We start from the raw sequence: 57,671 nt of genomic DNA on the forward strand, positions 1-57,671 counted from the left end.
GCCGAGATTCGGGAAGAGCTTGCGGCCGCGGAAGCGGTGCGGCCCGAGACGTTCGAATATGCGATCCGCATCCGCGGGCTGCGCAACCAGTTCGGCGACGCGGTGATCCACGACGGGCTCGATCTCGACGTCCGCTCGGGCGAGATTTTGGGCGTCGTCGGCGGATCGGGGACCGGCAAGTCGGTGCTGATGCGCTCGATCGTCGGCCTCCAGACCCCGACCGCGGGCGAGATCGAGGTATACGGCAAAACGCTCGACACCATCACCGACGCCGAGGAATCGCGCGACCTCCGCCGCCGCTGGGGGGTGATGTTCCAGGGCGGGGCGCTGTTTTCGACGCTGAGCGTCGCGGAGAATATCCAGGTTCCCTTGCGCGAATATTATCCGCGGCTCGACCAGCAATTGCTCGACGAGATCGCCGCCTACAAAGTGTCGATGGTTGGCCTGCCCCCCGATGCCGGCCCCAAATATCCCGCCGAACTGTCGGGCGGCATGGTCAAGCGCGCCGGCCTCGCCCGCGCGCTCGCACTCGACCCCGCGCTGCTCTTTCTCGACGAGCCAACGGCGGGACTCGACCCGATCGGCGCCGCCAAGTTCGACGAGCTGATCCGCGAGCTTGCCGACACGATGGGGCTCACCGTTTTCCTGATCACCCACGACCTCGACTCGCTCTATGCAACCTGCGACCGCGTCGCGGTGCTGGCGGAGAAGAAGGTGATCGCGGTCGGCACCATCCCGGAACTGCTTGCCACCGAGCATCCGTGGATACAGGATTATTTCAACGGCCCGCGCGGCCGGGCGGCCGCTGGCTGCAATATCGCGGCAGAGCGGCAGGATAGGAAAAGCTGATGGAAACACGCTCGAACAATGTGCTTGTCGGCGCGTTCGTCCTCATCTTCATGGCGGCCCTCGCGTTTTTCTTCGTCTGGCTCGCGAATGACAGCGGCGGCACGAAGCGCGCCTATGACATCTTCTTCAAACAGTCGGTCGACGGCCTCAACAAGGGCGCGCAGGTGCAATTTTCGGGCGTCCCCGCCGGGCAGGTTCGCGAAATCGCGCTGTGGCCCGACGATCCGCAGTTCGTCCGCGTGCGGATCGAGGTGAACGAGGGCGTGCCGATCCTCCAGGGCACGACCGCCGCGCTCGAAGGCGTCGGCTTTACCGGCGTCTCGCAGATTTCACTCGACGGCGCGGTCAAGGGCGCGCCGCCGATCACCGACAAGGGGCCGGCGGGCAAGCCGGTCATCCCGACGCGCGTCGGCGGGCTGGGCGAGCTTCTGAACACCGCGCCGCAGCTCCTGCAACGACTCTCGACGCTGTCCGAGCGGCTCGCCGAGCTGGTCGACGACGAGAATCAGGCGAGCATCAAGGGCATCCTCAACAATGTCGAGGCATCGACCGCGATCCTCGCGCGCAACGGCCCGGCGCTCGAAAAGGCGCTCGCCGACACGCGCATCGCGATCCAGCAGACCGGCAACGCTGCCGAGCAGATCGGCAATCTCGCCGCCTCGGCGCAGGGGACGATCGACCGCAACGTCGATCCGGCGATGGCCAACCTGCGCGATACGCTGCAATCGGCGAATGAATCGATGAAGACGCTCGAGGCGGCGATCGCCGACGCGCGGCCGGGGCTCAAGACCTTCAGCGACACCACCGTTCCCGAAGCCAATGCGCTGATCCGCGATCTGCGCCGCACCTCCGCCTCGCTGTCGAGCCTGACCGACAAGCTCGACCAGCAGGGCGCCGGCGCTGTGCTCGGCGGCAGCAAGCTGCCCGATTACAAGAAATGAGGATGCCGACAATGTCCATCTCACCGCGAATGCTCCGCACTCCCCTGCTCGTCGCGGCCGCGGCGGTGACGCTTTCAGGCTGCATCGGGCTCGGCGGCAAGACCCCGCCCTTCCTGCTGACGCTCGACGCCGACGCGGCCCCCACCGCCGGGACCGCACGCACCGCGAGCGACGCGGCGACGCTGACCATCCTGATCCCCACCGCGCCACAGAAGCTGCGCACCCCGCGCATCCCAGTGCAACAGGACGACGCCAGCGTCGCCTATGTCAAGGATGCGCAATGGGTCGAGGCGCCGCAGCGCCTGTTCCAGCGGCTCGTCTCCGAAACCGTCGCCGCGCGCACCTCGCGCGTCGTGCTCGACGAGGGGCAATATCTGACCGCGCCGGGGGAGCAGCTTGCGGGGCAGCTCATGGACTTCGGGGTCGATGCGCGCGCAAACGAGGCGGTCGTCGTCTATCAGGCGATGCTGGTCTCGGCCGGCGGCAAGAGCGTCACCCAGCGCCGCTTCGAGGTGCGCGAGCCGATCGCGGGCAAGGTCGAGGCCAGGCCCGTCGGCGAAGCGCTGACTGCCGCCGCGAACAAGGTCGCGGTCGAGGTCGCGGATTGGCTGGGGGGCTGATCTTCTTTTGGTAAAAGGGCCGCGCGCTCCCGCGAACGCGGGAGCCCATCTCCGATCGGCGCCATCCTGAACCGGCGGGAGATGGGCCCCTGCCTTCGCAGGGGCACGACAGCCTTTCCCTTCCGGCGATCATGCTTTAAGGGCGCCGCCTTGCGTGCCTCTTTCGGGTTTCCGGCATGCGCTCCCCCCACGAGCCCGCCGATCTGAAAGGACTCGCCCGTGGGATGGATCATCCTCGTTATCGCCGTTTTCACCGAAATTTGCTGGGCGCTGAGCCTGAAATGGGCGGCAACGCTCGGGACGTGGCAGGCGTCGGCGGTTCCCGTCACGCTGAGCTTCGTCAACATGACGCTGCTCGCGCTGGCGATGCGCGAGATTTCGGCGGGCACCGCCTATGCGATCTGGACCGGGCTCGGCGCGGTCGGGGTGATCATCGGCGGGATCATGCTGTTCGGCGAGAAGGTGAGCGGCGTGCAAGTCGGCTTCATGGCGCTGATCGTCGTCGGAGTGGTGGGGACGAAGCTGTTTTCGGCGGGGTGATGAAGGGCTGGAAACGACCGGTTGCGGACATCGGCTTTTCCAATAATACTAGCAGCATGGCGCTGCGTCTCCTTTCTCTGCTAGCTGGATTTCTGTCGCTTGTTGGGTGCGCAAATCCAAATCGACCCATCGAGACGAAAGCTGGTAACCTCTCACAAGCGCAGGTTGATGCAATCGTTGAACGATGTGGCGGCACTTCGCGTATGGCTGTAATTGAAAGGGATACGCTCACCATTAAACCGGCGTCCAATTTGACTGTCACCGGATGCGTGCTCAAAGCTTTGCACGCCACAGGGGAGACTTCGCTGACCACTGTAGACAATCAGCGTTACGAGATCCCAGATCGGCACTGACGCGCGTCCGCTTCCTACCCCAAAGTAGCCCTTACCCCATCAAGCTCTTGCTCGCTTGCTCGGTCGTGTCGCGCGACAGGCCCGGCTGCGCCAGGATGCGTTCCAGTTCGGCCCTCATCATCGCCGCGCGCGCCTCGTCGAAGCGGCGCCAGCGGCCGAGCGGCGGGATCATCTTGGCCGCGGTCTGCGGGTTCCGGGGATCGAGCGCGATGACGAGATCGGCGATCAGCCGATAGCCCGCGCCGTCGGCCTGGTGGAACGCCGCCTGATTGCCGGTGAAAGCGCCGTAGAGCGAGCGGACGCGATTGGGGTTGGCTAACGTGAAATCGGGATGCTCCGCCAGCGCCTTCACCGCGGCGACGGTATCGGCACGCATCGACCAGGCCTGCACCTGGAACCATTTGTCGAGCACGAGCGGATTGTCGCGATAACGCTGGTAGAAGATGTCGAGCGCGTGGGTGCGTTCGTCGCTGTCGCCATGCGCGAGTGTCGCGAGCGCCGCCTGCCGCTCGGTCATGCCGTCGGCGTCCGAGAAGACGCCGAACGCCAGCGCCGCGACGTCGGCGCGGCCGGTCGCAGCGAGATAGGCGAGCGCGACGCCGCGCAGCCGGCGGCGGCCCTTGGCGGCGGGGGTGAGATCGATCGCGGGCGGCGCCGCCTCAGCCAATATCTCGCGCCACTCGCTTTCGAGCGCATCGCCAATCACCGCCTGCAGCGCGAGCCGCTCGCGCCGGATCGCGTCGGGGTCGACGGTCACCATCTGGTCGCCGATGAAGGCTTCGCTCGGCAGCAGCACCGCCTCGGCGACGAAGGCCGGGTCGGCGGCGCGCCCGGCAAGCGTCTGCGCGACCGCATCGATCACCGCCCGGGCGTCGGCCTTCTCGCCCGACACCGCAGCGACGAGCGTGTCGAGCATGAGCTGCTGCAGCGCCTCGTAGCGCGCGAAGGGATCGTCGTCGTGCGCCGCGAGCCAAGCGAGTTCGCCCGGCGCGCGTTCGAAATCGACGATCACCGGGGCGGAGAAGCCGCGATTGACCGACAGCGCCGGGCGCGCCGCGAAGGCGCCGAGCGCGATACGCTGCGCGGCATCGGTCAGCGTGACGAGCGTGTCGGGCAGCGCGGCGCCGCTGCCATCCATCGCGAAGGCGGCGATGCGCAGCGGCATCATCGCCGGCGCCTTGTCGGGCTGGCCCGGGGTCGGCGGCACCGTCTGCGCAATATCGAGGAACCAGTCGCCGCCCTCTTCGACCAGCGTCAGCTTCAATCGCGGCGTTCCCGCCTGTTCGTACCAGCGGCGGAACCGGGTCAGGTCGATGTTCCCGCCCTCCTCCATCGCGCGCACGAAATCCTCGCACGTCGCGGCCTCGCCGTCGTGGCGCGCGAAATAGAGGTCGGTGCCCTTGCGGAAACGCTCCGGTCCCATCAGCGTCGCCATCATGCGGATGATCTCGGCGCCCTTGTTATAGACGGTCGCGGTATAGAAGTTCGAGATTTCCTGATAGCTGTCCGGGCGGATCGGGTGCGCGAGCGGCCCCGCATCCTCGGGGAATTGCGCGGCGCGGAGCAGCCGGACATCCTCGATCCGCTTGACCGCGGGCGAGCCCATGTCGGCCGAAAAGCTCTGGTCGCGAAAAACGGTGAAGCCCTCCTTCAGCGACAATTGGAACCAGTCGCGGCAGGTGACGCGGTTGCCCGACCAGTTGTGGAAATATTCGTGCGCGACGACGCCTTCGATCCCGTCATAATCGACATCGGTCGCGGTGTCGGGGTCGGCGAGGATATAGCGGGTGTTGAAGATGTTCAGTCCCTTGTTTTCCATCGCCCCCATATTGAAGTCGCTGACCGCGACGATGTTGAACAGGTCGAGGTCATATTCGCGGCCATAGACGCGCTCGTCCCACGCCATGCTGTTCTTGAGCGCCTGCATCGCGTGGTGGGTGCGATCGGCATCGCCTTCGCGCACCCAGATACCGAGTTCGACCCTGCGGCCCGACTGGGTGACGAATTCATCGCGGTTGACGACGAGATCGCCCGCGACGAGCGCGAAGAGATAGGAAGGCTTCGGCCACGGGTCTTCCCACAGCGCCCAATGGTTACCCGCCTCGCCCTCGCCCGAGGCGACGCAATTGCCGTTCGAGAGCAGAATCGGGAAGCTCGCCTTGTCGCCTTCCATCCGCACCTTGTAGCGGCTGAGCACGTCGGGGCGGTCGGGATGAAAGGTGATGCGGCGGAAGCCCTCGGCCTCGCACTGGGTGCAGAGCATGGCGTTCGAGGCATAGAGCCCCATGAGTTGGCTGTTCGCCGCCGGGTCGATGACGGTGTCGACCTCGACCGTCGCCGCGGTGCGGTCACCCAGGTCGACGATCAGGTCGGGACCCTCCATGCGCCAGTCGTTCCAGCTTTCGCCGTCGACGCGAACGTCCTGCGGCGTCAGCCCGTCGCCGCGCAGCGTCAGCGGCACCGGTGCATCGGCGTGACGGACGACCGACAGCGCACTGCTCACCCGCGTTTCGTCGATGCCGAGCGCGAAATCGAGCGCAATGTCGGGGATCTGCCATTCGGGCGGGCGATACTTGCCGCGGTGGATGGTAACGGGAACGGCGGGAGAGGAAGAAGCGTCGGTCATGCACGAAGGTCTAGGCGCGGGGCGCCAAGCGCGCAATAAGCGCTGCGATGGCGAAGATGCTGATTTTCGGGATGGGTTATGCGGCGGGGCACCTCGCCGGGCGGCTGATGGCACGCGGCTGGGAGGTCGCGGGCACGACGCGCGACAGTCGCGCGGACAGCCTGGCGTTTGCCGACGAGGCCGCGGTGCGCGGCGCGCTGCGAACGGCGACGCATATCCTGTCGTCGGTGCCGCCGGCCGATGGAGTCGATCCGGTACTCGCGCGCTATGGGGAGGCGATCGCCGTCGCGCCCGCGACATGGGTCGGCTATCTGTCCTCGACCGGGGTCTATGGCGATACCGGCGGCGCGTGGGTCGACGAAAGCGCGCCCGTCAAGGGCCGCCGCGCCGATCGCAATGCCGCCGATGCGGCGTGGGCGGCGCTGCGCGGCGACATGCGCCTGTTCCGCCTTCCCGGCATCTACGGCCCCGGCCGCTCGATCCTCGACCGCATCGGCGAAGGTCGCGCGCACCGCATCGACCTGCCCGGACAGGTTTTTAGCCGCATCCATGTCGACGACATCGCGGGCGGCATCATCGCCTCGTTCGCGGGACCCGCGGGAATCTACAATCTCGCCGACGACGAACCGTGCCATCAGAACCGGCTCGTCGAATGGGGATGCGCGATGCTGCGCGCGCCGGTGCCACCGCTCCAGTCGCTGGACGATGCGGGTCTGTCGCCTGCCGCGCGCGCCTTCTATGCCGAGAATCGCCGCGTCGCGAACGGCAAGGCGAAGCGATTGCTGGGGTGGGCGCCGAAATATCCGACGTGGCGCGAGGGATTAGCTGCCTGCTTGTAGCCTCGCCTCCCGGCGGGGGCGACGGTTCAAATCCAGATATCCACCGCGTGGATCGCCACCCCCACCAGCCCGCCGACCAATGTGCCGTTGATACGGATATATTGCAGGTCGTCGCCGACCGCATTTTCCAGCCGATCGGTGATCGTCTTCGCATCCCAGCCGCGGATCGTGTCCGACACCAGCTTCAGCGCCGTCTCGCCATAGCTGTCGACCATGCCGACGACCGCGCGGCGCGCATAGCGGTTGAGGGTGCGCTTGATCGCCTCGTCCTCGCCCAGCATCGCGCCGAACTGGGTGACGAGTTCGCCGATACGGCCCGCGAGCATCGTTTCGGGGTCACGCGCCGCCTTGAGCAGCGCGCCGCGGCCCTGCTCCCAGAGGCCGTCGAGCCAGCGCTTGACCGCCTTGTTCTCGAGCAATTCGTCGCGAACGTGCGCGACCTTCGCCTTGACCTCGGGGTCGTGCTGGAGGTCGAGCGCCATCTTGGCGAGCCCTTCCTCGACGCGCAGGCGCAGCGGGTGCGTCTCGTCGGCCGCCATTTCGGCAAGCAGCTTCGACAGCCCCGCGACAATGCGGTTCGAGATGCTTTCGTCGAGCCCGGTGAAGCGCACGATCGCATTGCTGTTGTCGTGGACCATCTGGTGGATCAGATGCTCGTTGAGTTCGAGCGTTTTCGACCCCCATTTGACCATCGCGTCGAGCAGGGGCTGGTGCCGCCCCTCGGCAAGCGCCGCCTGCATCGCCTGACCGAGCAGCGGCGCGACGTCGAGTTCGCGCAGGCGGTCGGCGATCGCCGACTTGACCATGCCGCCCAGCCGCTGCTGGTCGAGCGCGCCCAGCGCGTCGGCGATGATTCGCGACGCGCCGAGCTTGAGCCGCCCGCCGCCCTCGGCGGGCTGCGAGAGGAATTTGCCGACCGCGCCCGCGACGTCGAGCGTCTGCATCTTGCGCGCGATCAGCCGCGGCAGCAGAAAATTGGTGAGCAGGAAGCGCGCCAGCGTGTCGCCGATGCGGTTCTTGTTGCGCGGCACAATCGCGGTGTGCGGGATCGGCAGGCCCATCGGATGGCGGAACAGCGCGGTGACCGCGAACCAGTCGGCCAGCCCGCCGACCATCGCCGCCTCGGCAAAGGCGCGGACGAAGCCGACCGCGGGATGGACGTCCTGATAATATTTGGCGGTCACGAAGATCGCCGCCATCACGATCAGCAGCCCGGTCGCGACGATGCGGATATTGAGCCCGCCGGTCGGAACGGCAACGCCAGTCGGCCGGGGGAAAGCGCGGTCGGTCATCCTCATCAAATGGCGAAACGCGCCGAAGGTTGCAACCGGCGCGGCAACCAGCCGCGCCGGACGGGACCCATCACTCCGCCGCGTGCGGCGCCGGCGCGGCGTGCGGCTTCGTATCGTCGCCCTTCCGGTAGGTCAGGAGATTGCTCGAGAAGAAGCGGCCGAGGCGCTTTTCGATGCTGTCGGCCAGGCTGAACCCCGCCGGGACGATCAGCAGCGTCAGCAGCGTCGACAGCGTCAGGCCGCCGATCACCACGACGCCCATCGGCGCACGCCATGCGCCATCGCCCGACAGCGACAGCGCGGTCGGCACCATGCCCGCGACCATCGCGACCGTGGTCATCACGATCGGCTGCGCGCGCTTGCGGCCCGCGTCGAGCAGGGCCTCGGTCTTGCCGATGCCCTTGTCCATCTCCTCGATCGCGAAATCGACGAGCAGGATCGAGTTCTTCGCGACGATCCCGAGCAGCATCAGCAAGCCGATATAGACGGGCATCGAGATTTCCATGCCGGTGATCAGCAGGCCGAGCAGACCGCCGAGCGGCGCGAGCAGCAGCGACGACATATTGACCAGCGGCGACAGGAAGCGGCGATAGAGCAGCACCAGCGTCGAGAAGACGAGCAGCAGACCCGACACCACCGCGATCATGAAGTTGGTGGTGAGTTCCTGCTGCATCTTCGCGTCGCCCTGCAGGATCTTGCGCACCCCTTGCGGCATGGTCTTGACCGCGGGCAGCGCGTCGATCTTCTTCTGCGCGTCGCCGGTGACGAGGCCGGGCGCCAGGTCGGCGCCGATCACGATGCGCCGCGTCTGATTATAGCGGCGCAGTTCGGTCGGACCGGCGCCGAAGCCGATTTGGGCCACCGATTTCAGCGGCACGGTCGCACCGCTCGACGTCGGCACGGGCAGATTCTCGATCGTCGCAAGGCTGCGGCGCGAATCCTCGGAGAGCAGCACGCGGATCGGAATCTGACGGTCGGAGAGCGAGAATTTGGCGACATTCTGGTCGATATCGCCCAATGTCGCGATACGGATCGTCTGGCTGAGCGCCGCGGTGGTGACGCCGAGTTCGGCGGCCAGGTCCATGCGCGGATTGATGATGATCTCGGGCCGCGGAATATCGCCCTCGATGCGCGGCGCGCGGATTTCCTTGAGCTTGCTCATTTCCGCCACGATCTTCAGCGCGTGCTTTTCGAGCAGCGCCGGGTCGTCGCCGCCGATCACCATCGTTATGTCGCGGCCCGAAAAGCCGCCCGACTGGCTCTGGAAGGTCACGCGCGCGTCGGGAATGGCGGCCAGTTTGGGCTGCAACCCGCGTTCCCAATCGACGCTGCTGACCTCGCGGTCCTTCTTGAGCGTGATGAACGCGTTGCCGCCGCCCACCTCGACATCGTAGAAGGCTTTTTCGACCACCGGATTATTGTCGAGAATCTTCCCGATCTGGCTGGCGATATGCTCGCTCTGCGCCAGCGTCGAGCCCGGGGGCAGCTCATATTTCACCTGGCTGAAATCGCTGTTCGTCGTCGGCTGGAACTGCTGCGGCAAGGTCGCGAACAGGATGATGCTCGCTGCGAAGGCCGCGAAGCCGATGCCGACGATCCAGACGCGATGGTCGGAAAGTCGTGCCCGGGCGCGCCGGGCCATGAAGGCGGTCCAGCGAGTAAAGGCCCACTGGCGCATCCCCATCGCGTAGGCGACGGCGCCCACGATGATCTGGAGCAGCCCGACGAGCAGGAAGGTCATGACGACCGCAAGCGGCGTCTGCAGCAGGAAATGCAGCGCCGCATTGGGGCTGTCCTGCCCCACCGGAACCGGCTGGAAATAGCTCACGACCATCGCCAGGCCCGCGAGTGCCGCCGCCACCAATGGCGCCGACAGGAAAACCAGCCGCGTCGGCTCCGCTTCGTAGCGCGCGCGCACCGCGCGATGCTTCGAATGATCGAGCGTCCAGGCGAGGATGCGCTCATAGCGATCGACCCATGGCCCCCCGGCGTGCTCGGCCTCGCCCTGCGCCGACAGGAAATAGGCGGCGATCATCGGCGTGATCATGCGCGCGACCGCCAGGCTGACCAGCACCGCGAAGACGACGGTCAGGCCGAACTGGATGAAGAACTGGCCCGAAACGCCGGGCATCAGCGCGACCGGCAGAAAGACCGAGACGATCGACATCGTCGTCGCGACGACCGCCAGGCCGATCTCGTCGGCGGCGTCGATCGCCGCCTGATAGGCGGTCTTGCCCATTCGCATATGTCTGACGATATTCTCGATCTCGACGATCGCGTCGTCGACCAGCACCCCCGCGACCAGACTGAGCGCCAGCAGCGACAGGCCGTTCAGCGAAAAGCCCATCAGATCCATGAACCAGAAGGTCGGGATCGCCGACAGCGGAATGGCGAGCGCGCTGATCAGCGTCGCGCGCCAGTCGCGCAGGAAGAGGAATACGACGACGACGGCCAGCACCGCACCCTCGATCATCGCGGCCATCGAGCTGCGATATTGTTCCTTCGTGTCTTCGGTGCGCGTGAAGAGGATGTTGAAGCTGACCTTGGGGTTGTTCTTCTTGATCTCCGCCAGCTTCTTGACCGCCGCGTCGTGGACGGTGACGTCCGATGCGCCCTTCGCCTTTTCGATCGAGAAGGCCAGAACCTGCTTGTCGCGAATCTTGGCGAGGTTGCGCTGCTCGGCATAGCCATCGGTCACCTTGGCGACGTCGGCCAACCGGATCGTCCGCCCGTTGCCGATCGAGATGCGCGTTTCGCCCAGTTGAAAGGCATTCGCGGCGTTGCCGAGCACGCGGATCGCCTGCTCCGCCCCCGCAATCTCGGTGCGGCCGCCGGCGGCATTGACGTTCACCTGGCGAAGCTGCTGGTTCACCTGGCTGGCGGTCAGGCCATAGCTCTGCATCCGCGCGGGATCGAGGATGACGCGGATTTCGCGATCGACGCCGCCCGAACGGGTGACCGTCGCCATGCCGGGGATCGAGAGCAGGTCCTTGGCGACCGTGTTGTCGACGAACCAGCTGAGCTGTTCGAGCGTCATGTCGGTCGCCTCGACCGCGAAATAGGTGATCGGGCCGCCCGCGACGTCGACGCGCACGACCTGCGGTTCCAATATGCCGTCGGGTAGGTCGCTGCGGATCTGCTGAACCGCCTGGTTGACGTCGTTATAGGCGCGGTCGATCGGCGTGCCGATCGCGAACTGGACGAAGGTGCGGCTGTTGCCCTCGCTGACATAGGACGACATTTCATCGACGCCGCTGACCCCGCGAATCGCGGCCTCGACGCGCTGCGTCACCTGCGTTTCCAGCTCCGACGGCGCCGCGCCCGGCTGCACGACGATCACCTGCACCGCTGGAAATTCGACGTCGGGCTGCTGGTTCACGTCCATCCGGTTGAAGCTGACGATCCCCGCCAGCAGCAGCAGGATGAACAGCACCACGGGCGGCACCGGATTGCGGATGCACCAGGCGGAAATGTTGCGAAAGCTCATGATTCAAACGCCTTTTGCGCGCGCTGTCCGGACGCGATCGATGTTATTGCGACGATTTCTGCACCACCGGCTTGACCTTGTCGCCGGGGTTGAGGAAGGCGCCCGCCAGTACGACGACCTTTTCGGTGCCGGTCAGGCCCGAGGCGATCGACACGCCGCCGTCGGTAACCGTGCCGACCTTGACCGGGCGGCGCTGGATATGGTCCTTGCCATCGACGATCAGCACGAAATTGCCTTCGGGGCCGCTCTGCACCGCGCTTTCGGGAAGCAGCGGCGCCTCTCCGCTGCCCGCCACCAGCCGCGCATCGGCGAAGCCGCCGGGGCGCAGCGCGCTGCTATAGGGGATAGCGATACGCACCGTGCCCTGCCGCGTGTCCATGCTGACGATCGGCGAGACCTGCCACACCTGGCCCGCGATCTTCAGATCGGTGCCGACGGGAGTCACGGTCGCGCGGGTGCCGACCTTGACGCGCTGCAGATCGGCTTCGGCAAGCTGCGCGAGCATTTCCATCTCGCCGCCCTTTGCCATGCGGAACAGGACGCCGCTGCCGGCGCCGACGACCTGGCCGGGTTCGACCTGGCGCGTCAGCACCAGCCCCGCCGCTGGGGCGACGATATCGAGCCGGCCGTTGCGCGCGACGGCTTCCTGATATTGCGCCTGTGCGACGCGAACGCGCGCGTTGGCGGAATCGCGGGTTGCGCGCTTGCGGTCGAGATCGGCCTTCGAAATGAAGCCGCGGCCGATCAGCGCCTGTGCGCGCTCCAGTTCGGACTGGGCGAGATCGGCATCGGCCTGGGCGACCTTGATTGAGGCGGCAAGGCCCGCCGCCTGCTGCGTCTGCACCGACCGATCGATGACGGCGAGCGTCTGTCCGGCGCCGACCCACTGGCCGGGCTCGACGAGCACGCGCGCCACCTGCCCGCCTTCGCCGGCGACACCGACCGGCATCTCGCGCCGCGCCGCGATCGTGCCGTTCACCGAAATCGCCGCAACCACGGAGACGCGGCCCGGGACGACGACCGTCACATTGGGAATGGCCTGCCCACCGGCCCCGCCGTCCGCCGAAGCCGCGCCATCGCCCTTCCCGAGCGAAAAGGCGAACCAGGCCGCGGCAAGCGCGAGCACGACAAGCACGACGCCGACGATCAGCCGGGTGCGCTTGCGGCGGTTGTCCGCCTCTTCGTAATAGCTTTGCGTCCCCGCCAGGCTGTCCATCGAATCCACTTTCCGTTCGTAGTTCACGCCATGTCCCCTCCCGCAGCCCACGGCCGCCGATCGCGCATCGCCGTCGGCAAAGCGCCCGGCCCGCAGGGGCAGGATATCCTCTGAAGGTGTATTATCCTATTAAATCACCGCGTGCAAGGGGCCAAAAATCGCCGCATCTCCGCCCCCGGGGAGCAGCGCCCCCATCCCCAAGGGACGAGTGCCATAGGGAAGTCGGCCCCCGATTTCCAGTATTTGTGTCGACGAAAATGGGGCGGCCGACCCAGGTCGACCGCCCCCACTTTCATCCGCCCCGATCCGATCCGGACCGCCGGCTTTGCGTCATTGCGCGCCTTGCGTCAGCGCACCCGGCCGCGCCGGAACAGGTTGACGATGGCGAGCAGGATGATCGCGCCGATGAAGGCGGTCACCAGCGTCCGCCAGTCGAACGCGTCGCCGCGCAGATGGCCGCCGCCCAGGAAACCGCCGAGCAGCAGCCGGCCGAGGATCGAGCCGACGCAACCGACGATGATGTTGAGGAAGATGCCCTGCTGGGCATCGGTGCGCATCACGATGCTGGCGAGCCAGCCGATAATGCCGCCCATGACGAGTGCGATAATGAAATCAATCATGTTCTGACCCCCTACGATCATTATGGTGCCTGATGGGACAGGCGGGTCGATGCTAACCTAAATATCTGCAATCGCCTAGCGAAATGGCGGCGACCGCGCGGCGGGTGTCGGCGGTCTCATCGAATGCGCCCGCGCCGGATCAGATTGACGATCGCGAGCAGCACAAGCGCACCGACGAAGGCCCAGAGCAGCCCGATCGTGTCGAAGCTCGCGAGGCTCGCTCCCATACCGAAGATATTGCCGAGAAAACTGCCCAGGAAGGCGCCCGCGACGCCGACGATGATGTTGAGGACGATGCCCTGCTGCGCGTCGGTGCGCATGACGATGCTCGCCAGCCAGCCGATGACGCCGCCGACGATCAGGGCGATGATGAGTCCTCCCATGATCCTCCTCCCTCCCGAACCGGCCGGACGACGCCTGCCATCAGTGGTGAGGACATAATCGAGCAGGGGAAGAAAGGTTCCCGGCCGCGCCCCGAAAGACGCGGCCGGGACAGGAGGATCAGTTCCGGTCGGGGAACTGGTCCGGGTCGCAACGACGGCGATAGGCGGTCGTCGCCGGCCGCGATGTGACCGGCATCACAGGAGCAAGTTTTTGACGGGAAAGTTCGTGCGCGAGGATGAAAGCTCGCGGCAATCGCGCGATGCGCATACGAAATGGGGGCCGGCATCGCTGCCAACCCCCACTATCCGTTTTCGTTCCTGCACCGCGCTCCGCATCATAGCGTTCCGCCAATCTTTCGACCAGCGATCACAACGAAGCAGCGCAACCGGCACCGAACCGATCCGGCGATGGTTCGGTCGGCCCCCTTTCGGGGGCCGGCCTCACCTGGAAAGCCCTTCATCATCTTGTCCGAGCCTCTGCCGAAGCAGTCGCTCTTCCGAAGCGATGGACTGCATTTCCGTCCGATCGGGTCCGCCTCAACTCGTGGGAATCGCTGCGTTCCGTGACCGGGTACCGGTCGATGTCCTCGTCGGTTCTGCCCGTTTCCGTCCGGCTGGTCTTGCAACCACCCTTTGGGTTTCGGCGATCCGGCGTCTCTGTCGTCCGATGATTGGAAGCTGTCACGAACCGGTCGGACCGCCAACAGAAAAAGCACGCAAAAGCCCCGCAAACCTTCCATGCTTGTGGATAAGTCCGGCATTAGCAACAAGCGGATTCGGTGCAGCATTTTTGTAACAGCACCGCAGCATTTTTGGATTCAATTGCTGCAGCGCATCATACGAATTGGCGTTGCGACTCGCTTGCTCAATCAGGTGAGTGAGTCGTCATTGGCCGACTCATGCCCGCCCCAGATCGCCCTTGCCCACCGTTCCGCTGGCCATCTCGAGCATCCGGTCGAGGCTCTTTTTCGCGGCGATGCGCAGATCCTCGTCCATCTCGATCCGCGGCTGAAGATCGCGCAGCGCGAGGTAGAGTTTTTCCATCGTGTTGAGCGCCATATAGGGGCAGATGTTGCAGTTGCAGTTGCCGTCCGCGCCGGGCGCGCCGATGAAGGTCTTTTCGGGCAGCGCCAACTCCATCTGGTGGATGATGTGCGGTTCCGTCGCGACGATCAGCGTGTCGCCGGGAAAGCTCTTCGCGAATTGCAGGATGCCGCTCGTCGACCCGACATAGTCGGCATGGTCGATGATGTGCGGCGGGCATTCGGGGTGCGCGGCGACCGGCGCGCCGGGATTCTGCGCCTTGAGTTTCAGCAGCTCGGTCTCGCTGAACGCCTCATGGACGATGCACACGCCGGGCCACAACAGCATCTCGCGTCCGAACTTGCGGTTGAGATAGCCGCCGAGATGCCGGTCGGGGCCGAAGATGATCTTCTGCTCGGGCGGGATCTGGCTGATGATCGTCTCGGCGCTCGACGAGGTGACGATGACGTCGCTCAGCGCCTTCACCGCCGCCGAGCAGTTGATGTAGGTCAGCGCGATATGGTCGGGGTGCGCGGCGCGGAAGCGCTTGAACTGTTCGGGCGGGCAACTGTCCTCGAGGCTGCACCCCGCGTCCATGTCGGGCAGCACGACGATCTTTTCCGGCGACAATATCTTCGCGGTCTCGGCCATGAACTTGACGCCGCAAAAGGCGATGACGTCGGCGTCGGTATCCGCCGCCTTGCGCGACAGCTCCAGCGAATCGCCGACGAAATCGGCGAGGTCCTGGATTTCGGGCTTCTGATAATAATGCGCGAGGATGACGGCGTTGCGCTCCTTGCGGAGGCGGTCGATTTCGGCGCGCAGGTCGAGGCCCGAGAGATTCTCGCGGATGGGAGCAGTCATGGCTTTTCCTTATATGGTCCTTGCCGTGGCGTCGCCCTACACCGCGACCGGCGGCAGGGCAATTCGCTGCGTCATTCGGCGAAGCGCGCCGTCACTTTCGCATCGACCCCCGCGGCTTTCAGCGGCATGGCGAAGCTCTGCTCGACCGCGGCGCGCGCGGCGTTCTGCGCAAGCCGCATCGGCGTCGCGCCCTTGGCCTGCCGGATCAGCTCTTCCTGCGCCGCCTTGCGGTTCGCGGCGTCGAGGGTCTTTTCGGCGTCGGTGAGCGTCAGCAGGATCACGCCGTCGCGATATTCGCTGATCGCGTCGATATCGATCTCCGGCCCCGCGAGCCGCAGCCGCGGCAGCGTCACGGTCAACGCGTTCGTGCTGCCGTCCCAGTTGAGGTCGGACTGCGCGAGGCGGCCGAGGTCGAGCTCGTAACGGACGGTGCCCGGCATGATCAGCGTCTTCTTCGCCTCCAGCCCGAGCCGCGACTGCGTCGAGGTCACCACTGCGACATAGCGCGCGGTGAAGGGCACGAGGACATTCTGCTCGCGCAGCCCCTGCAGGCTGGCCGCGACGACGGTCTCGGGATCATAGCCGCGTTGCCAGTCGCGCCAGGCGGACACCGCCCACCACGCCGCGAGCGCGAACAGCGCCGCCGCGGCGAGCAGGATCAGGCGCGGAAGAAGGCGGGGCGCGGTCCGGGTCATGGGACGGTGTAATCCAAACAATCGGGCAAGGGCCGGTCGAGCTCGTAATGCGCGGTCGCGGCGTCGTAGCGCAGCACCCGGTCATAGGTGCAGGCGGGGTCTTCCGCGCGCACGAGGTCGGCGCGCTTCAGCTTGGTGTCGCTATTGTCATCCGACCGGCGCGACGTGCGTGGAAAGGCGGTCGCGACGGTGCGATAGCTCAGCGTGGGAAAGACCGCATCGCCGGGCGAAGCAGCGGCGGTCAGCCCGGCGCCGAACTCATATTCGTCGTGGCAGGCCTCCATCCGGTCCTTCATATCGGCTTCGGAAAAGCAGGCGCGGATCATCAGCGAGCCGTCCCACGGCAGTTCGATCGCCTCGCCGCCCAACCGCGCCGCGCCGGGCGCCGCGCCGAGTTCGAGCAGGTGAAGCTGCGACGCCGAGCCGCCGCCGCCCGAATACATACTCGTCTGGCCGCTGAGAACGCCGACAAGGTAGCGCGGCGCACCGCCTTCATCCTTGCCCCGGATCAGCGTCGGCCAAAGCGCCACCGTCTCCGCCGCGGCAAATGCGGGCAGCGGCAGCGAAGCCGGCGCGGAACCGGCCGATGCGACGCGCAGCACGGCTTCGCCCGCATCGCCGTTCTCGACCGGAGGGACCTCCAGGCACACGCTATGGTCGGGCAGGCATTGGCTCGCCCCCTCGCCCGCCACCAGCGCGACGACGGGACCGGGCGCGGCCGTTCCCGCGGCGGCGGCCAGAATCAGCGAAAATATCATGCAAGCTCCCATTGCTCTTCGCGCGCACGGACGATTCCCCGCGCCTTCAGGTCGAGCAGGTGCGCCAGCACCGATCGGCCGGCCGCACCGGTCAGGCGCGGATCAAGCCCCTTGTACATATGGCTGACCATGACCGGGATCACAGCCGCCCCTTTTTCGAGCTCGCGCAGGATCTGCCGCTCGCGCTGGCGGCGATGGCCCAGCATCCCGCGCACAAGCTGCCGCGGCTTGGTCACCGCGGGGCCGTGCGCTGGATAATAGATGCGGTCGCCCCGATCATAGAGCTTCTGCAGGCTCGCCATATAGGCCGCCATGTCGCCGTCGGGCGGGCTGACGACGCTGGTCGACCAGGCCATGACATGGTCGCCGGTGAACAGGGCGTCGCTTTCGACCAGCGCGAAGCAGAGATGGTTCGACGTGTGCCCCGGCGTCGCGACCGCTTCGAGCGTCCAGCCGTCGCCGGACACCCGCCCGCCGTCGGCAAGCACGCGGTCGGGGGCATAGTTCGGATCGAAGGCAGAGTCGGCGCGTGGGCCGTCGTCCGCAAGCGCGAGCGGCGCGCAGCCGATGATCGGCGCGCCGGTCGCCTCCTTGAGCGGCGCGGCGGCGGGGCTATGGTCGCGGTGAGTGTGGGTGCAGAGGATCGCCGCGACGCGCTGACCCTCCGTGGCGCGCAGGATCGCGTCGACATGCCCCGCGCCGTTGGCGTCGGGCGGATCGCCGATGCTCATCCCAGACCCCGTCGGGCCGGGATCGATCACCGCGACGTCGCGGCCCGCCCCGACGATCCAGGTCTGGGTGCCGGTGAAGGTATAGGGTGACGGATTGGGCGCGAGCACGCGGCGCACCAGCGGTTCGTGCTGCTCGCACTCGCCGGCGCGGATCGTGTCGGGCCAAGGCTTGTCTTCGCTCATCCGCCCCATGTGGCATCGGCCCCGTCAAAGTAAAAGGGGCGAAAAAAGGACGAGAGAAAGGGAGCGGTCCATCCCGCTCCCTTTCCCCGCCCCTGCCGCGACCCTACCGGGGACGAGGGTCGGCGGCGAAGCTGGCGGGCCGCAAGCGCCGGCTCGCGGCCCGATTCCCTATTGGTCCGCTTTCTCCGTCTCGGCGATTGCCCGGTCGAGATCGGCGGCGACCTTGGCGCGCATACTCTCCGAAAGCGACCGCGCCGCCTCGCCGCGCGCGAAGCTGTCGCGCGCCTTGCGGAGCGCCGAAAGCCGCGCCGCCCGGTTCTCCGCCGTATCGCCGCAGCGAATCATCACCACCCGGCTGTGCTTGCCGCCGTCCGTCTCGTCGCGGTTGACGATCGGCGCCACGTCCGCGCCGTTGCCGCAATGCGCGACGGCCATGGCCCGGCCATCGCTTGCGGTCCAGCTGCTCGCGGGCATCGGGGGCATGGGCGGCATCGGAGGCAGCGCGAAGGCGGTCGTGAAGCGCGCCTTGCGCTTCACCTCGAGCCTGTCGGCGATCGCGTCGGCCTGCGCGCCGGTGACGCCCTGTTCCTTCAACGTCGCGATGATGTCGTCGCGCGACAGGCTGCCCGGCATCGAAAATTCCACGCGGCGCCCGCTAGGCGCCGTGCCGTCGCTCGTTTCGCTGCGCTCGCGGATCACGACGCGATGCACCTCGCGCTTCTTGCCGTCGCTGGCCGCGTCCTGCCCATCCTGCTGCGAGGTGAAGATCATCACGCCATGTCCTTGGGGCACGGCGGGTGCTTCGGGTGGCAGCGGCGCCTCGGGCGGCAGCGGGGCATCGGGGACGGCAGGCGGAGCGGGCGGCTCCGGCGGTGCGGGAATGTCCGCTTCCTGCGCTCCGGCCCGGGCGATGCCCGCAGGCACCAATGTCGCGGTCGCCGCGAGCACGCCCAGCGCCGCACCGCCGACCAGCAGCTTGCCGACCAGACCGCGCTTTTTCGAAATATCGTCTCTCGTGAGCATCGTCAGCCTCTCCTGCAAATTGTCGTGAACCGCCATCGGCGCCGCGAGCGACAGCCGCGAGCCGACCGCCGCCTTGGCGATCGCGGTTGCATAGCGCGCGGTGCGGAGGTCCCGCGGAGCGTCGTCGGCCATCGTCAGCACGCGCGCATCGCACGCTGCCTCCTGATCGAAGCGGAAAGCGCGGATCGCCCGCCAGGCCAGGGGATTGAACCATTGCGCCGCGAGCAGCAGCAGCGCCGCGGCATTGGCCCAGAGGTCGCCGTGGCGGTGATGCGCGAGTTCGTGATCGATCGCCAGCGCTCGCTCCTCGGCGACATAGCGCGCGAAGAAATCCTGCGGCACCGCGACGAAGCGCCGCCACAGGCCAAAGGCGACCGGGCCGTCGACCGCGCCCGTCATGATCAGGCGGATCTTGCCGAGCGGTTCGAGTTCGACCGCACCGTCCAGCACCGCGTCCCGAAAGCGCCGATGCGCCGCCCAGGCCGAAATCAGCACGAAGAGAGCGCCAATTGCCCACAGGATGAAAATCAACGGCAGCGCGTCGGCAAGCGCCCAGGCGGAACCCGACGGGGCGACCACCACAGCGGGCGTTCCCGCGGCACGGGCCGCTTCGACCATCTCGATCCGCACCACATCGGCCGGAACCGCCGGCGTCGCCGGGGCCGCGACCGGGTCGGCGAAGGGCAGCGGCGGCAGGATCAGCCGCAGCGCCGGCACCAGCCACAGCGCATAGGTCAGATGCGGCCCGAAATGGCGCGCGAAGGGCTTGCGGATCAGCAGCACCGCCAGAACGAGCAGCGCGGTGGCGACCATCGTGTCGCCCCATGCCTGGAGGATCATCGCGCCGCTCATGACTTGAGCTTCCGCAGCAGGGCCTCGATCTCGGCGATGTCGGTGTCCGACAGCGCCTCACGCTCGGCGAGATGCGCGATCAGCGGGCTGACGCGGCCGCCGAACAGGCGGTCGACGAAGCGCTGCGACTCCTCGCCGACCGCTTCGGCGCGGTCGATCGCGGGGCGGTAGAGATAGCGGCGCCCGTCGGCCTCGGCCGTCACCGCGCCTTTCTGAACGAGCCGCGCGAGCAAGGTCTTCACCGTCGCCTGCGTCCATCCGTTGATCGTGCCGATCCGCCGGGTCAGGTCGGCGGCGGTCTGTGGGGCGTCGTCCCACAGCGCCGACAGCACCTGCATCTCCGACTCGCTTGCTCGCTCCGCCATATCGGAACCCCTCCCTTGCTGGCGCCTGTTCGCAATACGACTACAAGTGTAGTCAATCGACTGAACGCTGGCTGAACGAAGCGAACGCTTATGTGTCGGGATTTTTGACACCCCCATCCATCGGTAAGATATCGCTAACCAGCGTCTCGCGCCCGAAACGGCGAAGGCGGGGAATTGGCATGGCGCTTGTATGGTATCGGATGTTCCCGAGTGTTCCGCTCAATGGAGCGGTGGGGGGCATCGGTCTGGTCCCTGATGCCCCCTGCCCCCACCGGGACAACCCCACTTACCCCCGAAGCAGACGGGGGGCGGAGCGGCCACCAGGCCCCGCCCCCCGGACGCTCTTCCGCCATCAGCCAAAAGTGAAGGCGAAGGCCTGAACGCCGGGGTCCAGAAATTCGATCTGGAAGATCCGGTCCCGCGGCGCCTGCTGGCGCACGAGTTGATAGAGCCGCTGCCCGGTCACCACGCCATTCCCCTGCGCATCGGTGTCGAGCCCGTGATCAGCGCCCGGCGCCTTGCCGTCGATCGTTACCCGGAACCGCACCGGCGTCTTCGCATCGGCGGCGCCGAGAACCAGGTGCAGGTCGCGCCCGCGAAAGCGGAAAGCGATGCGTGCGCCGGGCGCCGCTGACAACGCCTGTTCGCCGCCGACGATCCAGGCGCCGCCGAGCGCCCAGTCGTTGCGCTTCGCGAGCATGGGCAGCGCATAATCGTGCCGCGCATCGCGCGCGAACCCGCCCGGCGAAACGAAATTCGCGGCGCGGGCGTAGCCGACATAGGTTTCGGGAGAACGGTCCTTGCGCGAGCTTTCGGCCTCGCCGACGCCGGTCGCGACGACCTTCACCGCGTCCATCGTGCCGACCGCACCGCCGTTTTCTGCGATCAGCCGCTGGATGATCCGTTCGGACTCGGCATAATGGCCTTCGCCGAAGCGCGCCGCGCGAATACGCCCCTTGGCGTCGATGAAATAATGCGCGGGCCAATATTTATTGTCGAAGCCGCGCCAGATCGCATAGCGATTGTCGAGCGCGACCGGGTAGGTAATGCCGAGATCGGCGATCGCCTTGCGCACATTGGCCGGGTCGCGCTCGAAGGCGAATTCGGGGGTATGGACCCCGATCACGACCAGCCCCTTGTCGCGATATTTCGCCTCCCACGCCTTCACATAGGGCAGCGTCCGCAGGCAGTTGATGCACGAATAGGTCCAGAAATCGATCAGCACGACCTTGCCGCGCAGTTCCTCGGCAGCGAGCGGCGGCGAATTGAGCCAGCCTGTTGCGCCCGCGAGCGACGGGAACGGCCCCCGGTCGGCCAGCATATCGCCGCCCGGCATCGCCTTCGGCATCGCGCCGTCGGGGTGCAGCCGGTCGAGCAGCGACTGCTCGAAGCGCGCGGTGCTCGCGAGCGACAGGCGCGTCAGCAATCCGGTATCGAGGCCGAGCCCGATCGCGATCACCCCGGCGAGCACCGCGGCGCCCAGCCCGCGGCGTAACCATTCGCCAGCGCGGATCGAACGCTTCATCGCCGCGAACATCCGCCCGCCGACGAGCAGCGCCAGCGCGAGCGAGGTCGCCGCGCCGAGTGCATAGGCGAGCAGCAGCAGCGACGTCGCGGCGCTCGCGCCGTTCAGCGCGGCGCCGGTCAACAGCAGCCCCAGCACCGGCCCCGCGCACGGCGCCCAGAGCAACCCGGTCGCGACCCCGAGCAGCAGCGAGGAGAAGAAGGTCGAGCGCGAGGAGCCTACGGCATTCTGCGACAACCGGGCGCCCAATGCGACCAGCGGCCGCGTCGCGCGGTCGGCGAGCGACGGAAAGAGCAGCAGCAGCCCGAACAAGCCGAGAATGACGAGCGCGGCGATGCGCCCGTATGCGTTCGCCTGCACGACCCAGCCGCCGCCTACCACCGCCAGCGTCGCGACCCCCGCAAAGGTAATCGCCATCCCGATCAGAAGGGGCAAGCCGCTGCGCACGAACGGCTGATCGGCGCGCGCGAAGACGAAAGGCAGCACCGGCAGGATACACGGGCTGACGATGGTCAACGCACCGCCGAGATAGGCCAGTAGGAAAAGGATCACGCGCTACGCCTCACATGCTTCGACCGGAGATATGTTCCAGATACGAAGCCGGGCGTCGAGATGTTACAGCGGAGCGCGCCGCCCCGCCAAGGCGGGGGCCGCCGAAAGTCCACCACTTGCGAATAGCATCCCGCGTCATTGCGAGCGAAGCGAAGCAATCTCCAGCTATTGACCTTGTGTAAGGCCGATGGCTGGAGATTGCTTCGCTTCGCTCGCAATGACGAGAATAAAAGATGTCGCCATATTTCCAGCGCCCCCCGCCTTCGCGGGAGCGACGGGATGAGTTCTACTCCGCCCGCGTCGGAACGCCGTCCATCAACTGGTGCAGTTCGCCGGCTTCCCACATCTCCATCATGATGTCGCTGCCGCCGATGAACTCGCCCTTCACATAGAGCTGGGGAATCGTCGGCCAGTCGGAAAATTCCTTGATCCCCTGACGGACCTCCATGTCCTGGAGCACGTCGACCGTGTCATATTCGATGCCGAGCCGGTCGAGCATCGCGATCGCGCGCGACGAAAAGCCGCACTGGGGAAACAGCGGCGTGCCTTTCATGAACAGCAGGACGGGATGGTCGGCGACCAGCTTGGCAATGCGGTCGTGGGTAGCGGGGTCGCTCATGGTACAGTCTCCGGTGCGCGGGTGCGCAAAATTCAAGGTTCGCGTCTCGTCCCTATGAAGGAACGGCGGTGGTCAATTGCAAGGCATGAAGTTCGCCGCCCATGCGTCCGCCGAGCGCGGCATAGACCGCCTTGTGCTGCGCGACGCGGGTCAGCCCGCGAAAGGATTCGCTGACGACATGCGCCGAATAATGCTCGTTATCGCCCGCCAGATCGGTGATCGTCACCACCGCGCCGGGAAGCGCCGCCGCGATCATCGCCTTCAGATCATCTTCGCGCATTCCCATCGGACCAGCCTCAATTCTCGCTGTCGATGAACTGGCGGCGCGCCTCGGCCGCCTTGTCGTTGAGCGCGGCGCGGATTTCGGCGTCGCTGATCTCGACCTGCGCGGCGGTCAGGTCGCCCGCCAGCTTGCGGATCACATCCTCGTCGCCCGCTTCCTCGAAATCGGCCTGCACCACCGCCTTCGCATAAGCGTCGGTCTCTTCGGGGGTCAGGCTCATGCGTTCGGCGGCCCATTCGCCGATCAGCCGGTTGCGGCGCGCGGTGATGCGGAACTGCACGTCCTGGTCGCGGGCGAATTTCGCTTCCTGGGCCCGTTTGCGATCGTCGAATGCGGTCATCTTGTCCTCGCCGAAATGAAATTGTCCCTTCCAGATAGGTTGCCCCGCCCCGGCACGCAAGGCGGCTGTGCGGCAGATCACTTCCCTTTTGCAGGCGAAGGGTTTAGGGTCCGCGGCGACGGGAATGGGTCGTACCGCAGCGTATAGACTGCGCCATGCCCCCGACATCGCAGGCATGGCGCGTCGAAGCTCGTCTTTGGGGGATTGGTGATGACCGTTCGACGTCCGTTTTTCGTGCCGATTCTGGCTGCGCTCGCCACGGGCGTATCGGCCCCCGCGCTGGCGCAGCCCGACGACCCGACCCTGCGCGACAGTTTCTCGATCGGCGATCAGGGCGGCGCGCTCTGCGAGGTGCAGGCGACGGTGCGCGATTCGGTGATCAAGGGCATGTTCGACCGCGCCTGGGTGATCGTCTGCCGCGACGCCAGCCAGCCCGTCGGCTATGTTCGCATGTTGCGCGCCGGCGCCGACGAGGCCCGTGCCCGCATCGATGCCGGCCGCGCCGGAACCATCGCCTGCACCGCCGACGGCGCCTGCACGGTCAAGGACAGCAATGTCGCGTGGGCGACGCGGATCGAGGCCGACGGCAACACCGCTTATACGGTCGAGGGCTTCGCCGCTTATGGCGACGCGCTGAACCTTGCGCTCGAATCGATCCGGCACAGGAAGATCGCGTCGGGACAGATCAGGGTCGCGACGACGTCGGTCGGCGGCGGCGACGGTTTCGCGCGGACGCTCGCGGGGACGATCGACGTCGACAAGGCACTGGCCGAGGGGTATCGCCGCAACCATAGCGGCGACTATGCCGAGGCCGCCGAATTTTTCGAGGCGCTGTCGCTCCGCACCGAGGGCGAACAGGCGGCGGCGGGCATCGATCCGACCGAATTCACCCTCAACCGCGCGCTCCAGCGCTCGAACCTCGGCGAATTCGCCGAAGCCGACCGCCTGTTCGGGGAGGTCGAGGCGATCCCGACCAGCGACCCGGTGCAGCTTCGCCTGCGCCGCAATTTCCGCGCGATCCACGCACTCAACCAGCGCGATTACGACGGCGCCGCGGCGCTGCTCGAAACCCCGATCCCGCCGCTCGTCAACGAGGTCAGGGTAGAGGGCAGCGCGGTGACGCTGACGCCGGAGATCGTCGCCGGGGTCAACAGCGGCGCCAATGCGCGCGCGGTGCGCCAGGCGGGCGACCGCGAACGACTGACGCCGACCGAACGCGCGCAGATTATCGATGCGCAGGCCGTCCATCTGCTCGGCACGGTCGAACGGCTGCGCGGCGACGCGAAGGCGGCGAAAGCGGCGCAGCTCAAGGGGCTCGCCGACGCGCTCGCGGTGCGCGAAGGGCGCGTGACCTCGATCGTCCGCCTGCGCTCGCAGATGCTCGGCGAGCTGGCGCTCAGCGAAGAGGCGCTGGGCGACAATAACGCCGCCGACGCGCGCTTCCAGGAATCGATCGGCGCGCTCGCGGTCGAATATCCCGAAACCAACGCGCTCGCCTCGGCCCGCGCGCGCTATGCCGCCTTCCTCACCCGGCACGGCGAGGACGACAAGGCGCTCGCCATCTATCACGACGTCGTCGGCGCGCTCGCCAGTTCGCAGCGCTCGACCGCGGGCATGGCGAACATGATGGCGCCTTATTACCGCCTGCTCGCCAACCGCGCCGCGACCGATCCCAAGGCCGCGGGCGATTTCTTCGTCGCCAGCCAGCTTCAGGTCCGTCCCGGCGTCGCCGACACGCAGGCGCTGCTCGCGCGCGAATTGTCGGCGGGCAGCGACGACGGCGCGCGCCTGTTCCGTCAGGCGACGACGCTGAACCGCGATGTCGAGCGCGCGCGGATCGAGGATGCGCGGCTCGCGCAGATGCCCGAATCGGCCGAGGTCAACGCGATGCGCGCCGACCTCAAGACCCAGCTCGACAATCTGTCGTTCCAGCAGGCGGAGACGGTCACCAAGCTCGCCGCCTATCCGCAATATCGCGTCGTCGCGCCGGGCAAGCTCGACCTCGTCGAACTGCAACAGGTGCTGCGCCCCGACGAGGCCTATCTGAAGATGCTCGTCGTCGGCGATGCAGTCTATGCGATGCTGATCGGTCCGGGCGACGCGATCCTGTGGCGCAGCGACATCAGCGCGCAGGGGCTCGAAAACGCGGTCGACACGATCCGCTCGACCATCTCGATCGTCGAGAACGGCAAGCGCGTCACCTATCCTTTCGACGCGGTCACCGCGCGCAAACTCTATACCCAGCTTTTCGGCCCGGTCGCCGACCGACTGCCGGCGGTGCCGCACCTGATCTTCGAGCCCGACGGCGCGATGCTGCGGCTGCCGGTCAACCTGCTGATCACCTCGGACACCGGGCTCGCGGCCTATGAACAGCGCCTGGCCGACCCGAACGCAGACGCGTTCGACATGCGCGGCATCGCCTGGCTCGGCCGGTCGACGCGGCCGAGCACCGCGGTGTCGGCGCTGTCGTTCCGCAACGCGCGGCAGACGGCGCCCTCCGACGCCAAGCACGAATATTTCGGTCTCGGCGAAAACCTGCCGGTCCGGGGCGGCGTCCTGCCGTCGCTGGGCACCCGCGGCGCGGCCGGCGGCGGCGTCGACGGAAGCTGTCAGTGGGACGTCAGCCAGTGGAGCCGGCCGATCTCCGCCGCCGAACTCGTCACCGCGAGCAGCACGATGGACCGGGGCGCCGCGACGCTGCTGACCGGCGGCGCCTTCACCGACACGGCGGTCAAGAGCCGCGGTGACCTGTCCGATTACCGCATCATCCACTTTGCGACGCATGGGCTCGTCACCGCACCGCGCCCCTCTTGCCCGGCGCGCCCCGCGCTCGTCACCTCGTTCGGCGGTCAGGATTCGGACGGCCTGCTGACCTTCCAGGAGATTTTCGACCTGAAGATCAACGCCGACCTCGTCATCCTGTCGGCGTGTGACACGGCGGGCGCCGCGACCGTCGCGGCGACGCGCGAGGCGGGTGTCGCCAGCGGCGGCGGCAACGCGCTCGACGGGCTGGTGCGCAGCTTCATCGGCGCCGGCGGGCGTTCGGTGATCGCCAGCCACTGGCCCGCGCCCGACGATTTCGACGCGACCAAGCGGCTGATCGGCGGCCTGTTCACGGCGCGGCAGGGCGAAAGCATTGCCGATGCGCTGTGGACGAGCGAGATGCAGCTCATGGACGACAAGCGCACTTCGCACCCCTATTATTGGGCGGGCTTCGCGATCATCGGCGACGGCGGTCAGCCGCTGCTGCACGGTGCCACGGCCACAGCGCAAACGGAAGGGGCCGCGGGCCGCTCGGCCCTCTGATCTGATGGCGACGGCGACCACCGATCTCGCGCCGGGGGAGGCGCGCCCCGCGGCGGTTCCGCTGCGCAAGCGCGTCCGCCGGCTGGTGACGCAGCTTGGTCCATCGCGCATGGCGGCGACGATCCTGTTCCTGATCGTCGCGATCCTGTTCGCGCGGCTGAGCTGGCAGATGCCGCTCGTCGGCGACGCCGAACGCGCGCTTTACGATGCGCGCGCGACGCTGATGGCGCCGCATGTCGGGCAGGACAAGCGCATCGTCATGGTGACCTATGACGACGAGACGCTGTTCAACACCGGCATCCGCTCACCGCTCGACCGCACCTATCTGGCGAACGCGCTCGCCAATCTCGATCAGATGGGCCCGAAAGCGATCGGCATCGATATCGTCTTCGACTCGCCGCGCCCCGACGATGCCCTGCTGAAGGCGCAGCTTCGGGCGATGAAAACGCCGACATGGCTCGCCTATGCCGAGCAGGCGAGCAATCCGAACACCATTTTCTATGAACAGCAGAAATATCTCGAATCCTATCTGGCCGAGGTGACGACGGCCAGGACCAGGCCGACAAGCGTGCTGTTCCGGACCGACAGCGACGGCGTGATCCGCAACTGGCCCGACCGGCCGAAGAATCTGCCGCCGCTGATGGCGAATGCGCTTGCCCCGGTCGATCCCGCGCACGCCAATTTTCAGGGTAATATTCGCTTCCTGGTGCCCGCGCGCGTCGCCAAAGGGCAGGAAGAGCCTGTCTTTTCCAAGATCCCGATCGACACCTTCGCCGCACCGATGGACGCCGATACGCGCGCGGCCTTTGCGGAGATGATCCGGGGCCGCTATGTGCTGATCGGCGGCAATGTGATCGACAACGACCAGTTCAACACGCCGCTCAGCCGCTTCACCGATCCCATCACCGGGCTGCATGAAACGATGATCGGACTGGAAGTCCATGCGCATATGCTGGCGCAGCAGCTCGACAAGGACTGGTCCAATCCGCTGCCCGGCCCGGCGCTCTGGGTGCTGGCGGTTCTCGTGGTGCTCGCGGGCGGGCTCACCAGCCTCATCGATATGCGCGCACGCTGGGTCGCGCTCGCGTTCCTCGGTCAGATGGCCTTCTTCGCCGCTTTCCCCTTCTGGCTGCAGGGCCATCATGTCGACACCACGACCCTTCCCGCCTTCGGCTGGGCGATCGGCTGGCTGTTCGGCTATGCCGGGGTCGGCACCGCCGCGCGCACGATCGGGTCGCGCCAGCGCGCCTTCGCGCAGTCAGCGCTCGGCAAATATCTGCCCGCCGACATCGCGGCGCAGATCATGCGCGACCCCGACCAGCTCTCGCTCCACGGCGAGCGGCGCAATATCTATTGCATCTTCACCGACCTTGAAGGCTTTACCAAATTAAGCCATGCGACGACACCGGAAACGGTCGCGCGCCTGCTCAACGAATATCTCGACCGCCTGTCGGACATCGTGCTCGATCATGGCGGGACGATCGACAAGTTCGTCGGCGACGCGGTTGTCGCCTTCTGGGGGGCGCCGATCAGCCGGGCGGACGATGGCGAAAAGGCCGCCGCCGCGGCGGTCGCCATGTATCAGGCGGGCGAGGCCTTCCGGGTCGACCTGGCGGCCGAGGACGTGCCGCCGATCGGCATGACCCGCGTCGGGCTGCACGTCGGCGACGCCATCGTCGGCAATTTCGGCGGCGAAGGGCGCATCCAATATACCGCGCTCGGCGACAGCATGAACACGGCATCGCGGCTCGAATCGGCGAACAAGAGCCTGAAGACCGGCGTTCTCTTTTCGGCCGAAGCCGCCGAACGCGCGGGCCGCGACGATCTGGTGCCGATGGGCCGCGTCACGCTGCGCGGCCGGGCGCAGCCGGTCGACGTGCTGACCCCCCGCCCCGACCTGTCGCCCGAACAGCGCGCGCGCATCGCGGCGCTTGTCGCGGCGCACGCCGTGGGCGATAAAAAAGCCTATGTGACCGCCGCCACAGCATTGCGGCAGGAGTTCGGTAAGGATTCGTCCATCATGTTCCTGATCGAACGCCTGAACGAAACCGAAAAGGGAGAAAGCTATGTCCTTTCCTGATGTTCCGATGCGGCGCATCGGCCTGACCGTCGCTGCCGCCATCGCCGTGGTCGCCTTTGCCGGCACCGCCGCCGCGCAGTCGATGGTCGTGCGCTCGACGGGGCCGTCCGCCGGCAAATATCCGACCGGCACCAAGCTCAAGTCGACCGACCGGCTGACGCTCGTCTCGGGCGACAAGATCGTTCTCATGCAGGCGGGCAAGACGCGCACGCTGTCAGGGCCCGGCACCTTCGGCGCGACCGGCACCATCCAGGCCAGCCAGTCGATGGGCGCGACGGTGACGCGGATGCTGTCGACCGGCCCGACGATGCGGTCGCGCGGCGGATTTTCGCGCGGGGCCGAGGAAGCGCCGCCGGTCGATATCCGCGCGCCGAACCTGTGGCTGGTCGATTTTCGCGAAGGCGGCACCTTCTGCGTCGCCGATCCCGCGCGGCTGACGCTGTGGCGGCCGAACATGGACACCGATCAGTTGCTCAAGATCGAGCAGGACGGCAAGGAAGAGACGGTCGCGATCGTCGCCGGCGCGAATTTCCGCAAATGGCCGACCGAGGCGATGCCCCTGCAATATGGCGTCGACTATCGCCTTTCCGGCGCGGGTCTGGCGAAGCCGGTCACCATCCGCTTCACGCCGATGGGACCGCTGCCCGACAGCGCCGAAAGCTCGGTCGACATGCTGATGGCAAAGGGCTGCACGCCGCAGCTCGACCGGCTGGTCAGCGCGATGTCCGACAGCGAAACAACGGGCGGCTGATACGAAAGGGCGGGCATTGAACCCGCCCTGCCCATCTGATAATAGTGCGAAAAAGCTGCCATAAAGAAAAGCGGCAAAGTCCTTTCCTTGGGTCGAAAATTCGCACTGTCGGGCAACCGGCGGGGGCGTGAGTTATGAGTGCGCGCGGCATGGCGGGCGCACGAGGTACGCAAGGGGTGAGGATGACGGGCATGGGGGTTCTGGAGCTTGGCGGAAGCGCGCGGTCCGCGCGCGATGGTATCCGCAAGACGATTTATAAAGCAGGCGCTTGCTCGGCGGGATTGATCGCCCTGAGCTTGCCGCTGGCGGCGCAGGCCCAGGTCGCGCCCCCGGCCGCGTCGTCGGTACCGACGCGCGAGGAAATCCAGCGCCCCGCCCTGCCCCCTGCAACGCCGCCCGGCGAACGGGTGATCGCGGCCGACGATAGCATCGAACGCGCCCCCTGCCCGCTCGCCAATCCCGAATTCGCCGATGTCATGGTGACCGTGCGCGAGGTGCAATTCTCGGGCGGCGAAGGCATCGACACGTCGATGCTGGGCGAAAGCTGGCACGACAAGGTCGGACAGAAATTGCCGGTCGCGGTGGTCTGCGACATCCGCGACCGCGCCGCGACAATGCTGCGCGCGCGAGGTTATCTCGCCGCCGTGCGCGTGCCGCCGCAGACGATCGACGACGGCGTCATCAAGCTCGACATATTGTCCGCGCGGATGACGCGGGTCGAGGTGCGCGGCGACGCGGGCGCAAACGAAGGGTTGCTCCAGCGCTATCTGTCGCGGCTCGACGATCAGCCGGTGTTCAACATCGCCGACGCCGAACGCTATCTGCTTCTCGCGCGCGACATTCCCGGTATGGACGCCCGGCTGACGTTGCGCCCCGGCGCGGCCCCGGGTGAGGTCGTGGGCGAAGTCACGGTGTCGCGCACCCCCGCCGTCTTCGATTTCAACGCCCAGAATTTCGGCTCGAAGGATGTCGGCCGCTGGGGTGGGATCGCGCGCGCGCGCATCGCCGGCCTGACCGGCATGGGCGACCTGACCACGGTCAGCTTCTATGCGACGCCCGATTTCGACGAACAGAATGTGCTCCAGCTCGCACATGAATTCCGCGTCGGCGGCGAAGGGCTGCGCTTCGGCGCCAGCTACACCTACGCCTGGACCCGCCCCGACATCACCGGCTTTCCGGTCAAGTCGAACACCCAGATCGTCAGCCTGTTCGCTTCCTATCCGCTCGTCCTGACGCAGGCGCGGCGCGTGACGCTGGGCGGTGGGCTCGACATCATCGATCAGGACATCAAGCTCGGCCCGCTGCCACTCAACCGCGACCGCGTCCGGGTGCTCAACCTGCGCGCCGACGCGGGCTGGATCGACCCGGCGTCGATCGCGGGCAAGGGCGGCTACAGCCCGTCGGAGCCGCGCTGGTCGCTCGGCGCTTCGATCGAGGCGCGGCAGGGATTGAATGCCCTTGGCGCCAGCGACGATTGCGGCCCCGGCGGGGCGGCCTGTTTCCTGCCCGGCGCGATCCCGCTGAGCCGCGTCGAGGCGAAGCCCGACGCCTTTCTCGTCCGCGCCAGCGCGCAGGCCGAATGGCGGCCCGCGAAATCCTTTACGCTGGCGGTCGCGCCACGCGCGCAATGGGCCAGCGATCCGCTCGTCGCCTATGAGGAATTTTCGGGAGGCAATTTCACCGTCGGCCGCGGCTTCGACCCCGGCACTGTGATCGGGGACAGCGGCGTCGCGGTGTCGGCCGAGGCGCGCTACGGCTCCTTCATCCCCGGCAACACCAAAAGTTTCGCCGTCCAGCCGTTCATCTTCTTCGACGCCGCCTGGGTGTGGAACAAGGACAGCAGCTTCAACGGGCTCAATCCGCAAAAGCTCTATTCGGCCGGCGGCGGCCTGCGCGTCGCCTATGGCAATCTCGGCCGCATCGACATGACGCTGGCCGTGCCGCTCAACAAGGGCGGCTTTCTGGCCGAGCGGCCCGATCCGCGTTTCCTGGTGTCGCTCACCACCCAGTTCGGCGTGAAGGCGCGCTGAGCCATGACCTTTGCAGCAAGGACCACCGCCATGCGTGCCACCGCCACTCCCTCGTCCGTCCGCATCGGCAAGCGACGCCTGCTCAGTAGCTGCGCGATCGCCGCGGGCATCATGGCGCTATCCTATGGCGGTCCGGCGCGGGCGCAGGTCGCGGGGAGCGCGCTGAACCCGCCGGGCACCGTCACGATCAGCACCGACACGGTGGGCCATACAACCAATGTGGGCGTTACCGATCCCCAGACCATCATCAACTGGGTGCCGACCGACACGGCGACGACCGGCGGCGACATCGATTTCCTGCCGGTGGGCAGCACGTGGAATTTCAGCGGCAACGGCAGTGATTATGTCGTCCTCAATCGCTTCGTGAACGGCGCGGGCGGCTCGCTGAGCCGCCAGATCGCGCTGAATGGTCAGATCAACAGCATCGATAGCCCAGTCTCGGGCGGCCAGGGCGGCAACATCTGGTTTTACAACGCCGGCGGCATCCTGATCGGCAGCACTGGCGTGATCAACGTCGGCAGCTTGGTGCTGACGACGAGCGACATCGGCCTCACGGGCGGCAATCTGTTCGACACCGACGGCACGATCCATTTCATGCCTACGACACCGGGCAGCACGGCCGGGATCACCGTCAACGGCGAAATTCACGCGAATCAGGTGCTCGCCCCCGGCAGCAGCTATGTCGCGCTCGTCGCGCCGCGCGTCACGCAGGCCGGGCTAGTCGACGTCTATGGCTCGGCCGCCTATGTCGCCGCCGAAGCGGCCGATATCACGATGAACGCAGGGCTGTTCGACATCAATGTCGGGGTCGGCGCCGCAGGCGGTCAGGCGATCACCCATACGGGCAGGACCACCGGCCCCGAACAAACGGGTCCTGCGCAGCGCATCTATATGGTCGCGATCGCGAAAAATCAGGCGGTGTCGATGCTGGTGTCGGGCCAGGTCGGCTATCAGGATTCGGCGACGTCGGCGCGGACCGATTCCGCCGGCCGCGTGATCCTGTCGGCGGGCTATAATGTCGCCAACGGAGACATTGATTTCGCTCCCAACCCCACCAGCTCCGCGGCGGCAGATATCACCGTCAACGACATTATTTTCCGCAGCGATGTGACCGCCCATGCCAGCGGCGCCTTTCTGGGCCAGCCGTTCGGCGTCGTCCCGACGGGCGGCCCCCTCACCTTCCTTCCTCCCCCGCAGCAGGGCCGCTTCGCGATTCAGGGCAACGGCACCTTTATCGGTGACACCAGCTCCACGCTCACCATCAATGCGGGCCGTGTCGGCACCGTGACGGGCAATCTGAGCGTCGTCTCGGGCGGCAACGCCACGACGCCCGGCAGCGCCGCGATCAATGTCGCTGGAGGCCAACTCGGGGTTCAGGGCCTCACCTCGGTCTCGGCGCCAGGCTTTTTTGGCACCGCGACCGGCGACACGCAGGGCGGCAGCGCAGGCCTGGCTATTACCAATGGCGGGCAGATGATCGCGACCGGCGGTCTCACTCTTTCGGCCGACGCCTATGGCGGCTTCGACGCCGGCGGGCTCGCGAGCGGCGACGGAACCGGCGGCTCGGTGACGCTTACCGTCGCGGGCGCAGGCAGTTCCTTGACCGGCGGCAATATCAACCTCAGCGCCAATGGCTTCGGCGCCTTTCCCTCATCGGGCTCCGACATAGCCGACACCGGCGGCTCGGGAACCGGCGGCGATGTGACGGTCCGCGTCCAGGACGGCGCCAGCCTCTCCACCACCGCCGGGCTGAGCGCGCACGCCGACGGCCAGGGCGGCTTCGGCCTCGTTCAGTCGGGCAGCGGCAACGGCGGCGATGTGCTGGTCGAGGCGACCGGGGCCGACACGGTGCTGCAAGCCGGCACGACCATCCTCTCCGCGACGGGTGTCGGCGGCGGCGGTTTCGCATTCGACCCTGTCGGAGGCGTATTGACCTCGCTCAATGCCGGCGACAGCATCGGCGGCACCGCGACGTTGCGCTTCAATGCCACCGGCACCTCTCCCCGCAACACCGGCGACACCAGCCTCGACGTGTCCGCCACCGGCGGCGAGGCGGGGAATTTCTCCACACCCGGCGCCGAAAATGCGACCGGCGGCGATGCGACCGGCGGCACCGCGACGGTCGAAGTTCTGAGCGGGACCGCCCAGATGACGGCGCTCACCGTCGATGCGACCGCCTTGAGCGGCGGGGCCCGCAGCGGCAGCGGCACGACCGCGCGAAGTGGCGACGCGCAAGGCGGCACAATCGACATTTCCGCCGACGGCGCCGGATCGGCCCTGACGCTGGTGGCAAGCGGCTCGATAAACCTCGACGCCAGCGGCACCGCAGAGGCTGGCGGCCAGGAAAATGTCGGGAGCGGCACGGGTGGCCAGATCGCCGTATCGGCGACGAACGACGGAGCCATCAGCGGCATCTCTGTCCTGTATGCCAATGCATTCGGCGGCAGCGAGAGCATCGCGCCGCTGCTCAGCGCCGGCACCGGCACCGGCGGTTCGATCGATGTCCTCGCCGATACCGGCGGCACCATTACCTCCCAATCCTACCAGGCAAGCGCCAATGCCGGCGTCGTCAACACCGACGGCAACAACGGCGCCGCGCAAGGCGGCAATATATCGATGATCGCACGCGGCGGCGGCAGCATCGCCGCGACGTCGGACGGCGTTTCGACGCTGGAGGTGCGCGCCGCCGACGGGGTCAGCGCCGACGGCAGCACGGCGACCGGCGGCACCGTCGGGATCATCGCCGACGGCGGGACGATCGCACTCGACAACACCGGCTTCTACGCCGACGCGATATCAGGCGGCAACGATGCGGGCAGCGCGTCGCTGGCGACCGGCGGCACCATTTCGATCCAGGTCAGCGCCGACCCGGACAGCTATATCTCCGCCATCACCCTCGACGCCAGCGCCAACGCGTCGGCCGGGGCGAATTTCGACAGTTTCGTCGAAACCCCCGGAGACGCCACAGGCGGCACAATCACCGTCGACGTTCAGGGCGGCGGGCTGGAATCGTCATCGCTGTTCTTCGCGGCATCGGGAACCGGCGGGACCGGCGGCAACGGCCAGGGTGGCCGCATCACCTTCACCCAGTCCGGCGGCACGGTGGAATTGAGCGGCGACATTTCGATCAGCGCGGCCGGCGATGGCGGGCAGGCGCCGAATAACGGCTTCGGTACCCGCGCGACCGATCTGGCAGGCACCGGCACCGGCGGCACCGCGACGCTGACCCTGACCGGCGGCACTTTCATCGCCACCGACGTCACGGTTTCGACCGACGGCACCGGCGCCAGCGGAGGTTATGCCGACGATTATGCTTCCGATCATGGCGACCGCGGCGGCGACGGCCGCGGCGGCGATGCCACGATCACGATCGATGGCTCCGCGGACGTCACCGTCGGACAGTTGACGGCCAGCGCGATCGGCAGCGGCGGCAATGGCAGCAATCTCGTCAGCTACGGGAATATCACCGGCGGCATCGGCGGTGACGGCGGCGCGGGAACCGGCGGTGACGCGACGATCAATCTGGGTGCGGGCACGCTCAGCGCGAACCTCGTTATGGCAGATGCCAGCGGCTTCGGCGGCAGCGGCGGCGGGGTGTCCGACAGCAGCGGCGCCCCGATCGGCGCAGGTGTAGCCAGCAATGGCGGCGAAGGCCGGGGCGGCACGGCAACGCTCGGATTGAGCGGAACCGCGTCCGAGTTGGTGAGCGGCACCCTCTCCGCGCAGGCGACCGGCACCGGCGGCAACGGCGGTTCCGGCTTGAACGGCGCCAATGGGGGCAATGGACGCGGCGGCACCGCTCAGGCCGTCATCGACAATTATAACGCCGGCCTGTTGAGCCTGAACCTCGACGCTTCGGCACTCGGCGGCACCGGGGGCGGCGGCATCGATGGCGATGCCGGGAACGGCGGCGATGCGTTCGGCGGAACCGCGCGCGTCGCAGCGAACGGCAATGGTGGCGCAGCCACGATCTCGCAGGCCAATTTCAATACCACCGCGACCGGCGGCAACGGCGGCGCGGCCTCCACCGGTTTCTTCGCGACCCCGGCCGTCGCGGGACGCGGCGGCGACGGCGGCTCGGCCGTCGGCGGAACGCTCGAGGTCGTCGCGAGCAGCGGCGCGACGATCGGCCTCAGCGGCGATTTCAGCAGCAGCGGCACCGGCGGCACCGGCGGTACCGGCGGCGACAATCCAAACTTCCTCACCCTGCCCGGCCCCGACGGCATCCCCGACACCGCCGACGACGTGAGCCAGGGACTGGCCGGCGGTGACGGCGGGACTGGCGGCGACGCGACCGGCGGCAACGTCCACCTGTTCGCCAATGGCGGCACCATCACATCGGGCGGCGCTCCCGTCGCAATCACCGTCGGCGGCGTGTCGGGAACCGGCGGCAACGGCGGCACCGCGTCGGGCAGCAACGGCAATTTCGGCGGCACGCTCGCCGACCAGGGCGGCCGCGTCCTCTTCGAATCGGTCACGACTCCCGGCGGCACGGGCCTGATCAGCCTCGGCGACACGAGCATCCAGGCGAACGGTTCGCTCGCCGGACGCATCGAACTGCGCGCTGGCAGCACGATCACGATGAACAGCCTGACGGCCGAAGCCTCGGGGTTCGCGGAGCCGGTCAACGGCAACACCACGGCGACTTCGCCCGGAATCTTCCTGGCCGTTCCTGGCGGCTCGATCACCGCGACGGGCGACATGACACTGACCACCAACGGCGGCGTGGACATCGACGCCCAGGCGGACGGGCAGGTGAGCGCCGGTGGCAGTCTGACGATCGATGCTTTCGATACGGTGCATGTCACCCATTCGAATCGGGGCGGGGCGCCGACGCTCTCCGCCGACGGCGATCTTTCGATATCGAGCGGCCTCAATATCAACGCAGACCCCGGCACTTTGCTGAGCGCCGGAGGCACGTTGACGCTCCAGGGCATCGGCCCGGTCTCCAGCGTCATCGCGGACCGGATTGCGGGCAACGACATCGTCATCACCGCCAACGACCTCGCCGTCATCGAACATGCCGAGGCGGTGAACGACTTCCTGGCCAATACATACAGCTTCCGCACCGGGCTCAATTCGATCATCGCCGGGGGCGACATCGACATCAATGTGGTGACGGCCGCCGACCTCGGCAATTCCACTGCGGGCGGCCATATCGCCGTCACCGCGCAGTCGATCGCCTTCAACAGCGCGAACGCGGGCACGTTCGTCTCGCTCAGCGCATCGGGCACGGGCGCCACCGATGGCGTCTTCGGCACCGATATCACCGCCGGCAGCGGCGGTGTTAGCATCGACGGTCGCAGCATCGGCGTCGACGGGACGATCCAGTCGGACGGATCGCTGTTCGTGACCGCGACCGCGGGCAATGCGGCGATCGGCCTTGCCGATGTCGCGGGCGATATCGCAACTTTCGCGGCGGCCGATCTTTCGGGCACCTATCGCGCGGGCGGCAACGTCAATCTCGGCGCCGGCGGCAATGTGACCGCCGAAGCCGACGCCGCGGGCGGCTATGTCGATCCGTCGGGCAGCTTCACGTCCGAAGGCTATGTCTTCGTCGATGCCGACGGCGACGTGAGCCTGACGAACAGCAGCGCCGCGACGATGCTCGGCGTCCACGCGGACGGCGCGGCGAGCCTGACGGGCGCGAGCGCGGGCGAGGATGTCTTCGTCCTCGCCGGGACGACGGCGACGCTTTCGGGCATCACCGCCGGCGACGACCTGACCGTCCAGGCCGACGGCGCGATCAGCGCCACCAACGCCACAACGACCGGAGCCGGGCGCGACGATCGCAGCATCGTCTACGTCGCAGGCAGTTCGTCGCCGACACCCTTCCTGCAGATCGCGACGACGCCAGCGGATCTGTCGAACATCACGCTGACCGCGGGCACGGGTCTCGCCGCCGCCAACGTCGACGCCTTCAACGATCTGACTGCGTTCGCGAATGGCGCGATCACCGCGACGGGACCGCTCATCGCGGGCGGCAATCTGCTCGTCAACGCCGGGAGCGCGGCCAATCTGGCGGATGCGACAGCCGGCGGCTATATCGACGTCACCGGACAATCGATCGCTTTCGGCAACGCGGATGCGGGCGGCTTCGTGTCGCTTCAGGCGCTGGGCACGGGCGCGACCGACGGCATCTTCGGAACCGACATCACCGCCGGCAGCAGCGTCGGCATCAATGGCCGCAGCATCGGCATCGACGGGACGGTGCAGTCCGGCGGATCACTGTTCGTGAACGCGACCGCAGGCAATGCGGCGATCGGCCTTGCCGATGTCGCGGGCGACATCGCGGCTTTCGCGGTGACCGATCTTTCGGGCACCTATCGCGCGGGCGGCAACGTCCGTCTCGGCGCTGACGGCAATGTGACCGCCGAAGCCGACGCCGCGGGCGGCTATGTCGATCCGTCGGGCAGCTTCACGTCCGAAGGCTATGTCTTCGTCGATGCCGACGGCGATGTGAGCCTGACGAACAGCAGCGCCGCGACGATGCTCGGCGTCCACGCGGGCGGCGCGGCGAGCCTGACAGGCGCGAGCGCGGGCGAGGATATCTTCGTCCTTGCCGGGACGACCGCGACGCTCTCGGGCGTCACCGCCGGCGATGACCTGACCGTCCAGGCCGGCGGCGCGGTCAGCGCCGCCAATGCCGCGACGACCGGAACGGGGCGCGACGATCGCAGCATCGTCTACGTCGCAGGCAGTTCGTCGCCGGCACCTTTCCTGCAAATCGTGACGACGCCAGCCGACCTGTCGAACATCACGCTGACCGCGGGCGCAGGAATCACTGCCGCCAATGTCGATGCCTTCAACAATCTGGCCGCGATTGCCGGCGGCGCGATCACGGCGACCGGGCCGCTTGCCGCCGGCGACAATCTCATCGTCAGCGCGGCGGGCGCGGCCAATCTGGCGAATGCGACCGCGGGCGGCTACATCGACGCCGATGGCGCATCGATCGGCTTCGGCGCGCTCGACGCGGGTGGCTTTGTCGATCTCGACACGACGGGATCGGCCGGCGATCCGGGAGCAATTGCGGGCACGTCGATCGTTGCAGGCTCGGATGTCTATATGGCCGGCGGCAGCATCGACATCGGCAGCGTCACCGCCGCCACTTCGCTTTCGGCGACCGGCACGGCCGGCGCGGTCGCGATCGATAACGCCGTCGTCACCGGCAACATCGGCGTTTCGGCGGCCGGAGACATCGGCGGCACCTACAGCGCCGGCGGCAACGCGATGCTGAGCGCGGGTGGCAATGTCGTCGCGTCGGTCAGCGCGACGAGCGGCTATCCCGATTCGTCCAACCCCGATGTGCCGAGCGCCGGCAACGTCTATGTCGATGCGATCGGCAACGTCACCCTGACCGACAGCAGCGCCGGCGGGATGTTCGGCGTTAACGGCCGGTCGGTCGCGCTGACCAACGCGTCGGCGGGCGAGGACATGCTCGTCCTTGCGCAGGGCACCGCGATCCTTGCGGAGGTCAGCGTCGGCGACGACCTCGACGTGCGCGCGACCGGCGCAATCACCGCAAATGACGTGAGCGCGACCGGCCTCGGCCCCGACGGCTTCCTGCTCGACTATTCGCCCACCGGCGGCTTCACCATCGGACAGGGCGAAGGATCGACCTCGCTCGACGGCGCCGACATCGACCTCAATTCGTCAGGAGCCTCGATCGCTGCGACCGGCCTGTCGGCGGGCGACGACATCTTCCTGACCGCCGCGACCACGATCGCGCTGAACGGCGCGGAGACGCTGGACCTCGGCGTCACCGGCGGCGACAGCAGCATCCGCACCTCGGGCGGCGATACGACGCTGGCCGGGCTCGACGCGTTCAGCGACGTGGTCGTCGATGCGGCCGGGACTACCAATATCACCGGCTCCGTGCAGGCGGGCCGCGATATCGCGATCAACGCCGGCGGCGTCCAACTCGCCGATCTGGCTACCCCCGGCGGCGCCGTGCTCCAGACGCTCACCGCGGGGCACGATGTCGTGATCGCCTCGGCCGCGGGCATCGACGGCGGCCGCATCCTGGGGCAAGGTAATGTCACGCTGACCGCTGACGGCGCGATTGCTGTGACCGGCGCCGCGAGCGGCGGCGACATGAGCCTCTCGGGCGCAACGGGGATTGCCGCCGACCGGGTCGAAAGCGGCGGCGCGACGACCCTCGCCAGCAGCGACGGCCTCATCAACCTCGGCTCGCTGGCATCGACCGGAGATGTCGACGCCAGCGGCGACAGCCTGTTCATCGGCGATGGCGGCGACCTGACCTTCGCCAATCTGGTCACCGATGTCGGCGACGCGGCGGTTCGCACCAGCGGCGAGTTGTTCGTCGTCAACGGCAGCGTCGCGGGCCGCGCCGATCTGACGGGCAGCGGCGAACGGGTCGGCGTCGATACGCTTACCGCGGACAGCGCCGCGATCACGGCGACGGACGGGTTCGTCACGCTGAACAATGTGACGGTAACGGGTGCGCTCAACGTAAACGCCTTCGCATCGCTGCTGATCGACGGCATCGTGACCGGCGAGAATATCGCGCTGGCATCCGCCGACATCACAATCGGCAGCGCCGCGCGTGTCGGCACCGCGGACGTGACGCAGGGGCTGTCGTTCCAGAACAGCGACAACGAGCAGCAGACCTTCGTCGGCGGCACGGGCACGAAAAACGGCTATCATATCGATGCCGACGAACTGACGCGGGTCTTCGGCCACGATATCCAGATCTTCGCGCCCGAGGTGAACGCGGTCAGAGTCGACTCGGTCGGCAGCGCAGCGCCGCCCGACGTCGTGATCGACGGCTTCACCGTGACGGGCGGCGCCTCGGGATCGAACATCGGCATCGACGGATCGCTGACGATCCGCACGCCCGGCAAGATGCGCGTTCTCGGCGACGTCCAGTTGACCGGGCTTTCGGACACCAACGCGCTCAACCTGCGCGCCGACAAGGCGCTCGAAGTCCTGTTGGGTCAGGGGTCGGTGCGCCTGCTCGGCGCGAACGATGCGCCGGGCGGACAGCTCAACATGCGGTCGGGGGATATCATCGTCGCCACGCCGGAGGCCATCGCCGATGTCGCCAATGCGACCACGCTCGAGGCCATCGAAACGCGGCTGGCGCAAAACGACGGCATCACCCTCGACGAAGGGGCGCTTTTCGCGCGCGGCATGGATTTCAACGGCAATGTCTATGTCCAGAACAGCGGCAGCGGCACCGACTATGCCCAGCGCCGCGGCCTGACCTTCGGCGCAGGCGGCCTCAACGTCGCAACCGAAGGCAATGCCCGGATCGTGCTCAACGGGGTGCATCTGGGGCCGAACGGACAGGTGACGGGGCTCGACACGATCCCGCTGCTGACGATCAACGGCGGGGGCGTGGTGGTCCCGTCCGATCTTTACGATCCGCGGGCGACCTTCAACGGCTGCCTGATCGCCGGCGTCGCCGCCTGCTCCTTCGTCCCGCCCGAGCAGCCCGACTATGAATCGAACTTCCCGGTCCAGGACGTGATCGAGAAGGAAGTCGACAGCGACGACGACAGCGGCGACGGCACCAGCCTGCCGACCGCGCTGATCACGATGCGCGCCCTCGACCCGCTGACCGGCGAGCCTTTGCTCGACGACCCGGTGACCGGCGCGGGCAACGACGACCTCTGGACGCCGACGACCGATACGCAACCCTGAGCCTTTCGGTTGACGGACCACCCCGGAGCGGGGCAAGGGCGCGGATATGACCGATGTCCCTGCCCCGCTCGCGGACTCCGGTGCGCCCCTCCGGCTGTTCAACAGCCTGACGCGCAGCCTGGAGGATTTCCGACCCGTTCACCCGAACGAGGCGCGCGTCTATAGCTGCGGACCGACGGTCTATAATTATCAGCATATCGGCAACATGCGCGCCTATGTCTTTGCCGACACGCTCGGCCGCACCCTGTCGTTCAAGGGCTACGCGCTCCGCCACATCATCAACATCACCGACGTCGGCCACCTGACGTCGGACGCCGACGCGGGCGACGACAAGATGGAAAAGGCCGCCGCGTCGCAGGGCAAGTCGGCGTGGGACGTTGCCGCTTTCTATACCGCCGAATTCAAGCGCGACCTCGGCTGGCTGGGCATCCGCGATCCCGCCAAATGGACCGTCGCGACCGATTATGTGCCGCGCATGATTGCCTTCGCGACGCGTATCGCCGACACCCATTGCTACGAGCTCGATAGCGGCCTCTATTTCGACGTCTCGACCGTCGCCGATTACGGGCGCCTCGCGCGCGCGGTGACCGACGAAGGGGAAGGCCGGATCGAGGAGGTCGAGGGCAAGCGCCACGCCGCCGACTTCGCGATCTGGCGCAAGACCCCGCCAGGCGAGACGCGGCAGATGGAATGGGATTCACCCTGGGGCCGCGGCGCGCCCGGCTGGCATCTCGAATGTTCGGTGATGGGCGAATCCGAGCTCGGGATGCCCTTCGACATCCACACCGGCGGCATCGATCACCGCGAGATCCATCATCCGAACGAGATCGCGCAGAACCAGGCCTATCGCGGCTGCGGCAGTCTCGACTGCGCCGAACATTCGGGCGCCCGGATGTGGATGCACAATAATTTCCTGATCGACCGCGGCGGCAAGATGTCGAAGAGTTCGGGCGAGTTCCTGCGCCTGCAGTTGCTGGTCGATCGGGGTTATCATCCCCTCGCCTATCGGCTGATGTGCCTGCAGGCGCATTACCGCTCGGAGCTGGAATTTTCGTGGGAAGGCCTCGGCGCCACACTGACGCGGCTGAAGCGGCTGGTGATGGCGGCCGCATCGGTGCGCGATGCCGGCGAAGCGGAGATCGCCGACCGCCGCCTTGCCGACCTGCTCGCCAAATTCGACGCCGCCATGTCGGACGACCTCAACACCCCCGTCGCGCTCACCTTGCTCGAAGAGGCGGCGGCGATGAAGAAGGTCGACGCCGGTCAGAAGCGCACCGCGCTGGCGACGATAGACGCCGTGCTCGGCCTGCAACTGTTGGCCCTGTCGCGCGAGGATCTGCGCATCCGCCCCAAAGCCGCAACGATCGACGAACCGGCAATCGAGACCATCCTCGCCCGCCGCAAGGACGCCCGCGCGGCAAAGGATTTCGCTGCCTCCGACGCGTTGCGCGACGAACTCATCGCCGCAGGTGTCGAGGTGATGGACGGCGACCCGCTGGGATGGGATTGGCGGCTGGACAATTAATTCCCCTCCCGCTTGCGGGAGGGGTTAGGGGAGGGCATGTTGGCCCGACCCGTTGCGTATTTGGACAGGCCCTCCCCCGGCCCCTCCCGCAAGCGGGAGGGGAAATGCATGACCAAGACCATCACCGTCCTGTCCGGCCTGATCCGGCCGCTCGTCGAAACCCGCCTGCCTGGCTGGGTCGAACCGCGCTTCTTCACAAGCAAGGAGGAAGCGATAGCCCTCGCGCCCGAAGCCGAGATCGGCTGGTTCGACATGTACGACAAGAAGGACATGGCCGCCGCCATCACCGCGGCGACGAAGATGAAGTGGCTCAACTCGATCTATGCCGGGGTCGACGGCATGCCGCTCGACCTGCTCAAGGAACGCGGCACGGTGGTGACGAACGGCGCGGGGATCAACGCGATCACCATCGCCGAATATGTCGTGATGGGAATGCTCACGGTCGCCAAGGGCTATCGCGACGTCGTCCGCGCGCAGGAACGGCGCGAGTGGCTGATCGAATCGCCGGGCAAGGTCGAGCTCTACGGATCGAAAGCGCTGCTGCTCGGCTATGGTGCGATCGGCAAGCTGATCGAGGAGCGGCTGAAGGGTTTCGCGGTCGACGTCACCGTCGTGCGCCGATCTCCCCCCAAAGAAACTGGCGGCGCCAATACGCTCACCCCCGACCAGTGGCGCGCCCGGCTCGGCGAATTCGACTGGGTCATCCTCGCGGTCCCGGCGACCCCCGAAACCGACGGCATGATCGGCGCCGCCGAACTCGCCGCGATGAAGCCGACCGCGACCCTGATCAACATCGCGCGCGGCGCGGTGGTCGATCAGGACGCGCTCGTCGCCGCGCTCGATGCGAAACAGATCGCGTCGGCCTTCCTCGACGTCACCACCCCCGAACCGCTCCCCGCCGACGACGTACTGTGGAGCCTCGACAATGCGCATATCACCATGCACCTGTCGGGCCGCGCGCAGGACAAGATGTTCGTCCGCGCGGCGGAGCGCTTCCTCGATAATCTGGACCGCTGGCACAAGGGCGAGCCGGTCGAGCCGCGGGTGGATTTGACGCTGGGATACTGAAAAACGCCGTCTGCGCAAGCGCGACGGAAAAGCGCTCAATCCGGCCGTTCGGCCTTCAATTCGCGCACCAGCGGCTGCAGCCGTTCGTCATATTTGGCGAGCATCGTGTGCGCCCCGGCATGGTCGTAGAAGCTGACCAGTTCGCGCCCGTTCCAGCGGTGAATCGCATAGGCGGGGTCTTCGGCGACGATCATCGGACGATCGTCGGGCTTGTTCTCGTCGATCGGGCGAAGGTCGAGCGAGACCTGCGGCGCGGTCGACGAGCAGATAGCGATCGTGCGCCCCTCCCACGCGACGGTGACGGCGCGGTGGAGGTGGCCGCAAATGAGGCCGCGCACCTGGTCGTGGCGGCGGACGACGTCCGTGAAGCGATGCACCCATGGCTCGTCGGGATGGGTGTTCATCCATTCGATGCCGCTTTCGACGGGCGGGTGATGCATCACAATATAGGTCGGTTTGTTCCGGTCCTTCGCCAGTTCGGCGTCGAGCCACGCCGCGCGCGCCTCGCAGAAGGCGCCGCCGTGGCGTCCCTCCTCGAGCGTGTCGATCGTGACCAGCCGCAGTTCGGGCAGCTCGACCGCATATTGGATAAAGCCGTTGCCGTCGTCGAAGCCCGGAAACTGCGCGTGAAAATTGTCGCGCAGATCATGGTTGCCGACGCTCGGCCACACCGGAAAGGGGCAGCGCGAGAAAGCGGTCGCCAGCCGGCGGTAGCTGTCGGGGTCGCCGCGATCGGTGATGTCGCCGGTCGCGAGCAGCAGGTCGGGACGGTTCGGCCCCTCGATCAGCACGTCGAGCACGTCGTCGAGCCGCTTGCGGTTATATTCCGCGGGGTTGTCGGGATCGAAACCGATATGAATATCGGTGATCTGGGCGATCAGCATGTCCGTCCTCTGCCCCTGCTCCGGCCGCCTGGTTGCGGCCGCCCCATCATCATCCGCCCTGTCTTGCGAATCCCAGCACCGGTGTGCGCCATGTCACATCATAAAGATGACGCCGCGCCGGACCTGTGATCGCCGTCACAGCATAGACCTCCCGGGGTGGACGATCGGTAACCATCGCGACCTTTTTCTTGCGCTGACGCTCCGGCATCCACGGCTTGCCGCCGTCGCTGTGATATTCGTGGCACATGGCGCATGAGGATCGGGTCGGCTCCTTCACCTTTGCGATCGTGGCGCCGCTTTCGCCGACATGGCAGGTGCGACACGGCGCGAGTCCCGGAACCAGAAGCTGTTCGGAACGCTTCGACCGGGGCGCTTCGGTATGGCAGGTCGCGCACTCGACCTTGGCATGGCCGGGGTCGGCATGGTCGAACCAGCCCTTCGACAGGAAGCGCGGAGACTGGACGACCTTCTGGACCCGCCAGCGGTTGCCCGATGCCGGCGCAAAGATCGTGTGACAGTCATAGCAGGCCCCGCCCTTCGAAAAGACCGCCCGCACCGCATCCTGTGCGCGGTTCGGACGCAACGCGACTTCGCGGAAATAGATGTTGTAGACCTGCCCCTCGGCATAGGCCCCCGGCCGACGCCGTTCCATCCCGCCGAGTTGCAGCGGCCGCGTCGGCGGGGTCGAGCGGTAATAGGCGAAAAGATCGGCGACGACCTGATCGGGCTCGCCATGGCGCAGCGTGCGCGTGACGCCGCCGACGGTCTCGAACGCGAGGCTGTGGCACATCGCACAGTCGCGCTCCATCTCGACCGGCTTCATCCGCACCCCGTCGCTTTCGGGGCGATGGCAATTTTCGCATTCGAGCTTGTTGCCGAAATCATAGCGGCCACGGAAGCTCGCTGCCATACGGGCGACGCCGCCGGTCGCGCTCAAGTGGATGTCGTGCGGGAATTTGAGGCCGTTATAGTCAAGCGGCGCCTTGCCCGAGGCACGGATCGGCTTCGCGCCCGGCGCGGCATGGATCCACGGACGGAACTCGGGATGCAGCGTGCCGAAATCCGCGGCATCGGCGACCGTCGGCTTGAATCCCGCATCGATCAGCCGCGCCTTCATCCCATCGTGGCAGTCGGCGCAGAATTTCTGCGGCGTCGCGGGCATCGGCCCCGCGCCCTCATGCTCGGTATGGCAGTCGACGCAGCGTCCCTGCGGGCGGTTGAACGCTTTCGCGAACCCCGCGAGCACCTTCTCGCCCACCCCCGGCGGATGGCGCGCGGCGAGCAGCATCGCGGTCGGCGCATTGGCGTGCGCCATGCTCATCGCCTTATGCTCGCCGGTGTGGCAGCCGACGCACGCCTTGTCGGTCACCGCGACGAAGGGTTCGACATGGCACGCTTGGCAGTCGCCCTTCAGATTGGCGTGGGCGCTCGACAGCGGCCCCGACGACCAGGCCATGTCGGCGTGATAGCCCTGCGGCCGCTCATCGACACCGCGAAAGCTGTGCCAGGCCCAGATCGGCCCGATCAGGAAAGCGAGCAGGACGATGATGCCGAAGGTCCAGGCGCCCATGCGCTTGCCCGGCATTACCCCGGCGAGCGAAAAGGCTTTCGCTTCGTCGACATCCTTCGACGACTGCGACAATTCGTCGATCCGTTCGACGAGCAGGATGATGTCGTCGCCCTCGCGCGCGATGGTCAGGCGGTGACCGCCGAAACGCAATTCGGCGCCAGCGGCGCTGTCGATATCGGCGGCATCGACGGTGCGACCGTTGAAATCGAACCCCAGCCCCTCGCTCGCCGCGACGCGGACATGACGGCCATCGGCGCTCGTGATCGCCGCGTGCTGCGGGTTCACGGCCAGATCGGCGATATGGATGACATTGCCGGCGTCGCGACCGAGCGTGATCATATCGCCCGGCAGTGCCTGGTCGCGGATGATCTGCTTGCCCGTCTTCGTCGTCGAGATACGGCGCAGGATGAAGCTCATGGTCCCCTCTCCCCCGCCTTACCAGTAGAAGAAGACGCTGATGATGTGCGCCGACAGCGCCGCGATCAGCGCAAAGGTCAGCGGCACATGCACGTAAAGCCAGACTTCGAGCAGCGCGCGAATACGCAGATGCTGGCGCAGCCGCGCGAGCGCCGCCTCCTTTTGCGAGAGCAGGCCGACCACCTTCTCGCGCGCCTCGGCATCGCTGCTCCGCGATACGCGGAGCGCTCCGAGCGCGGCGGCGGTCGCGCAGCGGGAATAGCGCCCCGACAATCGCGCCATGATCCCGCCCGCGAACGGGTCCTCGTCGAGCGCCGCGAGCACCGGCGCGGTATCCTCGGGCGTCAGCGGCTGCGCGGCGGCGTGAAGCTGGCGGTCGAAGGCGCGGATCGCCTCGAGCATCTGCATCTGCGTCATCTCGTCGCGGTTGTTCGACAGCGCGGCGGGCAAGGTCGCATAGACGGTGACGCCGTAAAGCCCCGACAAAATCACCAGCATCATCAGCACCCAGGCAAGCGTGTGGACGTTCCAGCCGAGCTGGAAGCCGGTATGCCACGTCCCGATGACGATCAGGCTGAGCCCGAGATAGACATGCGCCGAGGTCCAGGCCTTCAAGGACCAGTAATCGCTCGTCATCTTGCGCTTGCGATAGCCGAGCGCGGTCAGCCACAGGATCAGCAGCGCGCCGATCGTCCCCAGCGTATAACCGTACCAGGTGCCGCCGCTAGGCCGCGGCGTGACGTCGATCAGCGCATAGGAGACGATGATCAGCAGGCAGAGCCCGCCAGAAATCTTCGCCCAGCGGAAATTGGCGTAGCGCAGAAAGCCCTCGTGCCGCCGCTCACGCACGCGCTCGGTCTGGGTCGCCTTCGAACGGCGCCGCTGGAAAAGCGAAGCCATCAGCCCGCATCCTCCTGAAGCCGCGCGATCGACAGGAATTCCTCGGGCGACACGCGGATCGCGGCGCCCGTCGGGCAGGCGCGCACGCACGCCGGGCCGCCCGCGATGCCCTTGCACATGTCGCACTTCACCGCGATCTTCTTGGGCTTTTCGTCACCCAACTGCTTCTTGGTCCATTTGGGCGACGGCTCGCCGGGACCGGGGCCGAAGCCGGTGAGCAGCCAGCGCAGCAGGCTGGGCTTTTCGGGCGGCGCGGCTTCCATGCGGATCACGCCATAAGGGCAGTTGCGCATGCAATTGCCGCAGCCGATGCAGCCGGGCTCCATGAACACTTCGCCGTCGGGGCCGCGGTGGATCACGTTCGGCGGGCAGTCGGCCATGCAGTGCGGATGCTCGCAGTGGCGGCAACTCGTCGGCACATGCAGATGCGCGAAGGTCTTGCCCGCCTCGCGGTCGAGCCGCGACAGGCCTTCGTGGCTGTCGGCGCACGCCTTCTCGCAATTGTCGCAGCCGACGCAGAGATTTTCGTCGATCAGCAGCGCGTCGGTCGCTTCGCCCAATCCCTCCTTCATGATGAAGCCCGCGGTATCGGAATAAAGGTCGACCGCGCTCGAATAGCTCGCCTTGCGCGATTCGATGAAGCTGTTCATCTGCGCACGCTCGGCCACCGCGGCCTCGGTCGCTTCGCGCACCTGCGGCCGCGCCGCGAGCATCTTGCGGAAGCTCTCTCCGGTCAGCTTGATGACTTCGCTGCCGACCGCGGCCTTCACCGTCGCATTGCGCGGCGCGCCGCTCAGCACCCCCATTTCGCCGAAGAAGCTGCCGGCGGGAAGATAGCGCAGGAAGATCGGCTTGCCGCCGATATCCTTCTCGACCACCATCGAGCCCGAGCGAATGACATAGACGTCGTCGCCCTGCTCGCCCTCGGCCACCACCACCTTGCCCGCGGGCACGCGCTCGACCTCGGCGGCGTCGACGACGGACTCCAGATCCTCGACCGTCAGCCCGCCCTTGAAGATCTGGAGCAACTGCCGTTCGAGCGAGATGCGGTTGATCGCGCGTTTTGCGCCCGGAACCGACCCCATCAGCTTGAGCGCTGCGGTGCGCGACACTTCGACGAAGATGCTGTCGGCGCCCGCGCGGATCGTCGCGCCGCGCTTGCGGCCGGAGATCAGGCCGACCTCGCCGAAAATCGACCCCTGTTCGATCGGCACGGTGACGCCCGGCGCGACCTCGACCTCGGCATGACCGTCGGCGATCGCGAACAGCGACGATCCGGGGTCGCCCTTCTCGAATACCACCTCACCCTTGCGGTAAAAGGCGACCTTCGAATCGAGCATGAACTCGCGCATCTGGAGCGGCGAGACGTCGGCGAAGATGCGCACCCGCTCGCGCAGATAGTCGAGCCATTCGGTCACGGATTTCTGCTGCGGCAGGCTCGCGAAGACCGCCATCAAATCCTTTTCGTCGGCGGGGGTCAGGCTGGTGTTGCCGTTGATGAACTCAACGACGTCATAGCCCTGATTCATGCAATGCTTGATCAGCGGATAACCCGCGAGCGCGCCGATCACGAAAATGCCGGGCACCGTCGATTCAAAAGTCGGCGACAGCTTGGGAAAGGCTTCGCGGTCGGGGCCCGTGAATTCGATCCCCATCGATTCGACGAAGCCGCGCGGCGCGACCGAGCCCAGCCGCGCGACGATCACGTCGCACTCGATCTTCTCGTCGCCGTTCGGCGTCTCGAGCGTCAGCCAGCCCGGCTCGACCAGCTTGGGCTGTGTCTCGGTGCGGATCGAGAGGAAACCATTCTCGCCCGCCTCCATCATGTCGGAGACATTCTTCGCCTTGGCGCGCGCGAAATCCTTCGATCGGTTGAGGATGGTGACGGTGTTCTCCAGCGCTTCCTCGGCGACGCCCAGCGCATTTTCGATCCCGGCGTCGCCCGATCCGACGACGGTGATATGCTTGTCCTTGAAATCCTCCGGGTCGTCGACCTGATAGATGATGTGCGGCAGGTCGGCGCCGCCGCAGCGCATGCGGTTCGGGTTGCCCTGCGTCCCGATCGCGAGGACGATCGTCTCGGCGTGATAGACGTCGCCTTTCGCGGTCCGAATCGCGAACGCGCCTTTCTCGCCCGTCACTTCGGCGACATCGGCGTGCTTGACGACATTCACCTTGTTGTTCGCGGCATCCTCATCCCAATTGCCGAGGATATATTCGCGCGCGCCCTCGGCAAAGCGGCAGTCGGAGCGCAGGTCGAGCCGCTCGGGCGTCGCCAGGACGCGCTTGCCCTTCTGATATTTGAAGATGGTGTCGGAGAGGTGATCGGTCTTTTCGAGCAGGACATGGCTCATCCCGAGCTGCCCCGCGCGCGCCGCGGCGCTCAGCCCCGCGGGCCCCGATCCGATGATCGCGACCTTCACGACGTCGCTCATGCGCGCGCATCCCCATGGCGGCGGCGATCATGTCCGGCGATGAAGCTGACGAAAGCGCGAACAGGCATCCCAATCCCCCAAATCGCCCACCCCTGAGCGACCACCTATGGATGCGACCCGGACTTATGTCCTGGACGAAGAGCTATGCCCTTGAAAGCGGGAAAAGGTCAACCGGCGAGAGGCTGCTGCGAGACGTTCGCAACTAGTGGATGAGAAGCGGAAGCGTCCTCCATCCTAATCCATTTCCACCGTCATTCCCGCGAAGGCGGGAATCCAGCTTTTTCCTTCCTTCGCGCCTTTGCGTGAGATTTATTAAATTTCACGGGAAGGCGCGAAAGCGCGAAGATTAAAGGGGAAAGAGAAAAGCTGGATTCCCGCCTTCGCGGGAATGACAGTGAGGAGAGTTACCGTCCCGGCCGCACCTGATTGTCGACGCCGCTCACCGCCAGCTTCGGCCTGCCCTTTCCAGCCATCCGCCACGTCACGACATTGTCGACGCCCGACACGGTGAGCGGGGCACCGGGGCGCAGGGTGATGCTGATCTGGTTGCCGACGCCGTTGACGGTCAGGCCGGGGCAGTCACCGACGAAGTCGATATGATTGTCCGAACCCGATACCTGGGCGGGCTGTCCACCGCAGTCGATCTGATGCGCCTGATCGACTCCGCTGACGGCCGCGCCGTCACGCGTTCCGGTGCCGTTATTCCGCTGCGCGGCAAGCGGCGTGGCGGCGACGGCAAGGCTGGCGGCAAAAGCTGGAAGCACATATTTCGCAGCGGCATGATAGCGGAACAAGGTCGTCTCCTTCGTTCCCCGCCTCGAAATTCCCTTGTCGTTCAATGCTATGGAAAAAGGTCTGCGTCAACGGGCGAACTCGCGCCTCAGCCCCTCCCCTCATCATCGTCACCCCGGACTTGATCCGGGGTCCCGCTTTTCAGGCGTCGTTAAGCGGGACCCCGGATCAAGTCCAGGGTGACGAGAGAGAGTGTGTGTGTGAGTGTGTTACGCCAGCTCGAACATCGCCGCGATGCGGTCCGATGCGATCGGCTCGAAGCGTGACCAGCCATCGGGGCCGAGCTTTTCGAGCGGGCGGAAGCGCGCCTTATACGCCATGCGCGCCGACCCTTCGATCCAATAACCGAGATAGACGTAAGGCAATCCGGCTTTCGCCGCGCGCAGCACATGATCGGCGATGATATAGGTGCCCAGTCCTTCGCGCAGCGGATGGTTGGCATCGAAAAAGCTGTAGATCATCGACAGCCCGTCGCCCTGCCGGTCGGTCAGGCAGCAACCGACGAGGCGGCCGCGGCTGCCGTCGGCGGTCGGCTCGCGATATTCGATCATATAGCTGTCGACCGGAGTCTGCTCGACCATATCGGCGAAATCCTGCTCGTCCATGTCGGCCATGCCGCCGTTCGGATGGCGCGAGCCCAGGTAGGAACGCAGCAACGCATATTGCTCCTCGGTCGCCCACGGCTTGCACGCGGTGGCGACGAGGTCGCGGTTGCGGCGGATCGTGCGCTTCTGCGAGTTGCTCGGCGCGAACTCGGCGGCGCAGACGCGCACCGACACGCAGGCCGTGCAGTCGGCGCAGCTCGGACGATAGGCGACCGACTGGCTGCGGCGGAACCCGATGCGGCCGAGCGCATCGTTCAATTCGTTCGCATTGGGTCCGCTAAGCTCGGTGAAGACCTTGCGCTCGGTCTTGCCCTCCAGATAGGGGCAGGGCGCGGGGCTGGTGACGAAGAAGCGCGGAAAACGGAACGGTGCGGACACGCGAGACAGACCTCCGAACGATGATGCGAACCCTTCCCACGCGGGTTCCGACACGCGACTTGCACCGACTATGCCGCCTGCCGTCAATGGTGCAAACATCATTTACCATTTTTGTCCGTCCCGGACTGAATCAACTCCGAAATTTTCTGAATCGCCCGGTAACTCTTGTGCCGGATTGAATCAAAAGCACCGTTGCCAACTCACCCGCATCCCCGGAATCGTCATCCCGGCGAAGGCCGGGATCTCGCCGGTGCGTCATGGCGATAGGGAGAGATCCCGGCCTTCCGCCTTTGGCGGAAGTTTATCCTGAGCGCCTGCCAAGGCAGTCGAAGGGCCGGGATGACGAAATAATGGAAGCTTCCGATCAGCTATAACCGCGCAGTTCGTCGCCGGTCAGCGTCGCGACATGCAGCACGTTGGTAGACCCCGGCGTGCCGAAGGGAACCCCCGCCATCATCACCAGCTTGGCCCCCGCCGTGCCGATGCCGTGACGCAGCGCCATGCGCTTGCCCTTGGCGATCATCTCCTCGAAGCTGCCGATGTCCTTGGTCGGCACCGCATGCGCGCCCCACAGCAGCCCCATGCGCCGCGCCGCGTCGCGTTTCGGCGTCAGGACGAGCAGCGGCGCGTTCGGGCGCTCGCGCGCAACACGGCGCGCGGTCGAGCCCGAGGCGGTGAAGCAGATGATCGCGTCGGCGGCGATCGTCTGGATGATCCGCCCCGCCGCTTCGGCGAGCGCGTCGGCGGTGGTCGCGTCGGGTTGCGTCTCGGTAAAATGCAGGCGGCGGAAATAATCGGGATCGCTTTCGACCGAGCGCGCGATGCTGTCCATCATCGTCACCGCCTCGACCGGCCAGGCGCCCGCCGCGGTCTCGGCCGAGAGCATGATCGCGTCGGCGCCGTCATAGATGGCGGTCGCGACGTCGGACACTTCGGCGCGCGTCGGCGAGGGCGAGACGATCATCGATTCGAGCATCTGGGTCGCGACGACCACCGGCTTGCCCATCGCCCGCGCGGTCGCGACGATGCGTTTCTGGAGCGGCGGCACCGCTTCGGGCGGCAATTCGACCCCCAGATCGCCGCGCGCGACCATCGCGGCGTCGGCGATCTCCAATATCTCCTCGAGCCGCTGGACACCCGCGGGCTTCTCGAACTTGACGAGCAGCGCCGCCTTGCCGCCGATCAGCCGCCGCGCCTCGGCAACGTCCTCGGGACGCTGCACGAAGGAGAGCGCGATCCAGTCGACATGCTGTTCGAGCGCGAAGCTCAGATCCTTGCGGTCCTTCTCGGTCAGCGCCGCGAGCGGCACGACGACATCGGGGACGTTGACGCCCTTGCGGTCCGAAATCCGCCCGCCGACCTCGACGATCGTCTCGATCCGCGCGGGCGAGACCGCCTGCACGCGCAGCACCAGCTTGCCGTCGTCGACGAGCAGCCGCGTTCCGGGCTCGAGCGCGGCGAAGAGCTCGGGGTGCGGCAGGTGGACGCGGCCCGCATCGCCCGGCGCCGTGTCGGTGTCGAGGACAAAGCGCTCGCCCTTCACCAGTTCGGCGGGCCCGTCCTTGAAGGTGCCGACGCGCAGCTTCGGTCCTTGCAGATCGACGAGGATCGTCGTCGGGCGCCCGGTGTCCTTCTCCAGCGCGCGGATCGCGGCGATCACTTTGGCGTGGCCTTCATGGTCGCCATGGCTCATATTGACGCGAAAGGCATCGGCGCCCGCGCGGTGGAGTGCGGCGATCATCTCGGGATTCGCGCTCGCGGGGCCGAGCGTCCCCAATATGCGGACCTTGCGCTGGCGGGGCGTGAAACTCTGGACCACAGATGCTCCGAAGACTGGAAGAATGATAGCCGCCTGCCTAGGCGCTCTGTCGCGGCGAAGGCAAGCCGCGTATAGCTATGCAACGCCCGAGACGAAGGAATTTCGCCATGTCCTGCAGCGACGACCCGACCACCCCGAACGATGCGCTCGACAGCCTCGACGATGCCGTCGCCGCCGCGGCCTTCCGCCGCCTTGTCCGCCTGCTCCGGCATCGCAGCGACGCCGCGAACATCGACCTGATGGGGCTCGCCGGATTCTGCCGCAACTGCCTCGGCGACTGGATCGCCGAAGCGGGCGCGCTGGACAAGGAGACCGGCCGCGCGATCGTCCACGGCATGCCCACCAAGGAATGGAAAGCGAGCTTCCACGTCGCCGCGACGCCCGAACAGCTCGCGCGGATGGAAGAAAGCATGGCCAAGAATCCCTGACCTCGCTAGGTGGGCGCCGAGGCGATTCTCGCCACCCCATCCAAACCTCAAGCGGAGTATAAAATGAGCGAAGCCACCGTGTCCGACGAACAACTGCGCCTTTTCATCGAGCGCATCGAGCGGCTGGAAGAAGAGAAAAAGGGCATCGCCGACGACATCCGCGACGTCTATCTCGAATCGAAATCGCAGGGCTATGACCCCAAGATCATGCGCCAGATCGTGCGCCTCCGGAAAATGCCCGTCCACGACCGCAAGGAAATGGAAGCGATCCTCGACGTTTACAAATCGGCGCTCGGAATCGCCTGAGCCCGCCTGGCAGGCCTGAACCCCCCAACAGGAGAGTGACGATGTTCAGCACCACGACCAACATCATCGAGGGCCATCCGGTCCGCGAATATCTGGGCATCGTCACCGGTGAAGTGATCGTCGGCGCCAACCTGTTCCGCGACCTGTTCGCGAGCATCACCGACATCGTCGGCGGCCGCTCGGGCAAATATGAGGACGTCCTTGCCCGCGCCCGCAAGGAAGCGCTCGGCGAGATGGAGGCCGAGGCCGCGAAGCTCGGCGGCAATGCGGTGATCGGCGTCGACCTCGACTATGAAGTACTCGGCCAGAACGGGTCGATGCTGATGGTGTCCGCCAGCGGAACGGCCGTGGTTGTCTGATCGCCCGCGCCGCGCTAGGGGCAGCGCCACATTTTTTCCATCCGATGGAGGTAGCTGTGGCCGGCCATAGCAAGTTCAAGAACATCATGCACCGCAAGGGCGCGCAGGATAAGAAGCGCAGCGCCCTTTTCTCGAAACTCGCGCGCGAGGTCACCGTCGCGGCGAAGATGGGCCTGCCCGACCCCGACGCGAATGCCCGTCTTCGTGCGGCCGTCAACGCGGCCAAGGCGCAGTCGATGCCGAAGGATAATATCCAGCGCGCGATCGACAAGGCGGCGGGCGGCGACGGCGACAATTACGAGGAAATCCGCTACGAGGGCTATGGCCCCGGCGGCGTCTCGCTGATCGTCGAAGCGCTCACCGACAACCGCAACCGCACCGCAACCAACGTCCGCACCGCCTTCGCCAAGAACGGCGGCAACCTCGGCACCAGCGGCAGCGTCAGCCACGGCTTCGACCGCCTCGGCCTGATCAGCTATCCCGCGAAGGCCGGCGACGCCGACACGGTGTTCGAAGCCGCGCTCGACGCGGGCGCCGACGATGTCGAATCGTCCGAGGACGGCCACGACATCTGGACCAGCGTCGACAGCCTGCACGAGGTCGCGAAAGCGCTCGAAGCCAAGCTCGGCGAGGCCGAAGGCGTCAAGCTCGCGTGGAAACCGACGCTGAAAAGCGAGATCGCCGACGAAAGCGTCGCGCAGACCCTGTTCAAGCTGATCGACACGCTCGACGACGACGACGACGTCCAGACCGTGTGGGGCAATTACGAAATCCCCGACGCAGTGATGGAAAAGCTTGGCTAAAAGTCAAAAGCCGTTCGCATCGAGCCCTTCGACTGCCTTGGCAGGCGCTCAGGGTAGACTTCCGGCTGCGCCGGAAGTCGAGATGTCCATCGGTCGAGCGCATCTTCGGGATGTCTCGACTTCGCTCGACACGAACGGAACATAGTGATCATCCTCGGCCTCGACCCTTCGCTCTCCTGCACCGGTTGGGGCGTCATCCGCGTCGAAGGCAGCCGGATCAGCCATATCGCCAACGGCCAGATCAAGACCGACGCCAAAGCCCCCCTGCCCGACCGCCTAGCCTATCTCGACGCCGTGCTCGCGGCGGTGATCGCGGACTATGCGCCGCTATACGCGGCGGTCGAAGAGGTCTTTGTCAACGACAATCCGCAATCGACGCTGAAACTCGCCCACGCCCGCGGCGTCGCTTTGCTCGCCTGCGCGCGCGGCGGGCTGACCGTCGCCGAATATGCCCCTCGCCTCGTCAAGAAGGCAATCGTCGGCACCGGCGGCGCGGCGAAGGAGCAGGTGCAGGCGATGCTCCGCGTCCTGCTGCCGGGCGCCAAGGTCGCGGGAGCCGACGCGGCGGACGCGCTAGCGGTGGCGATCTGCCACGCCAATCATCGGCCGCGCGGCTGAACAATCTCACGCAAAGGCGCAAAGGCGCGAAGAGAAAAGAGGCCCATACAAAGACACAAAGATGTCGGCGCATCGCATCAGCGTCTTTGCGTTTAACGGCCACGAATATCCTGCCGGACTTTGTCCGGCTATCAAAACATCAAGAACGGCGGGCGGGGCGAAAAACCGCCCTCTTCGGGTCTTTGTGTGAGATCATTCTCTCTTCCGTCTTCGCGCCTTTGCGCCTTTGCGTGAGCCTCCTTTTTCCTTCCCTGTTCCCTTTTCATTCCCACCGCGCTAGGCACGTCGCATGATCGCGAAACTCACCGGACGGCTCGACAGCAGCGGCGCAGGCCATGCGGTGATCGACGTCGGCGGCGTCGGCTATCTGGTCGAGGCGTCGGCGCGCACGCTGGACGCATTGGGCGCAGTCGGCAGCGACGTCACCATCCACACCGAGATGCTCGTCGGCGAGGATTTCCTGCGCCTGCTCGGCTTCGCGCGCGCAGAGGAGCGCGACTGGTTCCGCCTGCTCACCAGCGTCCAGGGCGTCGGCGCCAAGGTCGCGCTCGCGATCCTGTCGGCGCTCGAAATCGGCGACCTACAACGCGCCCTCGCGAGCAGCGACAGCGCGATGATCGCCCGCGCTAACGGCGTCGGCCCGAAGCTCGCCCAGCGCATCGCGCATGAACTGAAGGACAAGGCGGGGACGCTGGGCGGTATCGTGGGTTCAAATCCTTCTCTCGCAACCAAAGGCGGCCCCCTCAGTGACGCCGTCACCGCGCTCACCGGACTCGGCTTCAAGCCCGGCGAGGCAAGCACCGCTGTGGCCGCCGCCAGCGAGGTACTCGGTGCTGACGCCAGCCTCGACGCGCTCGTTCGCGCCGCGCTCAAAAAAGCCGCAAAGTGATGTGGAAAGCTATTACCAAAATCGCGTTTGTATTGGCTGTAACGAGCTTAGCATGGTTTAGCATCGCGGTGGCCATCATCGCGATTTGCGCCACCGTTCTCGTCGCAATTCACGACAAAGCGAGCTCACTTATAGAAATTTCCTTCGGGCCACTACGTGCGAAACTTGAACGCACGGTATCAGAATCTGAAAAACTGATTTCAGGCCTGCGCAACTTGGCTGTTGCGCAATCAAAAGCCATAGTGTCAGCGAGCGCCCATACCGGGCGCTTTGGGACCGCAGACGATTGGATATTCTCGGCATCTAAAGATATTGAAGCAGGGCTCCGTGCGATTGGCGCAACGGATGACGAGATTATGGAGGCCCGATCAGATTTGGTGAGGCTCACTCTCCGCGATCTAGGAGCGGCGGCCACCAACGGGAGCACGCTGCCGACCCAATTAGGCCAAGAGGCTACCAGCGA

The 57,671-nt window shown here is 66.7% G+C and carries 43 protein-coding genes (2 of these 43 cut by a window edge); 20 read left to right on the forward strand and 23 right to left on the reverse strand.

Features of this window, described 5'->3' with window-relative positions; genetic code table 11:
- The 5 genes from VHO04_RS01285 to VHO04_RS01305 form a co-directional block, all read left to right on the forward strand.
- A protein-coding gene (locus tag VHO04_RS01285) for an ABC transporter ATP-binding protein (protein WP_257543558.1) crosses the window boundary here: on the forward strand, nucleotides 1–849 show its 3' portion. 18 nt of this gene lie to the left of the window's left edge; only the last 849 of its 867 coding nucleotides appear in the window; the start codon falls outside the window, past its left edge; it ends in the stop codon at nucleotides 847–849.
- Nucleotides 849–1,790, forward strand: a complete 942-nt coding sequence (locus VHO04_RS01290; protein ID WP_329626672.1) for an MlaD family protein — start codon at nucleotides 849–851, stop codon at nucleotides 1,788–1,790. Before VHO04_RS01285 ends, VHO04_RS01290 begins: the two co-directional genes overlap by 1 nt.
- Before the next feature lie 11 nt (nucleotides 1,791–1,801).
- Nucleotides 1,802–2,410 carry an ABC-type transport auxiliary lipoprotein family protein gene (locus tag VHO04_RS01295; protein ID WP_329626673.1) on the forward strand — a complete coding sequence of 203 codons (609 nt, stop codon included), beginning with the start codon at nucleotides 1,802–1,804 and terminating at the stop codon, nucleotides 2,408–2,410.
- Nucleotides 2,411–2,629: 219 nt separating this feature from the next.
- On the forward strand, nucleotides 2,630–2,950 hold the full coding sequence (locus tag VHO04_RS01300) for a multidrug efflux SMR transporter (RefSeq protein ID WP_329626674.1): 321 nt from the start codon (nucleotides 2,630–2,632) through the stop codon (nucleotides 2,948–2,950).
- Entirely contained in the window at nucleotides 2,950–3,303 is a 354-nt protein-coding gene (locus tag VHO04_RS01305; RefSeq protein ID WP_329626675.1) for a hypothetical protein, read from the forward strand. The genes VHO04_RS01300 and VHO04_RS01305 overlap by 1 nt, the downstream gene beginning before the upstream one ends.
- Before the next feature lie 31 nt (nucleotides 3,304–3,334).
- Here VHO04_RS01305 and pepN read toward each other — a convergent pair whose 3' ends face one another.
- Nucleotides 3,335–5,929, reverse strand: a complete 2,595-nt coding sequence (pepN, locus tag VHO04_RS01310) for an aminopeptidase N (RefSeq protein ID WP_329626676.1) — start codon at nucleotides 5,927–5,929, stop codon at nucleotides 3,335–3,337.
- A 47-nt stretch (nucleotides 5,930–5,976) separates the two neighbouring features.
- On the opposite strand from pepN, the gene VHO04_RS01315 reads away from it, so the two are divergent.
- Nucleotides 5,977–6,768 (forward strand): SDR family NAD(P)-dependent oxidoreductase, encoded by a 792-nt coding sequence (locus VHO04_RS01315; RefSeq protein WP_329626677.1) that lies wholly within the window; start codon nucleotides 5,977–5,979, stop codon nucleotides 6,766–6,768.
- Nucleotides 6,769–6,794: 26 nt separating this feature from the next.
- On the opposite strand, the gene VHO04_RS01320 is transcribed toward VHO04_RS01315, so the two are convergent.
- The 15 genes from VHO04_RS01320 to VHO04_RS01390 form a co-directional block, all read right to left on the reverse strand.
- Entirely contained in the window at nucleotides 6,795–8,060 is a 1,266-nt protein-coding gene (locus VHO04_RS01320) for a DUF445 domain-containing protein (RefSeq protein WP_329626678.1), read from the reverse strand.
- Between the two features lie 70 nt (nucleotides 8,061–8,130).
- Entirely contained in the window at nucleotides 8,131–11,547 is a 3,417-nt protein-coding gene (locus VHO04_RS01325) for an efflux RND transporter permease subunit (RefSeq protein ID WP_329626679.1), read from the reverse strand.
- A 43-nt stretch (nucleotides 11,548–11,590) separates the two neighbouring features.
- Complete coding sequence (locus VHO04_RS01330; protein ID WP_329626727.1) at nucleotides 11,591–12,763, reverse strand: efflux RND transporter periplasmic adaptor subunit; 1,173 nt, start codon at nucleotides 12,761–12,763, stop codon at nucleotides 11,591–11,593.
- A 347-nt stretch (nucleotides 12,764–13,110) separates the two neighbouring features.
- Nucleotides 13,111–13,383 carry a GlsB/YeaQ/YmgE family stress response membrane protein gene (locus VHO04_RS01335; protein ID WP_329626680.1) on the reverse strand — a complete coding sequence of 91 codons (273 nt, stop codon included), beginning with the start codon at nucleotides 13,381–13,383 and terminating at the stop codon, nucleotides 13,111–13,113.
- A gap of 116 nt (nucleotides 13,384–13,499) precedes the next feature.
- Nucleotides 13,500–13,766, reverse strand: coding sequence for a GlsB/YeaQ/YmgE family stress response membrane protein (locus VHO04_RS01340; RefSeq protein WP_329626681.1), 267 nt, complete (start codon nucleotides 13,764–13,766; stop codon nucleotides 13,500–13,502).
- 897 nt (nucleotides 13,767–14,663) lie between these two features.
- Nucleotides 14,664–15,653: a quinolinate synthase NadA gene (gene nadA, locus VHO04_RS01345; protein ID WP_329626682.1), complete on the reverse strand. Its 990-nt coding sequence runs from the start codon at nucleotides 15,651–15,653 to the stop codon at nucleotides 14,664–14,666.
- A gap of 71 nt (nucleotides 15,654–15,724) precedes the next feature.
- Nucleotides 15,725–16,348, reverse strand: a complete 624-nt coding sequence (locus tag VHO04_RS01350) for a DUF4230 domain-containing protein (RefSeq protein ID WP_329626683.1) — start codon at nucleotides 16,346–16,348, stop codon at nucleotides 15,725–15,727.
- A complete protein-coding gene (locus VHO04_RS01355; RefSeq protein ID WP_329626684.1) occupies nucleotides 16,345–17,106 on the reverse strand; it encodes a hypothetical protein in 762 nt (253 codons plus the stop codon). The genes VHO04_RS01350 and VHO04_RS01355 overlap by 4 nt, the downstream gene beginning before the upstream one ends.
- Nucleotides 17,103–18,020, reverse strand: coding sequence for an MBL fold metallo-hydrolase (locus tag VHO04_RS01360; protein ID WP_329626685.1), 918 nt, complete (start codon nucleotides 18,018–18,020; stop codon nucleotides 17,103–17,105). The genes VHO04_RS01355 and VHO04_RS01360 overlap by 4 nt, the downstream gene beginning before the upstream one ends.
- A gap of 168 nt (nucleotides 18,021–18,188) precedes the next feature.
- Nucleotides 18,189–19,895 carry a M56 family metallopeptidase gene (locus VHO04_RS01365; protein WP_329626686.1) on the reverse strand — a complete coding sequence of 569 codons (1,707 nt, stop codon included), beginning with the start codon at nucleotides 19,893–19,895 and terminating at the stop codon, nucleotides 18,189–18,191.
- Nucleotides 19,892–20,260 (reverse strand): BlaI/MecI/CopY family transcriptional regulator, encoded by a 369-nt coding sequence (locus VHO04_RS01370; RefSeq protein WP_329626687.1) that lies wholly within the window; start codon nucleotides 20,258–20,260, stop codon nucleotides 19,892–19,894. The genes VHO04_RS01365 and VHO04_RS01370 overlap by 4 nt, the downstream gene beginning before the upstream one ends.
- 352 nt (nucleotides 20,261–20,612) lie before the next feature.
- Nucleotides 20,613–22,337: a cytochrome c biogenesis protein DipZ gene (locus VHO04_RS01375; RefSeq protein ID WP_329626688.1), complete on the reverse strand. Its 1,725-nt coding sequence runs from the start codon at nucleotides 22,335–22,337 to the stop codon at nucleotides 20,613–20,615.
- A 286-nt stretch (nucleotides 22,338–22,623) separates the two neighbouring features.
- A complete protein-coding gene (gene grxD / locus VHO04_RS01380; RefSeq protein WP_257543603.1) occupies nucleotides 22,624–22,956 on the reverse strand; it encodes a Grx4 family monothiol glutaredoxin in 333 nt (110 codons plus the stop codon).
- A 52-nt stretch (nucleotides 22,957–23,008) separates the two neighbouring features.
- The gene (locus VHO04_RS01385; RefSeq protein WP_257543605.1) at nucleotides 23,009–23,242 is read right to left on the reverse strand and encodes a BolA/IbaG family iron-sulfur metabolism protein; all 234 of its coding nucleotides are present in this window, start codon (nucleotides 23,240–23,242) and stop codon (nucleotides 23,009–23,011) included.
- A gap of 10 nt (nucleotides 23,243–23,252) precedes the next feature.
- Nucleotides 23,253–23,579, reverse strand: coding sequence for a DUF1476 domain-containing protein (locus VHO04_RS01390; RefSeq protein WP_297663885.1), 327 nt, complete (start codon nucleotides 23,577–23,579; stop codon nucleotides 23,253–23,255).
- Nucleotides 23,580–23,813: 234 nt separating this feature from the next.
- Between VHO04_RS01390 and VHO04_RS01395 the strand changes: the two genes are divergently transcribed.
- From VHO04_RS01395 to VHO04_RS01425, 7 genes are all read left to right on the forward strand, one after another.
- Nucleotides 23,814–26,885 (forward strand): CHAT domain-containing protein, encoded by a 3,072-nt coding sequence (locus VHO04_RS01395; protein WP_329626689.1) that lies wholly within the window; start codon nucleotides 23,814–23,816, stop codon nucleotides 26,883–26,885.
- A gap of 4 nt (nucleotides 26,886–26,889) precedes the next feature.
- On the forward strand, nucleotides 26,890–28,965 hold the full coding sequence (locus tag VHO04_RS01400; protein WP_329626690.1) for an adenylate/guanylate cyclase domain-containing protein: 2,076 nt from the start codon (nucleotides 26,890–26,892) through the stop codon (nucleotides 28,963–28,965).
- A complete protein-coding gene (locus VHO04_RS01405; RefSeq protein WP_329626691.1) occupies nucleotides 28,952–29,716 on the forward strand; it encodes a hypothetical protein in 765 nt (254 codons plus the stop codon). The genes VHO04_RS01400 and VHO04_RS01405 overlap by 14 nt, the downstream gene beginning before the upstream one ends.
- Before the next feature lie 281 nt (nucleotides 29,717–29,997).
- Nucleotides 29,998–31,746: a ShlB/FhaC/HecB family hemolysin secretion/activation protein gene (locus VHO04_RS01410; RefSeq protein WP_329626692.1), complete on the forward strand. Its 1,749-nt coding sequence runs from the start codon at nucleotides 29,998–30,000 to the stop codon at nucleotides 31,744–31,746.
- A 30-nt stretch (nucleotides 31,747–31,776) separates the two neighbouring features.
- Nucleotides 31,777–41,412 carry a hypothetical protein gene (locus VHO04_RS01415; protein ID WP_329626693.1) on the forward strand — a complete coding sequence of 3,212 codons (9,636 nt, stop codon included), beginning with the start codon at nucleotides 31,777–31,779 and terminating at the stop codon, nucleotides 41,410–41,412.
- 46 nt (nucleotides 41,413–41,458) lie between these two features.
- On the forward strand, nucleotides 41,459–42,937 hold the full coding sequence (gene cysS / locus VHO04_RS01420) for a cysteine--tRNA ligase (RefSeq protein ID WP_329626694.1): 1,479 nt from the start codon (nucleotides 41,459–41,461) through the stop codon (nucleotides 42,935–42,937).
- Between the two features lie 108 nt (nucleotides 42,938–43,045).
- Complete coding sequence (locus VHO04_RS01425; protein WP_329626695.1) at nucleotides 43,046–44,005, forward strand: D-2-hydroxyacid dehydrogenase; 960 nt, start codon at nucleotides 43,046–43,048, stop codon at nucleotides 44,003–44,005.
- 35 nt (nucleotides 44,006–44,040) lie between these two features.
- On the opposite strand, the gene VHO04_RS01430 is transcribed toward VHO04_RS01425, so the two are convergent.
- The 7 genes from VHO04_RS01430 to pyk form a co-directional block, all read right to left on the reverse strand.
- Nucleotides 44,041–44,889: a metallophosphoesterase gene (locus VHO04_RS01430; RefSeq protein ID WP_329626696.1), complete on the reverse strand. Its 849-nt coding sequence runs from the start codon at nucleotides 44,887–44,889 to the stop codon at nucleotides 44,041–44,043.
- A gap of 49 nt (nucleotides 44,890–44,938) precedes the next feature.
- Nucleotides 44,939–46,876: a cytochrome C gene (locus VHO04_RS01435; RefSeq protein WP_329626697.1), complete on the reverse strand. Its 1,938-nt coding sequence runs from the start codon at nucleotides 46,874–46,876 to the stop codon at nucleotides 44,939–44,941.
- An 18-nt stretch (nucleotides 46,877–46,894) separates the two neighbouring features.
- Nucleotides 46,895–47,776 carry a hypothetical protein gene (locus VHO04_RS01440; protein ID WP_329626698.1) on the reverse strand — a complete coding sequence of 294 codons (882 nt, stop codon included), beginning with the start codon at nucleotides 47,774–47,776 and terminating at the stop codon, nucleotides 46,895–46,897.
- Nucleotides 47,776–50,211, reverse strand: a complete 2,436-nt coding sequence (locus VHO04_RS01445) for a cyclic nucleotide-binding domain-containing protein (RefSeq protein WP_329626699.1) — start codon at nucleotides 50,209–50,211, stop codon at nucleotides 47,776–47,778. The genes VHO04_RS01440 and VHO04_RS01445 overlap by 1 nt, the downstream gene beginning before the upstream one ends.
- Before the next feature lie 404 nt (nucleotides 50,212–50,615).
- Nucleotides 50,616–51,005 carry a DUF3060 domain-containing protein gene (locus VHO04_RS01450; protein WP_329626700.1) on the reverse strand — a complete coding sequence of 130 codons (390 nt, stop codon included), beginning with the start codon at nucleotides 51,003–51,005 and terminating at the stop codon, nucleotides 50,616–50,618.
- 207 nt (nucleotides 51,006–51,212) lie between these two features.
- Nucleotides 51,213–51,986: an arginyltransferase gene (locus VHO04_RS01455; protein WP_329626701.1), complete on the reverse strand. Its 774-nt coding sequence runs from the start codon at nucleotides 51,984–51,986 to the stop codon at nucleotides 51,213–51,215.
- 364 nt (nucleotides 51,987–52,350) lie between these two features.
- Nucleotides 52,351–53,805: a pyruvate kinase gene (gene pyk, locus VHO04_RS01460; protein ID WP_329626702.1), complete on the reverse strand. Its 1,455-nt coding sequence runs from the start codon at nucleotides 53,803–53,805 to the stop codon at nucleotides 52,351–52,353.
- A gap of 107 nt (nucleotides 53,806–53,912) precedes the next feature.
- Here pyk and VHO04_RS01465 point away from each other — a divergent pair, with 107 nt between their 5' ends.
- The 7 genes from VHO04_RS01465 to VHO04_RS01495 all read left to right on the forward strand — a co-directional run.
- Nucleotides 53,913–54,233: a DUF1244 domain-containing protein gene (locus tag VHO04_RS01465; protein ID WP_329626703.1), complete on the forward strand. Its 321-nt coding sequence runs from the start codon at nucleotides 53,913–53,915 to the stop codon at nucleotides 54,231–54,233.
- 63 nt (nucleotides 54,234–54,296) lie between these two features.
- Nucleotides 54,297–54,539, forward strand: a complete 243-nt coding sequence (locus VHO04_RS01470) for a DUF2312 domain-containing protein (protein ID WP_058814959.1) — start codon at nucleotides 54,297–54,299, stop codon at nucleotides 54,537–54,539.
- A 41-nt stretch (nucleotides 54,540–54,580) separates the two neighbouring features.
- The gene (locus VHO04_RS01475) at nucleotides 54,581–54,898 is read left to right on the forward strand and encodes a YbjQ family protein (protein ID WP_329626704.1); all 318 of its coding nucleotides are present in this window, start codon (nucleotides 54,581–54,583) and stop codon (nucleotides 54,896–54,898) included.
- Between the two features lie 56 nt (nucleotides 54,899–54,954).
- Nucleotides 54,955–55,701 (forward strand): YebC/PmpR family DNA-binding transcriptional regulator, encoded by a 747-nt coding sequence (locus VHO04_RS01480; protein ID WP_257543647.1) that lies wholly within the window; start codon nucleotides 54,955–54,957, stop codon nucleotides 55,699–55,701.
- Between the two features lie 144 nt (nucleotides 55,702–55,845).
- Nucleotides 55,846–56,319, forward strand: coding sequence for a crossover junction endodeoxyribonuclease RuvC (gene ruvC / locus VHO04_RS01485; RefSeq protein WP_329626705.1), 474 nt, complete (start codon nucleotides 55,846–55,848; stop codon nucleotides 56,317–56,319).
- A gap of 289 nt (nucleotides 56,320–56,608) precedes the next feature.
- Nucleotides 56,609–57,208, forward strand: a complete 600-nt coding sequence (gene ruvA / locus VHO04_RS01490) for a Holliday junction branch migration protein RuvA (RefSeq protein WP_329626706.1) — start codon at nucleotides 56,609–56,611, stop codon at nucleotides 57,206–57,208.
- Nucleotides 57,208–57,671, forward strand: partial view of a hypothetical protein gene (locus VHO04_RS01495; RefSeq protein ID WP_329626707.1) — the 5' portion only. It continues 202 nt past the right edge of the window; the window shows 464 of its 666 coding nt (coding positions 1–464); it begins with the start codon at nucleotides 57,208–57,210; its stop codon lies beyond the right edge, outside the window. The genes ruvA and VHO04_RS01495 overlap by 1 nt, the downstream gene beginning before the upstream one ends.

The organism is Sphingopyxis sp., from assembly GCF_036261875.1.
Taxonomy (GTDB): Bacteria; Pseudomonadota; Alphaproteobacteria; order Sphingomonadales; family Sphingomonadaceae; genus Sphingopyxis.

Excerpts from the sequence above, each read along its gene's own strand:
- cysS (WP_329626694.1), top strand. The coding sequence starts at position 41,459 with ATGACCGATGTCCCTGCCCCGCTCGCGGACTCCGGTGCGCCCCTCCGG.
- VHO04_RS01475 (WP_329626704.1), top strand. The coding sequence starts at position 54,581 with ATGTTCAGCACCACGACCAACATCATCGAGGGCCATCCGGTCCGCGAA.
- VHO04_RS01445 (WP_329626699.1), bottom strand. The coding sequence starts at position 50,211 with ATGAGCGACGTCGTGAAGGTCGCGATCATCGGATCGGGGCCCGCGGGG.
- VHO04_RS01325 (WP_329626679.1), bottom strand. The coding sequence starts at position 11,547 with ATGAGCTTTCGCAACATTTCCGCCTGGTGCATCCGCAATCCGGTGCCG.
- VHO04_RS01440 (WP_329626698.1), bottom strand. The coding sequence starts at position 47,776 with ATGGCTTCGCTTTTCCAGCGGCGCCGTTCGAAGGCGACCCAGACCGAG.
- VHO04_RS01360 (WP_329626685.1), bottom strand. The coding sequence starts at position 18,020 with ATGAGCGAAGACAAGCCTTGGCCCGACACGATCCGCGCCGGCGAGTGC.
- VHO04_RS01415 (WP_329626693.1), top strand. The coding sequence starts at position 31,777 with ATGCGTGCCACCGCCACTCCCTCGTCCGTCCGCATCGGCAAGCGACGC.
- VHO04_RS01295 (WP_329626673.1), top strand. The coding sequence starts at position 1,802 with ATGTCCATCTCACCGCGAATGCTCCGCACTCCCCTGCTCGTCGCGGCC.
- grxD (WP_257543603.1), bottom strand. The coding sequence starts at position 22,956 with ATGAGCGACCCCGCTACCCACGACCGCATTGCCAAGCTGGTCGCCGAC.
- VHO04_RS01400 (WP_329626690.1), top strand. The coding sequence starts at position 26,890 with ATGGCGACGGCGACCACCGATCTCGCGCCGGGGGAGGCGCGCCCCGCG.
- VHO04_RS01335 (WP_329626680.1), bottom strand. The coding sequence starts at position 13,383 with ATGATTGATTTCATTATCGCACTCGTCATGGGCGGCATTATCGGCTGG.
- VHO04_RS01320 (WP_329626678.1), bottom strand. The coding sequence starts at position 8,060 with ATGACCGACCGCGCTTTCCCCCGGCCGACTGGCGTTGCCGTTCCGACC.
- VHO04_RS01435 (WP_329626697.1), bottom strand. The coding sequence starts at position 46,876 with ATGAGCTTCATCCTGCGCCGTATCTCGACGACGAAGACGGGCAAGCAG.
- VHO04_RS01290 (WP_329626672.1), top strand. The coding sequence starts at position 849 with ATGGAAACACGCTCGAACAATGTGCTTGTCGGCGCGTTCGTCCTCATC.
- VHO04_RS01470 (WP_058814959.1), top strand. The coding sequence starts at position 54,297 with ATGAGCGAAGCCACCGTGTCCGACGAACAACTGCGCCTTTTCATCGAG.
- VHO04_RS01340 (WP_329626681.1), bottom strand. The coding sequence starts at position 13,766 with ATGGGAGGACTCATCATCGCCCTGATCGTCGGCGGCGTCATCGGCTGG.
- VHO04_RS01430 (WP_329626696.1), bottom strand. The coding sequence starts at position 44,889 with ATGCTGATCGCCCAGATCACCGATATTCATATCGGTTTCGATCCCGAC.
- VHO04_RS01405 (WP_329626691.1), top strand. The coding sequence starts at position 28,952 with ATGTCCTTTCCTGATGTTCCGATGCGGCGCATCGGCCTGACCGTCGCT.
- VHO04_RS01370 (WP_329626687.1), bottom strand. The coding sequence starts at position 20,260 with ATGGCGGAGCGAGCAAGCGAGTCGGAGATGCAGGTGCTGTCGGCGCTG.
- VHO04_RS01305 (WP_329626675.1), top strand. The coding sequence starts at position 2,950 with ATGAAGGGCTGGAAACGACCGGTTGCGGACATCGGCTTTTCCAATAAT.
- VHO04_RS01355 (WP_329626684.1), bottom strand. The coding sequence starts at position 17,106 with ATGATATTTTCGCTGATTCTGGCCGCCGCCGCGGGAACGGCCGCGCCC.
- VHO04_RS01465 (WP_329626703.1), top strand. The coding sequence starts at position 53,913 with ATGTCCTGCAGCGACGACCCGACCACCCCGAACGATGCGCTCGACAGC.
- nadA (WP_329626682.1), bottom strand. The coding sequence starts at position 15,653 with ATGACTGCTCCCATCCGCGAGAATCTCTCGGGCCTCGACCTGCGCGCC.
- VHO04_RS01330 (WP_329626727.1), bottom strand. The coding sequence starts at position 12,763 with ATGGACAGCCTGGCGGGGACGCAAAGCTATTACGAAGAGGCGGACAAC.
- VHO04_RS01385 (WP_257543605.1), bottom strand. The coding sequence starts at position 23,242 with ATGGGAATGCGCGAAGATGATCTGAAGGCGATGATCGCGGCGGCGCTT.
- ruvA (WP_329626706.1), top strand. The coding sequence starts at position 56,609 with ATGATCGCGAAACTCACCGGACGGCTCGACAGCAGCGGCGCAGGCCAT.
- VHO04_RS01365 (WP_329626686.1), bottom strand. The coding sequence starts at position 19,895 with ATGAGCGGCGCGATGATCCTCCAGGCATGGGGCGACACGATGGTCGCC.
- VHO04_RS01425 (WP_329626695.1), top strand. The coding sequence starts at position 43,046 with ATGACCAAGACCATCACCGTCCTGTCCGGCCTGATCCGGCCGCTCGTC.
- VHO04_RS01315 (WP_329626677.1), top strand. The coding sequence starts at position 5,977 with ATGGCGAAGATGCTGATTTTCGGGATGGGTTATGCGGCGGGGCACCTC.
- VHO04_RS01350 (WP_329626683.1), bottom strand. The coding sequence starts at position 16,348 with ATGACCCGGACCGCGCCCCGCCTTCTTCCGCGCCTGATCCTGCTCGCC.
- pepN (WP_329626676.1), bottom strand. The coding sequence starts at position 5,929 with ATGACCGACGCTTCTTCCTCTCCCGCCGTTCCCGTTACCATCCACCGC.
- VHO04_RS01390 (WP_297663885.1), bottom strand. The coding sequence starts at position 23,579 with ATGACCGCATTCGACGATCGCAAACGGGCCCAGGAAGCGAAATTCGCC.